The sequence below is a fragment of the Streptomyces sp. NPDC058246 genome, from assembly GCF_042881985.1.
Taxonomy (GTDB): Bacteria; Actinomycetota; Actinomycetes; order Streptomycetales; family Streptomycetaceae; genus Streptomyces.
In genome coordinates this window covers 1-56380 of the sequence record NZ_JBHVWZ010000039.1, presented here as the reverse complement: position 1 = coordinate 56380, position 56380 = coordinate 1, and the positions used below count along the sequence as shown (strand labels likewise).

Below are 56380 nucleotides of genomic sequence, written 5' to 3'. Positions count from 1 at the left end.
ATTCCGCGTATCAGGCTGCGTCGAGAGAGGTGCGTAGGCATGGCTGTCCTTGTCGCTGGGTGAGGGTGTGACTGCGGTGAGGTGGCAGGAGGAAGTGACGTGGCGAGGGAAGACGGCGCCGGTCAGAGCACCTTGCTGAGGAAGTCCCGGGTCCGCTCGTGCCGCGGGTGGTCCAACACCTCGTCGGGCGGGCCCTGTTCGACGACGCGGCCACCGTCGATGAAGACGACCCGGTCGGCGACCTCGCGGGCGAAGCCGATCTCGTGGGTGACGATGACGAGGGTGGTTCCACTGGTCGCCAGGTCCTTGATGACGGCCAGCACCTCCCCGACGAGTTCGGGGTCGAGAGCCGAGGTGGGCTCGTCGAACAGGATGATCCCCGGGCGCAGGGCGAGGGCGCGGGCGATGGCCACGCGATGCTGCTGGCCGCCGGACAGCTGTCGCGGGTAGGCGCCGGTCTTCTCGCCCAGGCCCACCCGGCCGAGCAGTTCACGGGCCAGCTGCTGGGCCTCGGACTTGGCGAGCTTCCCGGTGGCGACGGGCGCGGCGGCCACGTTGTCGAGGACGGTCAGGTGCGGGAAGAGGTTGAAGTTCTGGAAGACGAAGCCGATCCGGCTGCGCTGGGTCAGAATGGCTCGCTCGCTGAGTTCCTTGAGCCTCCCCCAGCCTTCGGCCGGGGGGACCCCCATCTCGCTGCGCTTGCCGTGCCGTCGTACGCCTATCAGCTCGCCGTTGACGCTGACGTACCCGACTTCGGGCTTCTCCAGGTGGTTGATCACCCGCAGCAGCGTCGACTTGCCGGAGCCGGACGGGCCGAGGATGACGGTGACCTCGCCGGGCCGCACCGTCAGGTCGACGCCGTCGAGCACCCGGTGTGCGCCGTACCACTTGTGCACGTCGTGGACCTCGAGGGCGGCGGGACGCGCGTCGAGGGTCTGGGCGGGAGTCATACGGCGGCCTCCTTGCGCAGCCGGGCCCGCAGATCACTCAGGCCGGCCCGCAGCTTCTGCAGCGGCGTCGGCGGCAGGGTGCGCGTCGCGCCCCGGGCGAAGTACCGCTCGACGTAGAACTGGACGACGGACACGGCGCTCGTGAGGATCAGGTACCAGACGGTGGCGACCAGCAGCAGCGGCACGATGTCGCCGGGATAGGTGCTGCCCATCGTCTGCACCGAGCCGAACAGGTCGAGCAGCGACACGTAGAACACCAGGGAGGTGCCCTTGATCAGGCCGATCAGCTGGTTGACGTAGTTCGGCGTGATGGACCTGAGCGCCTGGGGAAAGACGATCCGGGTGAACTGGTACGTCTTCGGCAGGCCGAGCGCGGCGGCCGCCTCGTGCTGGCCCTGGTCGACGGAGAGGATGCCGCCGCGGACGACCTCGGAGGCGTAGGCCGCCTCGTTGAGGCTGAGGCCGATGACGGCGACCGTCATGTCGGTGGCGAGCCGCGACTCGTCGAAGCTGACGAAGGCCGGCCCGAACGGCACGCCGAGGCTCAACGTCTTGTACAGGGCACTGAAGTTGTAGAGGAAGATCAGCACGACGATCAGCGGCACGGAGCGGAACAGCCAGGTGTACACCCAGCTCACCGCGCGCAGCACCGGGCTCCCGGAGAGCCTGGCGAGGGCGAGCAGGACCCCGCCGAGCAGCCCCAACACCGCGCTGAGCGCGGCCACTTCGAGGGTGATGACGAGGCCGTCGAGAATGGTGGGCCGCAGGAACCAGTAGCGGAAGCGGTCCCACTGGTAGAAGGGGTTCGTGGCCAGGCCGTGGATGATCTGGGCGACCAGGACCAGGACGACGGCCGTGCTGATCCAGCGGCCCGGCCTGCGCAGCGGCAGCACGCGTTGCGCGGTGAGCGGCTTCGCCGGGGAGTCGGCGGGCGGTGCCTCGGCAACGGACACGGCCACGCCAGGGGGTTCACTCATGAGGGCTCCAGCGGAGTCGGACACCCCGGGGCGCGGCGTGGGCGGCACCGCGGCGCGCAGGGGACGGCCGCGGATGACGCAGAGCGGGAGGACGCCGGTACCGGGGGCTGGGCGGGCAGAGGGCACACCGCGGCAGCGGTGCGCGTCAGGGGTTCAGAACGCCGTCAGCCTTGACAGCGGGGACAGCCCGCAGCGGTACACAGGGCACTGTTGACGCGGAGCAGGTCGACGCAGCGGTTCGCGCACAGCAGGACGCAGCCGTGGGGCCGTCGTGCGGCCGTCCTCGAAGCTGCGTCCATCGCCGTCTCCGTCACTGTTCCCCGCCCGTGGGCGGCTCGCGCTTACCGAAAGCCTTCCGGTCCGGTCGTCACCTGGGGCACCCCACCGCGTCGCGAGGGTTGCCGGCCAGCGAGCCAGGGCTTGTCGCTGACACTCATGACCGATCTGCGGCGTAAGTTAGGCACGCCGGGAAACCGATGTCAACGTGTTCCGGCCCGAATGACCACGTGGTGAGACCGGCTACACGCCTTCTTGACGGCTTCGTACGGTGCACTGACACTGACGAGGACGGTCACGATTGTCAGCGCCTCGTCCCGCAGCCTTCGCTGCGCGACGCGGTGATCGGCCCCGGCCCGCTGACAGGCAACCCTTCCACCGCGACGGGGTGCCCCGGGTGACGACCGGGTCCCGCCGGTGCGGCGGGACAAGCGTGGTCTCGCAACTCGCGGGCCCTGGAAGCGGGACCGGTGGGAATGCCCAGGAACAACCTGACGAGACGTCTGCACATCGACTTGTTGCGGGTCTCCAGCGCGTACTAGTCCGGCCGCTCCGAGCCGGTACGCAAGCGCAGTCACTCCGTTCCGCCGCTGCCGCCCATGAGGCGGCCGGGGCTTCGTCGTTCCCCTGGAGAGTCATGCCCAAGACAGTTTCGCGCGCCGCAAACCCAGGCACCTCCGGCACGTGTGCCAGCCCGGCCGGCACAGACGCCCCGGCCTCGGTGGCCACAGACACCTGCGCGTCAACTCCGCCCGCACCGTGCCCGGTTGCGACATCCGGCAGCACCGTTCGCTCCTGGGGCGCCGCGCCGTCCGCGTCCCCTCGCCCGCCCCGCATCCGCAGCCGCATCGCCGCCGGCGCCGCCGGCGGTTTCTACCCGGCGCCGCACCGCTATCAGTTGTATCTCTCCGCCGGCTGTCCGCGCTCGCTGCGCCTTGCGATCACTCTCCGCCTGCTCGGCCTCCAGGACTCCCTCGCCACCACGATCCTGACGCACCCCACCGAGACACCCGACGCGTTCACCTCGCTGCGGAGTGCCTACGAGGCCACCTGGCACCACTACGAGGGCCCGCTGACCGCGCCCGCGCTGTGCGACCGCTGGAGCGGCCGCGTCGTCAGCAATCACACCCCTGACATCCTGCGCGACCTCGCCGGCCTGCTGACCGGCCACGACGAGGCGTGCGTCCCGCCGCTGCATCCGCCGGCCCTCGCCGCGGACATCGACGCCCTGCGCGAACGCCTCGACCGGGACGTCACGCCGACCGCACAGCCGACGGCCCGTTCGGCGACGCTGGATCTGCTGGACCTGCAACTCGCCACGCGGACCTATGTGTTGGGCGAGGAGCTGACAGCGGCCGACGTGGACCTCTGGGCCGCGCTCACCCACCTCTCCACGCCCGAGCCCCTGTCCCGGCACAGCCATCTCCGCGCCTACGTGCACCGCCTCGACGAGCACCCCGCCTTTCGGCTGGAGTTCCATGGAAATACCTGACTGGTAGCCGCTCGCGGAGCCGGGCTCCCACAACGGCTGCTGCGCCGCGACGATCGCGCACATGGCGTCCCAGTCGCACAGCTCGGCCGGGGTGATGGCGGCGGGCAGCTGCGGGACGCCGACCCCGTGGGTCAACGCGTCGCGTACCGTGGCGCGTTCCTTGCCGTGGGCGCCGAACTCGGGCCAGTAGTGGGCGATCGGGGTGTCGTAGTCGAGCAGTCCGCGTTCGGCGAGGACGTGGACGAGGGTGGCGGTGAAGCCCTTGCCGAGGCCTAACCTGCCGTGACAACCCGCCGAAGCCCCGAACGAACATCAACTGGCTAGACTACGCACCCTCGTGCACGCGATCGCGCCACATGCGAGCAAAGCCGTTCCCGAAGGGTTTCGAGCTTGATAGCCATCGAAGAGGTCAGCAAGCGATACGCCGACGGCACGGTGGCCGTCGATCGCCTGTCACTCCAGATACCGGACCACTCCATCACCGTTCTCGTCGGACCCTCGGGCTGCGGCAAGACCACCACGCTGCGCATGATCAACCGCATGGTCGAACCCACCAGCGGCACGATCCGGGTCGACGGCGAGGACATCCTGCGCCGGCCGGTCAACGCGCTGCGCCGTTCCATGGGTTACGTCATCCAGAACGCCGGACTCTTCCAGCACCGCACGATTCTCGACAACATCGCCACGGTGCCGCGGCTGCTCGGCTGGTCCAAGCAGCGCGCCCGGGCCCGCGCGGCCGAACTCATGGAACGGGTCGGCCTCGACCCGGGCATGGCCCGCCGCTATCCCTACCAGCTCTCCGGCGGCCAGCAGCAGCGGGTGGGCGTCGCCCGCGCACTGGCCTCGGACCCGCCGATCCTGCTCATGGACGAACCGTTCTCCGCGGTCGACCCGGTCGTGCGCCGCGGCCTCCAGGAGGAGTTGCTCCGCATCCAGGGCGAACTCGGCAAGGCGATCGTGTTCGTCACGCACGACATGGACGAGGCCATCAGGATCGGCGACCGCGTCGCCGTGCTGCGCACCGGTGGCAGGCTCGCCCAGTTCGCCGCCCCCGAGGAGCTGTTGGCGTCGCCCGCCGACCCGTTCGTGGAGGAGTTCCTGGGCGCCGACCGGGGCATCCGCGGGCTGTCGTTCCTGTCCACCCGCGAACTCGCACTCGACCGCTCCCGGGTCTTCCCCGTCGGCTCCGACTGGCAGGAGATCGCCGGGCGCGACAAGACGCGGGCGCCGGTGCTCGTGACCGACGCCGGCGGCGAACCGCTCGGCTGGGCCGACCTCACCACGTGGGGCGGCGACGTCCAGGCCCTCGAACCGTACGGGCAGAGCTTCGAGGTGGGCCGGGACTCACTGCGGGTCGCCCTGGACCGGGCCGTCCTGTCCCCCACCGGTCAGGCGGTCGCGGTGGACGGGGCGGGACAGGTGCTCGGGATCGCCGGACAGGAGACCGTCGCCGCGGCGATCCGCGCCGCCCGGCGGCGACAGGCCACCGAGTCCGCCGAGGGCCCGTCGGACTCCCGGCAGGAGCCGTCCCCGACGAAGGCCGTGCGATGAACGGCTTCTTCGACATTCCGAGCGACCTCCAGCACAGCTATCTCGGGCTGATCTCCTGGCACATGCAGGAGGCGCTGCTCCCGGTGCTCGCCGGTCTGCTCCTCGCGCTGCCGATCGGCATGCTGTGCGTCCGCTTCGACTGGCTCTATCCGCCGGTGCTGTGGGCCACGACCGTGCTCTACGCGATCCCGTCGCTGGCCTTCTTCGTGGTGCTCATCGACTACACCGGGCTGAGCCGGCTCACCGTGATGATCCCGCTGTGTCTCTACAGTCTGGTGATCCTCGTCCCCTCGGTGGTCGACGGCGTCCGCTCGGTCCCCGAGGAGACGAACGCCGCGGCGGCCGCCATGGGCATCGGCTACGTACGCCGCTACCTCCAGGTCCAACTGCCCATCGCCGTACCGGCGATCATGGCGGGACTGCGGGTGGCGACCGCGTCCAGCATCAGCCTGGTCAGCGTCGGCGCGCTGATCGGCAACCAGGGCGCGCTCGGCAACCTCCTGACCACCGCGATGCTCTACCACCGGCCGGTCCTCGCGGTGAACTCGGTGGTCACCACCGCCGTCCTCGCGGTGCTGGTCGACGCGCTGCTGGTGCTGCTGCGGCGGGTGCTCACCCCCTGGCAGCCGCCGTCCGGCCGCGGTGCCGGGCGCCGTACGGCCACGATCGCCGCCGCCCGCACCCCGGAGAGCGTCTCGTGAACGTGCTGAACTACATCCAGTCCTTCTTCAGCGACGGCTCGCACTGGCACGGCTACGACGGCATCCCGCAGCGCGTCTGGGAACACCTCCAGTACTCCGCGGCGGCCCTCGCGATCGCCGCGGCCATCGGCCTGCCCACCGGGCTGGTCACCGGACACACCGGCCGTGGCGGCAACGCGCTGGCCTTCGTGTCCGCGGGGGCCCGGGCGCTGCCCACCTTCGGACTGCTGGTGCTGATGTTCGTCTGGCTCGGCCTCGGCGTGCTGCCCGTGATGATCCCGCTCGTGGTGCTGGCGGTGCCGCCGGTCCTCATCACCACGTACGAGGCGATCCGCAATGTCGATCCCTCGCCCGTCGACGCCGCCCGCGGTATGGGCATGCCGGAGGGGAAGATCCTGCTCCAGGTCGAGGTGCCCGCGGCGCTGCCGCTCATCCTCAGCGGGCTGCGCTCGGCGGCGATCCAGATCGTGTCGACGGCGACGATCGCGGCCTATGTGAGCCTCGGCGGTGTCGGCCGCTACATCGTGGACGGCCTCTACCAGCGCAACTACGAGAAGGTCGTCGGCGGGGCCACTCTCACCGCCGTCCTCGCCCTGCTCGTCCTGGTGCTGTTCTGGGCCGTGGCCCGGCTGGCGGTGTCCCCGGGCGTGCGCAGGCGCCGGGCGGCCTGACCGCCGTACGCGAGTGGAGGGGGACGGGCTCGGGGCCCGTCCCCCTTCAGCGTTCCGCGGTGGCCAGCGCGTGTTCGAGGACGACGAGCAACGCGTCCCGTACGGAGCCGCGTTCACGCGCGTCGAACACGGTGAGGGGCACGTGGTCGGCGACGTCGAGGGCCCACCGTACGTCGTCCAGATCGTGCTCGATCTTGCCGTCGAAGGCGTTGACGGCCACCGCGAAGGGGATCTCGCGGTGCTCGAAGTAGTCGACGGCCGCGTAGCAGTCGTCGAGCCGGCGGGTGTCGACGATGACGAGACCGCCCAGTGCGCCGTCGACCAGGTCGTCCCACATGAAGCCGAACCGCTCCTGGCCGGGCGTCCCGAACAGGTAGAGCTTCAGGGTCGGGTCGAGAGTGACGCAGCCGAAGTCCATGGCGACGGTCGTCGTCATCTTCTCCGGGGTGTGGCTGAGGTCGTCGACACCCGCGGCGACCGAGGTGATGGACGCCTCGGTGGTCAGCGGCTCGATCTCGGAAATCGCGCCCACCGTGGTGGTCTTGCCCACGCCGAAGCCGCCCGCGATCACCATCTTCACCGGCAGCGGCGGCCGGGGCCCGTCGGCGTCAGCCCTCACGGATCGCGCCCCGGGAGTCGGGGATAGCTCGGAGACCATCGATAACCCTTCGCAATACGGTGGCATCGCGGGCGGAGTCGGCCTGCGGTGCGTACAAGGCCAGTTGACCGTCGGCGCGCAGATCGTCGGCGAGCACCCGGATCACATTCAAGTGCATCCGCAGTTTCGCCGCGATCTCCGCCAGCGACTGCGGCTGGCGGCAGACCGTGATGATGTCGCGGTGCTGTTCGAAGACGAAGGCGTCCAGGGCCGCGAGTCCCACGTCCGTGGCCACCACCTGTGTCTCGATCGGGATCGGCGGTACGAGACTGTCGCCCCCGGCGATCCGCCCCGCGGTCAGCAGGAACGGCCGGACGACCGAGGCGGGGGGCTCCACTCCCCACCCGGCGTCGTCGGTGCCCGATGGCTCCCCGGCCGTCATCACGTCCTCCCCCTTCGCTTCGCGGGCCGTCACCGGTCATGTGACGGCCCGTCGGGCCTCAACCGGTGGGCGCGATGCCCACGGTGTTCTTCAACTCCATGACCAGCTGCGGGCTCAGGACCGCGCCGGCCCGGTTGGCGAAGAGGGTCATCTCGTACGCGATGTTGCCGAGCTTCGCCTCCTTGGAGGCGACCACGCCGAGGACCGCGCCCGCGCCGAGCGCGGAGACCAGGACGTGCCCTTCCTCGAGGTCGATGATGACCTTGTTCAGGGCGCCCAGGCCGTAGTTGCCGGAGGCGCCCATGGCGAGGCTGGTGATCCCCGAGACGATCGCCGCGAGCCGCTCCGAGTCCGCCTGTCCGCGCAGTTGGGACACCGCGATGAGCAGTCCGTCGGAGGAGACACCGATCACGTCGACGACCCCGGCCGTCTCGGTGGCGAATCGATTGAGCAGCCAATTGAAGTCGGCAGCGGCGGTCTTCACGTCCGTCACCGGCGCCACGGCTCCGGACTCCGGCTCGCCTGTCCACATGGTCACGTGCTCATGCCTTCCGAGGATGAGGGTCTGCTGTTCCGTGCTGGGTTGGAGCGGGGTTATCTGAGGCGGGTGGAGTCTGGACGCCTGGCCGGGTTCCCTGTGGGGTCGGGGCGTCAGGCCGGCCTCCCGGTGGGGGCGGGGTACCGGGCCAGGTTCCCGGTGAGGTCGGGACGTCGGGCCGGGTTCCCGGTGGGGACGGGGCGTAAGGCCGGCTTCCGGGTCGGGTCGCGCCGGTGGTCCGGCCCTCGGTCGCGCTGTCGCGCTGGGCGCGCCGGACGGCCGCCTCGAACTCGTCGAGCTCGTCGCGTGCCGCCTCCGCGTCCGTGGGCTGCCAGGCGGGCGGCCGCCCATTGCTCGGGACGGGCCGTTCGGGCAGTCGGCTCGACGCGGTGGTGGCCGACAGGGTCGCCCCGCGCACCCGGCGGCGCAGCTGACCGGCCTCACCGGGCCTCGACGCCGCCGCCGTGCCGGACCGGCCGTCGCCGCCGTTGCCGTACTGCGGCCCGAACCCGCCGACCGCACCCGGCACCGTACCGCGCCCGACCGGTCCGCGTGCCCGGCCGTCCGGGGCCGTACCGCGCCCAGCCGTCTCCCGTGCCCCGCCGTCCGGTTCCGTACCGCGCCCGACCGGTCCGCGCCTCTCGGCGCCCGGGACCATACCGCTCCCGCTCGTCTCGCGTGACCCGGCGCCCGGGGCCATACCGCGCCCACCCGTCTCGCGGGTCCCGGCGCCCGTGTCCGGCTGGGCGCCGCGTTGCCTGAGCCGGGGCGTGCCGGGGCCGTTCGCCGGGTGGGCGAGAACGCCCTCGCCGCCGGTGCCGACCGGGGTTTCCGGGCGGCGGGCGTGGCCGGGGCCGTCGGCGCCGCGGGGTCGCGCGGGAACCCGGCGGGGCAGGCCCGAGGGGCCGGGCGGCGCCTCCACCTTCGCGGGGCGCGGCTCCGCGCCGCCGGAGCGGCGGGCGGGCGGCAGGATGTGCGGGGCCCGTGCGGCGGTCTGGGCCGGGTCGGTGAGCAGGAGGTGGGACGCGGGGACCGCGACGGTGGCCGTGACACCGCCGCCCGGGGTGCGGGACAGGACGACCTCGATGCCCCAGCGCCGGGACAGTCCGCCGACCACGAACAGGCCGAGGACCTCCGTCGGGGCCAGGTCGAGGCGCTCGCGGCGGATCAGGCGGGCGTTCTCCTGCGCCAGCCGATCGGGGCTCATCCCGAGTCCGTGGTCGATGATCTCGACGAGGGCGCCGGCGGAGCCGTGCCGGGGGCGCAGGACCACCTCGACGCCGCTGGTCGCCGGGGAGAACATCACCGCGTTCTCCAGGAGTTCCGCCAGCATCAGCGTCAGATCGCCGACGATGTCGGGGGCGACGGTGACATCGCCCTCGGCGTGCGGGGTGACCCGCTGGAAGCCCTCGATCTGGCCGAGCGCCGCGCGGACGATGTTGCTGAGCCGCATGGGTTCGGTGTTGAGGCCCGTCTCGCTGATCCCCGCGAGCAGCATCAGGCTGTCGGCGTTGCGCTGCAGACGTACGGCGATGTGGTCGATGCGGTAGAGCCGGTCCAGTACCTCCGGGTCGGTCTCACCGCGCTCCACCGAGTCGATCAGCGCGAGTTGACGTGCCGTCAGGTTACTGACGCGGCGGCCGACGTTGCCGAACATCTCGGCGATGTTGCGACGGCTGACGACCTGCCGCTCCAGCAGGGCGGTCGCCGTGACCTGAACCTGGTTGAAGGCCTCGGCGAGTTCACCGATCTCGTCGCGCACCGGCACCGGTACGGCTTCCAGGCGCGGCGGGCTCGCGTCGTCGGCGTCGTCGTCGGCGACCCGGGCCAGTTCGGTCTCGGCCGCGGTGGCCACGTGCTGGGCCGCCCCGGTGAGCGTCCGCACGGTCCGCACCACGGAGCGGCGCACCAGCACGGAGAAGAGGAGCCAGGCCCCGAAGGCGAGCAGGGTGCCGGCGATCAGCCAAGCCGCCTGCAGCCAGGCGTCGTTGGAGGCGTCCTGGGTGTCGGCGGCGATCTCGCCGATGAGTTTCTGGACGATCTTCAGCCGGTTCTGGGCCTGCCGCTCATAGGTGGGGTCGGCCTTCAGCGCGTCGCCGAGCGCGGCCCGCAGCTGTGCCGAGCTCTCGGCGACCTGGCCGCTGGGGTCGACCTGGAGCGCGGCCCAGTGCTGGGTGATGACGCTCTGGTACGGGCTGTGTTCGATCCCGGCGAGGTCGGCGCCCTGTCCCTGGGTGGCGAGCCGGGTGAACCGCTGGGCCTGGGAGGTGTACTGGTCATAGTCGCCGACGGCGGCGGTGAACTCGATGAGCGCGTTGGGGTCCCGGGTGCGGGCGGCGAAGACACTGGTCTCGAACGAGGCGTGGGCGGTGTCGGCCCGCAGCAGCGCGTCGAGCAGATTGCCCGCGGACGACGAGGACTCGCTGGCCGCCTGTCCGAGTCCGAGACCGTTGATGAGGCCCACGATCACCGATCCGTACGCGGGGTCGATGTTGTCGGCGGGGATCGGGCCCTGCTCGATGGTCTTGCGGAGGCTGTCCAGGCCCTCCAGTTCCTTGAGCGCCTGCGCCTCGGCGTCGGGCAGCCGGTCCCCGTAGGCCGAGCGGACTGCCTCGGCCTGGGCGTCGGCCTTCTGCTGCGCCTGGAGGTAGGAGGAGGTGTCGGGCGGGCTGTCGCCGGAGTGGGCGGCCTCGTAGCGCAGGGAGACGAGGAGCGCCTGCCGGTGCTCGGTCTGCACGCCGTCGATGAGTTGGGCCACCTGCGCGCTGTCCCACACGAGTTGGGCGGTCTCGGCGACGGAGCGGGCCCGGTCGACCTGGCCGTAGACGACGTAGGCGAGCATCGCGGAGACGACCGTGAGCGGCACGATCACCAGGACGTTGAGTTTCCGGCGAAATGGCCAACGGTCGAGAAGTGATGGCGTCCGGCCTATTCGGGGAACGGTGACTGTCTCCCCCGAGTCCATTCGGGGAGCTGTCGGCGGCCGTCCCGGGACAGCCCTTTTGTGCGCGGGCACCCAACCTCCTCGACTTCGTTCCCCGTGGAAGCCCTTGGCCCGGGCTGCGTGGTTCAGCAATCGCGACAGAGCGCTCAGGCCGACAAGTGGAACAAGGCCCTCGACGCGGCCAACATTAGCGGTTGCCGCAAGAGTACGGCCATGATCAACCAAAAACTGACATGCGGTTACGCCGGATTCGCTCGTATTTTGGTCACGTTGTGCGCACGGGGTGAAGCCGTGCGGTCCCCATCGGTGATCTATTCGTGTCTTGACGGTCCGTGAGGGGCCTCGCTTGGATCGTCTGGACCGTCAACATCCGCGCCTTCCGGCCCCCATCGCCCCACCCATGCCAAGTCTGGATGACCAACGTGACCATCGCCAGAAGCACCAGAACGTCCGCAACGTACGCTGTTTCCCTGCTGGTTGTGGCCTCGGCCGCACTGACGGGCTGCGGTTCCTCCGACGGCTCCGGCAAGAGCGACCCGTTGAAGGGGGACTCCGCCAAGGGCGGGACCGTCGTTGTCGGTTCCAACAACTTCCCCGAGAGCATCCTGCTCGCCGACATCTACGGCGAGGCGCTCAAGTCCAAGGGCATCAAGGTCAGTTACAAGCTGAACATCGGCAGCCGCGAGACCACCTACGGCCTGATCAAGAACGGCACGATCACGGTCCTGCCGGAGTACAACGGGGCCCTGCTCGCCTACCTGAACGCCAAGGCGGCCCCGACGACGGTCGAGGAGACCAGCAAGGCGATCAGCGCCGAACTGGACCCGAAACTCACCCTGTTGAAGCCGTCCGCAGCCGAGGACAAGGACGCCGTCGCCGTCAACGAGGCGACGGCCAAGAAGTACAGCCTGACCGACAAGTCGACGATCGCGGACCTCGCGGACGTCGCGAAGGACCTGGTCATCGGCGGTTCGCCGGAGTTCCAGACGCGGCAGCAGGGACTGAAGGGCCTCAAGTCCGTGTACGGCCTGGAATTCAAATCCTTCAAGGCGCTGGACGCGGGCGGTCCGCTGACGGTGGCCGCACTCAAGGGGAACAACATCCAGGCCGCAGATATTTTCACGACGGACCCCGGAATCAGCAAGAACAAGTTTGTAGTGCTCCAGGATCCCAAGAATCTCTTCGGATTCGAGAACGTAACTCCGCTGGCATACAAGAGCAATCTGTCGTCGGCCGGAGTTTCCGCACTCAATGACGTCTCCGCGAAGCTCGATACGGCGACCCTGGTCAAACTGAACAGCCAGGTACAGGACGACAACAAGGACCCGCTGGACGTCGCGAAGGCGTGGCTGTCCTCCGCCGGACTGAACTGACGGATGCCGCTGCTCGACGGCCGGAGCGGCAGTCCGCTCCGGCCGGCCATCGGCGTCCCGGCCACCGGGGCGGCGTTACTCGACGGTCACGGCCTCGATGCGGCCACGGTCGCCCGGATCGCCGACCGCCTGGTTCCGCCCGCCCCGCATCCGGCGGCGCTGGAGGCGATGGAGCGCACCCGATGGGCCGCGCGCGAGCTGGCCGCGCGGGGTGCCCGGGTGTACGGACGCAGCACCGGCGTCGGCGCGCACCGGGGCGTCGCCGTCGAGGAGCGCGACGGCGCGGGCCACGACCTGCGGCTCCTGCTCAGCCACGCGGGCGGCATCGGCGATACCCTGCCCGCGCGGCAGGTCCGCGCGATGATGGCGGTGCGCACCAACCAACTGCTCGCCGCGGGCTCGGGCTTGGGCCCCGAGATCGCCGTGGCCATGGCGGACGCGCTCCGCGCCGGGGCGTATCCCCGCGTCCAGGAGTACGGGTCGGTCGGCACCGGCGACCTGACGGCACTGGCCCAGTTGGGGCTGGCGCTCTTCGGGCACGGCTCGTGGCAACGGGACGAGAGCGCCGACGAGGAGGGGTTCCCCGAGCCGCTGAAGATCCGACGCGGCGACGCGCTCGCCCTGTTGAGCAGCAACGCCCTCACCCTCGGCCAGTCGGCGCTCGCCTGCCACGACCTCGGCGGCCTGCTCCGCGCCGCCCACGTGGTGGCCGCGCTCGCACTGCACGCGACAGACGGCTCCCTGGAGGCGTACGCGCCCGAGGTCCACCGTGCCCACCCGCATCCGGCGATCGGACGGGCGGCGGCTCGTGTACGGGGGCTGCTCGGCGCGCCGGAGCGGCCGGTTTCGCCCCCCGCGCGCGTGCAGGATCCCTTCGGTTTCCGGTGCTTCCCCCAGGCCCATGGTCCGGCGACGGAGGCGTGCGCGGCCCTGGAACATGTGCTGTCGATCGACCTCAACTCCGCCGTCGAGAACCCCCTCATCGGGCGGGACGAGCGGACGCGTGCGCCTGTCGCCCACCACCACGGTGGGTTCTTCGCCACGCCGCTCACCCTGGCGCTCGACCAGCTGGGACTCGCCGTCCTCGGCACGGCACGGCTCTCCGCCGCCCGGCTGTCCGGCCTCGGCCGCGCCGAACTGACGGGGCTGCGCTCCTACTTGGCCGACGAGGCCTCGGCGGGCTCGGGGATGATGATCCTGGAGTACAGCGCCGCCGCGGCCCTCGCCGAGATCCAGGCGTGCGCCGCCCCCGCCGCCCTCGGGCACGTGGTGCTGTCGCAAGGGCTGGAGGAGGCGGCGAGCTTCGCCACCCAGGCGGCCCGCAAGTCGCTACGGCTGGCCCACGCGTACCGGCTGGTCCTGGGCTGCGAACTGGTCGCCGCCGTACGGGCCCTGCGTCAGCGCGGTGCCGCACCCGATCCGAGGACCCCGGCGGGCCGCGCGTACGTCCGCGCGGCGGCGGTGCTGGACCCGGCCATGACGGACCGCCCCCTCACGGACGACGTGACCGATGCCGCAGCCCTCCTCGACGAGTTGGCGGAACTCGTCGAGGAGAGCTGATGTCGAGGAGAGCTGATATCCAGGAGAGCTGATGTCGAGGAGAGCTGATCGGGCCGCGGAGCCGGGCACCGGAGGTCGGGAGGCGGCGGGCCGGGGTCGGGGGCCCGGGGCCGGGGCCGGGGCCAAGGGCCGGGGCCGGGGCCAAGGGCCGGGGCCGGGGCCAAGGGCCGGGGCCGGGACCAGGGGCCCGAGGCCGGGGGCCCGAGGCCGGGAGCCCGAGCCGGGCGTCCGAGGCCGGGGCCAGGTGCCCGAGGCCGGGGCCGGGGGCCCGAGGCCGGGGCCAGGGGCCCGAGGCCGGGGGCCCGAGCCGGGCGTCCGAGCCGGGCGTCCGAGGCCGGGGGCCGGGTCGGCGGTTCGGGGGCGGGGGTCGGACACGCGCTCTCGGCGTCCGGCGCCGGGTCCGGAACCTCCGTAGCGTCAGCCCCGCACGCCCGGCGCGACGGTCTCCGCCTCCGCGACCGACACCTCGTCGTGGGACGCGCGGAGCGTCCCGGTGGCCCGGCCGGCGCGCTGCGCCGGGACGAGCAGCGCGGCCAGCGCGGCGGCGAGGCAGAGCAGGGCGAGCAGGCTGAACCCGTGGGTGTAACCGGACGCGTACGGCAGGCCCGAGGGCTGGACACGGCCGGTCACCAGGACACTGGTCACCGCGGCGCCGATGGACCCGCCGATGGTGCGGATGTTGGCGTTCATTCCGGTCGCGGCGCCGGTCTGTTCGGCCGGGACACTGCCGACGATCAGATTGGCCATGGACGCGAAGGCCAGTCCGATGCCGAGCCCGAACACGCCCGCCGCGAAGGCGACTTGCCACTGCCGGTCGTGCCAGAGGGCGAGGAATCCGCAGGCGACCGCGCCGAGCGCGGCCCCCGTGGTGAGCAGCTTCTTCGCGCCCAGCACCGGCTCCAGTCGGCCGCTCAGCACGCCCGAGCAGAACATCGCGATCAGCATCGGCAGCATGAGCAGTCCGGCCGTCGTGACGCTCGCGCCGAAGCCGTAACCGGCTGAGCGTGGCGTCTGGACGAAGCCGGGCAGGAAGGACCAGATCGCGTACATGCCCGCGCCGAACAGCAGCGCGGCGGTGTTCGTGGTCCACACGGCGGGCAGTCGCATGATGCGCAGGTCGATCAGCGGGCTGCGGGAGCGCGCCTCGGCGGCCAGCCACGCCGCGAAGAGCAGCACGGCGGCGACGAACAGACCGATCACGCGGGCCGATCCCCACCCCCAGTGGTTCGCCTGGCTGAGCGGCAGCAGCAGGGCCACCAGCCAGCCCGAGAGGAGGAGGGCGCCGAGCCAGTTGACGCGTCCCTCGGCCCGGCTGGGCGACTCGGGGACGTAGCGCAGGGCGATCAGCGTGGTGACCGCGACGATGCCGACGGGGAGCCAGAACAGCCAGCGGTAGTCGAGCGCGGTCACGATGGGACCGGCCGCCACGATGCCGACCCCGCCGCCGGCGGCGATGACGGCGGACAGGTTGCTGATGCTGCCGCTCACCTCCGACGGGCGGAACTCGTCCCGGATGATGCCGAAGGACAGCGGGAACAGCGCGCCGCCTATGCCCTGGACGACCCGGGCGACGATCAGTACGCCGATGGTCGGCGCGAGCGCGGCGAGCAGACACCCGATCGTCACCGTCACGAGGACCGCGACAAGGGTGCGTTTCTTGCCGACGAGGTCGCCGACCCGGCCCAGGATCGGCGTGAAGACCGAGGCGGACAGCAGGTAGGCCGTCATCACCCAGGTCGCGGTGGACTGCGAGGTGTGCAGGGCGTGTTGAACGGTCGGCAGGGCCGGCGCGATCAGCGACTGGAGCATGGAGAACACGCCCGCACCGGTCGCGAGGACCGCGAAGGTGAGGCGGGTGGAGTTCCGGGGCATGAAAAACCTCTCCGAAGAGGTTGCGGCCGATGTCGTGCGGCCACGGTCGTACGGGCAGAGCAGAGCAGGCCGCGGGTCTGCGCCGATGCGCCGCGGGGCAGTCTTGACTGCGCCGACGAGCGCGCTGAGCGGTCGCGGGGCGGACGGAGCGGATGGAGCAGCAGGAGGATGGAGCGGATGGCGGTCGGGCGGTGCGCACGGCGCAGGGCCCGGAGGGCGGTCGGAGCTCGAGGTGCGGTCTGTGCGCGGGGTGGATGCGTCGACGAGGCGTACGGCCGCACGCATCCACGCGGAACACACCCCGACTGGTAAAGTGGAGGTACCCCTCCACTGTAGCGGAGGCATACCTCCGCTTCAACCTCGTACCCCGCCAGGAGGCAGCAGTGCCGGCTCAGCCGTTCCCCGTCAGCGAGCTCGTCGCGGCACAGCGCCCGCACCGCAAGGACGCCGCGCGCAACTACGACGCCCTGCTGGACGCCGCGCGTGAGGCGTTCGCGGAGAGCGGCGCGGAGGCCTCACTGGAGGACATCGCCCGTCGCGCGGGCGTCGGCATCGGCACGCTCTACCGGAACTTCCCCACCCGCCGCCACCTCTTCGAGAGCGTCTACGCGGACGAGGTGAACGCCCTGTGCCAGGTGGCGCGGGACGTCGCAGAACTGGAGCCGTGGCAGGCGCTGACCTCGTGGCTGCGCCGGTTCGTGGACTACACGGTGACCAAGCGGGCCATCCGCGAGGCGCTCAACAACGAGTCGGAGATCTTCCTCGCCTGCCGGGACTCGATGTACCAGGCGGGCGGCCCGCTGTTCGACCGGGCGCAGCAGGCCGGAGAGGCCCGCGCCGACATGGACTTCGACGACCTGCTGCGCATGGTCGCCGGGATCACCTCGACCAGCTTCCTCGACGACGCCCAGCGCGACCGTGTCCTGGCGGTCGCCCTCGACGGCGTCCGCGCCCGCCACTGAGGCGCGCCTCGGCCGGGGAGCACCCCGCCGGGGCCGGACGAACAGCAACGGACGAACGGCCGAGGCCGCCTCCATGGCCCGTGGTAACTTCTGTATACGAGGTGTATGCGATCTTGGGGGTAGTAGTGGCGTCCGGTCGGGAGAAGGCGTATGCGTACCTCAAGGACACGGTGCTGACGGACCCGGCGATGCAGGGAGAGTTCCTCTCCGAGCAGGACATCGCCGACCGGATCGGGGTGTCGCGCACCCCGATCCGCGAGGCACTGCTGCTGCTCGCCGCCGAGGACCTCGTCCAGCTGGTGCCCAAGCGCGGGGCCAGGGTGGCGCCGCTGTCGGGCCGTGAGATCTCCGAGTTGATGGAGCTACGCGGGATCGTCGAGCGGTACGCGGCCGAGCACGTCATCGCGGAGGGCCGCACCCCGGTCACGGAACTCGGCGAGCTGCTGGACCGGCAGGGCGCGCTGAGCGGCCCCGACCAGGCCAAGGAGTTCATCGCCGTCGACCACCTCTTCCACGCCACGCTCGTCTCGGCGGTGGGCAACACCCTGCTCGACCGGCACTACGACGGGCTGCGCAGCCGCCAGGTCCGCGCCGGAGTGGTGGCGCTCTACAACCAGCACGGCCGCCAGGAGGCGGTGCTGGACGAACACCGGGAGATCCTCGACGCCCTCGCGGCCGGCGACGCCGCCGCCGCTTGCGCGGCGATCGACAGCCATCTGCAGTCGACTCTGAAGGTCCTGCTCACCGGCTAGAAGGCCCTGCTCACCGGCTAGAACAGGGCTCGGCCGGGATGGGGCGGGGCTCGGCCGACTGGAGCGGGGCTCGGCCGGTTGGAGCCTGACTGCGCCGACTGGCGCGGGACTTGGCCGGCTGGAACAGGACTTGGCTGACTGGCGCGGGGCTCGGCCGGCTGGAGCAGGACTTGGGGATCGCCTCGGGGCCGCCGGGCACCACCCACAGCGTGGCGCTGACCCCGGCCGGAACGGTGCTCCTCGCGGAGGCGAGAATCGCCCTGGACGCCCTGCAGGCCGCCGAGCGGCGCGCCCAGCGGGCGGCCGCCCCGGAGCCGAAGCTGGTCCTGGCAGTCAAGGCCGACGGGGACGCCGGGCTGCTGGAGCCGATTCTCGCGCGGCTCGCCTCCGAGCCGGCGGCCGTACCGGTCGCCGTCCGGCTGTGCGGCCGGCACGAACAGCCGCGACTCCTGCGCCGCGGTGAAGCCGACGCGGCCCTGGTCCACGAGCCCTTCGACCGCACCGGCCTGGACACCGAGACGCTGACCGCCGAACCATGCCTCGCGGCCCTCGCGGCCACCCATCCGCTCGCCGCCCGGGACCGTCTGACCCTCGCCGACCTCGGTCTGCGCCCCGGCGATCTGCACCGGTTCCGCGACGAGACCCGCGGCGAAGGCCGCGACCTCGCACAACTCCTCACGCTCGTCGCACTGGGCGACCTCACGCGCCTGCTGCCCGTCTCCGTCGCCACGCGCTATCCACGTCCGGGCGTCGTCTACCGGCCGGTTGCGGACGCGCCGCCCGCGGTCCTCGTCATCGCCTGGCCGCAGCAGTCCCGTTCGACGGCCACGGCGGCACTCGTCCGTGCCGCCGCCTCCGTGGCGGACGCCGTACGGGACGGGCACGCGGGACAGGGCCTGTCCGGCGGATCAGACCGGAGACGCGGGACAGAGCCTGTCCGGCGGATCAGGCCGGAGACTCGGGATAGGTGAACACGAGCATCGTGACGCCCGCCTCCGTCGTCCACGGGCCGTGCGGCATCCCGGGCGGGCGGCACGCGTACGAGCCCTGCGGGAAATTCTCGTCGAGCGTCAGGTCGTGCAGGTCCCCTTGGAGGATGTAGACCTCCTCCCAGAAGTCGTGCCGGGCCACTCCCTGCGCGGAGGTGTCGGTGCCCGGCTCCCAGCGGACGAGCGTGGTGCTGTGGGCGCCGGACGCGTCCTCGGCGAGTACGCGGTGCACGACCCCCGGGAGCGCGCCGGCGGGCGTCGTCCATGGCGCGGCGGGCAGGTGGAATTCGAGCTCCGGCTTGCTCATGAGGCCCTCCCCAGGCGGCGGTTGGCCAGCACGGAGGTCTTCTGACGGACCGCAGCGACCTCGTCTACGTCCAACTCGGCGAACAGCAGGCCCGGTTCGGCGCCGAGGCTGTCGCGTACGGTTCCGTCGGGGCCGACGACCATGCTGTACCCGATGCCGGTGGGCGCCGAGGGATGGGCGACCACTCCCCCGGCCGCCGGGTCGGCCTGGTCCACGGCCGCGAGCCACACGGTGGCGTCCAGGGCGCGGGCCCTGACCAGCAGCTCCCACTGTTCGCGCTTGCCCGGCCCGGCACCCCAGGAGGCGGCCAGCAGCGTCGCCACGGCCCCCGCGTCGGCGTGCGCCCGGAAGAGCTCGGGGAAGCGGACGTCGTAGCAGGTGGCGAGGCCGATGCGGACGCCGTCGACGTCGATCGTGACGATCCGCGAGCCCGCGGCGACGGTCTCGGACTCGGCGTAGCCGAAGGCGTCGTACAGATGGATCTTGTCGTACGAGGCCTCGACCCCCGGGCCGGCGGCGAGCAGGGTGTTGGCGACCCGTCCCTCCGGGGCCGGGGTGAACATGCCCGCCACCACGACGATTCCGGCCGCGGCGGCGAGGGCGCGGACCGCGTTCGCCCAGGGGCCGTCGAGCGACTCCGCGACCGGCGCCAACGGGGTGCCGAAGCACGCCATCGACGCCTCGGGGAAGACGACGACGCGGGCTCCGGCCTCGGCGGCGCGCCGGGTGCCGTCCTCGATGAGCGCGAGATTCTTGTCGGGGTCGGGTCCACTGGTGAACTGGTTCAAAGCGATACGCACGGGCGGCCTTTCTGCGTCGTGGGCGTCGGCGGGAATCGAGTCGTGAGAGTCGGTGGGAAACGAGTCCGGGAGTGGCCGGAGCCGAGTCGTAGGCGAGTCAGGGACTCGGCGGGAGCCGAGTCCGGGAGTCGGCGGGAAGCCGGTAGGAGCTGGGCGGAATCAGGAAACCTCGGCCGCGGGCTCGGGGGCGGGCACGACGCGTCGCGTGTCCTCGTCCCCGGCATGGTCGGCGTCGCGCCCCAGGCACAGTCCGGCGATGGTGACCGCCGCCGAGACCGCGATGTAGAGCGCCAGCGGGACCCAGCTGTCGTAGGAGCTCAGCAGAGCGGTGAAGAGCAGCGGGGCGACCGCGCCGCCGATGAGACCGGCGAGCGTGTAGGCCAGCGAGGAGCCGGTGTAGCGCAGCCGCGGGGAGAACTGCTCGGCGACGAAGGCCGCCTGCGGCCCGTACATGAAGGAGTGGATGGCCAGTCCTCCGACGACGCCGCACAGCAGCAGGAACCAGCTCCGGCCGTCGATCATGAGGAAGAACACGAACGGCCACACGCCCGCCGCGACGGCCGAACAGCCGTACAGCAGACGCCGGTTGACCCGGTCGGACACGGCTCCGGCCAGCGGGATGAGGAAGACCTGGAGCGACGAGCCGATGAGTACGGCCGTCAGCGCGGAGCCGCGCGCCATGCCCAGCTCGTTGGTCGCGTAGGTGAGTACGAAGACGGTGAACATCGCGTACAGCACGTCGGGGCCGACCCGGCACAGGATGGCCGCGAGCAGGGCGCGGGGCTGGGTGGTGAACACCTCGCGGATCGGCGCCTCGGGCCGGCTCTGCTCGGCCTCCATCGCCTTGAACACCGGCGTCTCCTCCAGCTTCGCCCGGATCCACAGGCCGAAGCCGACCAGGACGCCGGACATCAGGAACGCCACCCGCCAGCCCCAGGAGAGGAATTGATCCTCCGTCAGCAGGGCGCCGAGAGCGGCCAGCACGCCGTTGGCCAGGAGGTTGCCCGCGGGCGGTCCGATCTGTGCGGCGGAGGCGTAGAAACCGCGCTTGCGCGGGTCGCCGAACTCGCTGGACAGCAGGACGGCGCCGCCCCACTCGCCGCCCACCCCCACGCCCTGTGCGAAGCGCAGCACGACCAGGGCGATGGGCGCGGCGGCACCGACCGTGCCGTAGGCCGGCAGCAGACCGATCAGGAAGGTGGCCGCGCCGATCAGTACCAGTGTGGCGATGAGGACCTTCTTGCGGCCGATCACATCGCCGAGCCGGCCGAAGACGAAGCCGCCGAGCGGACGGGAGACATAGCCGACGGCGTAGGTGGAGAACGCCAGGAGGGTGCCGGTGAGGGGGTCTTCCGAGGGGAAGAAGAGGTCACCGAAGACCAGTGCCGCGGCGGCGGAGTAGACCGCGAAGTCGTACCACTCCAGAGCGGTGCCGGTGAGGCTGGCGAAGAAGGCGCGGCGGATACCGGAGCGTGCCGGGGGCGGCTGCTCGGTGGCCTGCTGGGCGTGCTGCATGCTGCCTGTTCCTTGCGTCGGGGACAACGGTCTCGCGTCGGGGACATCGACCTTTCGGCATACTTCTTGTATACAGGTCGTATGCGCAACCCCCGCGCCGGAAGTTAATCGCTTCGAAACCGACCTCCGGACCGAGCCGAGGCCCCGGCCGAGACCCGGCCGATGCCCTGGCCGAGACCCGGTTCAGGCCCTGGCCGAGACCCCAGCTCAAGTCCTGGCCGAGACGGAAACGGGGCCGCCGCCGAGACCGACCCGGCCGGTCCCCGGCACGAGCCCCCGACACACGAGCCTCCGAGGCGAGCCTTCGAGGCCCCTTCGGGGTCCACCTCTGAAGCCCAAGCCCCCACCCCACTCCACTCCACCCCCCACCCCACCAGCAAAAACCGACCCTTTCAGGAGATCCCATGGCCGTGCTGACCTTCGAGCTGCCCGACGGTTCCACCCGTGATGTCGATGTCCGGCAGGTACTCAACGCCGGATATGCCGGACGCAGCCAGGACGACGTCGCCGCGCACGTCGCCGAGCTGGCCGAGCTCGGGGTACCCGCGCCGTCCGTGACCCCGGCGCTCTACCCCGTCTCCCCCTACCTCGCCCAGCAGACCGACCGCGTCGCCGCGCAGCACGCGCGCACCTCCGGCGAGGCCGAGTGGGCCCTGGTCGTCGCGGCGGGCGGGGAGCTGCTCCTCACGGCCGCCTGCGACCACACGGACCGGGACCTCGAAGTCCACGGAGTGGCCTGGAGCAAGAACGCGGGCCCGGACGTACTCGCCCGCCACGCCTGGCGCCTGGACGACGTCGAGGCACGCATCGACGACCTCACCCTGCGCGCCTGGGTCACCCACGGCGGGCAGGAGACCGAGATCCAGCACGGCACGCTCGCCGAACTGCTCACCCCGGGCTACTGGGCCGACGTGCTGCGCTCGCGGGGCCACTTGCTCCCCGGCACGGTGCTCATCTCGGGGACCATCCCGATGACCGAGGACGTGGACCAGTTCGCCGAGGCGTGGCGCGTGGAACTGGGCGACCCGGCCACCGGCAACACGATCGAGCTGTCGTACGACGTGGTGCCGCTGCCTGAGCCGATCGGTTGAGCCCGGAGCCTCCCCGCGACAGATTGCATTCCGTATACTGGCTGCACTCGCACCCGCACCCGCACCCGCATGGCCCCGACTCGGAGGAAACATGGCGGACTTGAACCCCGAGGTGGTGCTGGGCATGGCAGCCCAGGCACCCGACGGCATAGTGATCATCGACAGTGAGGGCCTGATCCGCTACTGGAACCGGGGCGCGGAGCGCATCTTCGGCTTCTCGGCGGCCGAGGTGGCCGGTCAGAATCTGGACGTCATCATTCCCGAAAAACACCGGCAGCGTCATTGGGACGGCTTCCGGACGGCCATGGACCGAGGGGCCACCAAATACGGGGCAGCGGACCTGCTGACGGTTCCCGCGCTCGCGGCGGACGGCAGCACTCTCTCCATCGAGTTCAGCGTGGCTCTGCTGGCCGCTCCCGACGGCAGCGCGTACGTCGGCGCGGTCATCCGAGACGTCACCGCGCGACGGGCGCGGGAGCGGGAGATGATGCGCCGCCGAGCCGAAGCCACCACGGACCGTACGACGGTCTGAGCTCCACCGCGCGGCGAAGCGGCCGCGGACTCCGGAGCCGCGTGCACAGGTCCTCATCCTGCCGGGGGCACCCTGCATGAGGTGCCCAAAGACCCCGTCACCAGCGGAAGCGCTGAGGCCGGGGTCTTCGCACATGTGCAGGCGGGCGGATGCAGTCCGAAACGGCTCCATGTCGAGGTCTGGGGACGAGGCGTGGACGGGAGCTTGGGGCGTCGCCGCAGGTGAGTCCGGGAAAGTGGCGAGGGCCCGTCCAAGCCGCCCCGTCTCAGATGACCCGGTCCCGGATGCACGGTTGCCCGGTGCCGCCTCAGTTGATCTGGGAGGACACGTTCGCGGCTCTCAGTCGATACAGAACTCGTTGCCCTCGATGTCCTGCATCGGGATGCACGAATCATTGCCGTCATACAGCGTTTGCACGTGTACCCCGCCGAGCGGGACCAGTCGTGCGCATTCGGCCTCAAGTGCGGCGAGGCGCTCTTCACCGACGAGTCCGGTGCCGACCCGCACATCAAGATGCAGCCGGTTCTTGGCGGCCTTCCCTTCGGGGACGCGCTGGAAGTACAGGCGCGGGCCCACGCCTGAGGGATCACTGCAGGCGAACCATGAATCCCGCTGCTCAGGTGGCTGCGAGCGCTTGAAATCGTCCCAAGTGGCAAACCCCTCCGGGGGCGGCGGTACGACGTACCCCAACACCTCGCACCAGAAACGAGCGAGGCGCTCAGGTTCCGCGCAGTCGAAGGTGACTTGGAACTGCTTGATCGATGCCATCGGTCCACCATATTGGCGCGTGCTGCTCACCGTGATCCCGGGGTTTCATCGCCGTGCGGGTCGAGGTCTCACGTGACACGAGTGTCCGTTCTCATCCATCGTGTCAGGGAGCCATGTCGGCGATCTGCGCACTGACAACTGACTTGAGACAAGACGGGCGAGCGATCCGGCTGGGATCAATGGGCTTGGATGTCAGCATGAACGGAGGTCGTCCGGCGGTGTCCTACCGAAGCGTGGTCCCTCTCGACACGTTATGTGACACCTACGGCTTGGCCGACGAGGTGATCGGCGATCCGGCCGGGGCTGCGGAGTCCGGCACACCCGCGTAGTCGGGCAGCTCGACGCCGTTGATCGCGCGCCCGACCAGCTCGGTGAACCATTCGCCGGCGAAATCGGGGCGCGGCTCGGCGTCTGGCCCGGGGACGTCGCGGCTGCGGGCGTTCAACCGGCCGATCTCCTGGTTGGCCTCGACGAACGAGCGCATCCGCGCTTCGTAGCGGGCGAACCCGGCGTCGGGGTCCCATCCGGCAGCGGCCAGCTCTCCGGCCAGCAGGTAGGCACCGACCAGTGCCAGCCCGGTGCCCTGCCCGGACATCGGCGACGAGCTGAACGCCGCGTCCCCGAGCAACCCCACCCGTCCACTCGACCAGCGGTCCATCACCACCTGGGCGACCTGGTCGAGGTAGAAGTCCGGAGTGTCGTCCAGGTGCGCGAGGATGTCCGGGGTCAACCAGCCCAGGCCCGTCATCCGCTTCCGCAGCAGGACCTTCTGGGCTGCGACGTCACGGTGGTCGACGTCGAAGTCAGCCGAGGCGAAGTAGAACATGGCCATCGCCCGGGTGGCGTCCTGGATGGGCCGCAGGAGGGCGGAGCGCCCGGACTCCTGGTCCTGGTACTCCAGCAGCCAGCGGTCCAGCCCGAACTCGTTGGGCACACTGCAGAAGGCCAGCACCTGCCCGAGGTGGCGGAGGAACCGCTCATGCGGCCCGAAGACCATCGCTCGCAGCTCCGAGTGCAGCCCATCTGCCCCGACCACCAAGTCGAAGCGCCGCCGGTTGCCGCCCGCGAAGACCACGTCGACCCCGTCGGTGTCCTGGGCGAGCCCGGCGATTCGCTCGCCGAAGACGTACTCGACGCCGTCGCGGGTGTCGTCGTAGAGCACCTGGGACAGGTCCCCGCGCAGGATCTCGATGTCCGCGATGAACCCGTCGCCACCGTCGTCGTCGGCGCGGAAGGTCTCCAGCACCTGCCCGTCCGCGTCCACGATGTGCGCGCCGGCGGTGTCGGTGCACGCCGCGCGCACCGCCGCGTCCAACCCCATGCGCCCGATGACCTCCTTGGCGACCCCGCGCGCGTCCACCGCCTGCCCGCCGGGACGCAGCTCGGGAGCCCGCTCCACCACGGTCACCTCAGCCCCCCGCCGGCGCAGCCAGTGGGCCAGCGCGGGTCCCGCGATGCTCGCCCCCGCCACCAAAACCCTGGGACCGCTCACCCGCTTCCCCTGCCCGCCCGTCCGGATCGCGTGCCCCGGGTCGGAGTCGTCGACGCTCATCACAGCCTCCATCTGCTTCCTCCCGCGCTGGAACGTCCCCAGCACAGGCCCACCGCTGTCGGTGTATCCAGCCGTATCGACCACGGATCCGCACACAACTCATCGGTCACGGCAGACATTGATGAGAAACGCCAACTCCGATGAGACTCACATCAACCCAGACTGGCGGACTGGGTGAACGAGTTCGAAGAGCAGTTGATCTTCTGGCAACGCCCTGGGCAGTCGCACGCGACCCTTCTCCACAGCGACCTCGACTGGGACCCGATCCCGGTCACCCCCGGCGGACCACTCATCCCGGGCGGCTCGCCTCCGGGGCTGGAGTTCGGCTGTGCTTGCGGAGTTCCTGGACATCGCTCGCGATCATCTGGACGACGGGAACGGTTGGGTGGCGCATGACGACGGTCGGTCGTTGCGCTATTCCCAGGATTCCCCGTACTGGATCAGCAAGGCTCGCAGTCGCCGCGCCCGGTCACCAACTTCGCCCCGGAGCCGGCTTCGGTTCTTATGCTTCCATTTGGCGAGCTGTCGGATCTCCCGCGACTCGTCGGACAGTGAGGGCGTGATATGCCCATGTATGCGCCCAAATTCGGCAAGAGCGGCGAACTTCGCGTTCCATGCGGCGTCGTTCTTACTCCAGAGCCACCCCGGCACAGCTTCCAGAGCAGCGACCTGCTGGGCGGGTAGCCGCGAGTAGGAGGTTCGCCAGTTCGTGACCCAGGAACCGATGCGATGCCCCTGCCAGACGTCTTTGGCCTTCACCACTGATATGAGTTGGCCGGTGTCAGCGCAGTAGGCATGGAGGACCGCGAGCTGATCCTCGAACCGGGTCACCCGGGGTGTCCAGCACCAGCCGGAGATATTGGCCATGGCGTCGAGTTGCTCCTGCGGAAGGTCCCCTCCCCGGTCCACGAGTTGGCTGCGCCTTTCCCGTAGCTTCTTCGCCCATTGGCGGGCGTCCGCGAGCTCTTGCGCCGAAGGACCAGGGCCGTCGGCCTCGAGAGCTCGGCGGTAGCGCTCGTAGCCTTCCCAGAAGGCGCCGATACGCGCGTCGAAGTGCCAACTGGGGATGGCTGCAAGCTGTGCCCGACGGTCCTCGGGCAGCTTCCCTTGCCGGTGGAAGGCGCGCTGGGTGTAGCACCAGATGCGCAGGTCGACGCCCTTCACCAGGATTCCGTCCGGGACCTGGCAGGTGCCGAAGTGCTTCTGGAAGCTGACCAGCGCCTCGTACATCCGCTCCCACTTCGCAGTGTAGGTATCGCGCTCGGCCTTGGACACGACGGAGCCGAGACGCTCGCTGATCCACTCGTTGGAGACGGCCTCGGCCTGCAGACGCCCGGCGGCGCAGTAGCTCTTGGCCGCTTGTGGGGGAATGAGTCCCAGACGCGCCAGCTGGGCGACAACAACGCTCGCGACAAGGTACGGGTGCGCGTCCTTGGGGACCATGACGTCGAGGTCGGCGTCGATCAGGTCCAGGGGGTGCTCGCGAACCCGGACGACTGTCCAGCCCGATTCCCGGAGCCGGGCCGTCTTGTCCGTATCCCGCTTCAACGCCGCGAGGCCATTGTGGAAGTAGGCCCCGTCGAACTCGACGACGAGCTTTCGAGTCGGATCGGCCACGTCGACCTCTTCTGGCCTGCCTTCGGCGACGTGGGCCTTGTTCGGCTCGCCATCGACGCTGAGAAACAGTCCGAGTTCGGCTTTCAGCCGCAGCTCGGCTCGGGAGGTGCGGACGAACGCGCAGTTACGGCATCCCGTTCCTTCACGGGCGGCGCTACCCACGCGATCGGCCACGGATGCCTTCCACGAGGGGTGATCCGGCTTGGCCAGGCAGTCCCAGACAATCAGTCTGCCGCTTCCAAGGGAGACCATGTCCGGTGTCAGCGGCAGGTTTTCGGTCTCGTTCCAGGACTTGATCAAATCCTCAGGAGCGTGCATGGAGAAGCGGTTGGCGTCCGAGACCTTGGCATCGAGCCTCATCCGCCTCGGACACGAGGGGCATCGGGGAGGGGCCGGCGATCGCGTTTGCGCGAGCACGGTGTGCTTGTACGGCTGATGGCCGAGGCCCGCGCCGCAGTGCCACCACCATTCCCGTGTACGTGACTTGATCGACACATGGTCGGGGGTGTGTGGCGCGTTCTTCTCGTAGTGCCACAGCGCCGCCACGTCTTTCCTGCAGGTGGACAACCTGTTCGCATCGGTTACATGCCCCGTCGGCAGCAGATCGTGGTCCGAGCGTTCCCGACGCCTGGGCAGACGTGGCGGACACTTGTCGCACTTCAACGGCTGCTTTCGAGTACGTTGTTCGACCTTCCGCTGATACGAGGGGTGCCCGAGCCCAGCGCGGCACTTCCACCACATGACCACGTTCGAGCTGACCGTGAACTGGTCGGGGGTGTACGGCGCGTTCTTCTCGTAGTCCCAGTCTGCTGCCACGTCGCGCCGGCACAAGGAGAGCCGGTTGTCGTCCGTCAGGCGCGCCATGCCACATCCCCCTCCACAATGCTGCCGCGGTGCGCTGTGAGCCCGCCGTAGGACAGCATCGCTTGCGCCACTGACAATCCAACGCAGAGTAGACATGCCTGGTGATGCTGATCCGCGAGCGCCGCTCGTCCCACCTCAGTGGGTGACCTTGGCGCAGGCGAGCGTCTTCAGTGGGTGATTTTGACGCAGGCGAGCGTCTTCAGTGGGTGACCTTTGCACAGGTGAGCGTCGCTGTTCCGTGGCTTGTCTTGACGACGAACTTGCTCCCGCTGAGACCGTCGACGTCGAACCTTCCCGAGTGGTCCGTGGAGACGGTGCCCGAGCTGGACCCCGAGTAGGTCACCTTCGTGCCGCCGGGGAACCCCACACCCCACAGGTGGTACTTGCCGTTCGACTCTCTTTCGACATTGCACGTCGCGCGCGACGGGGCGCCGGGCGCGGTGGTGGTCGACGCGTGTGCGGCAAACGCGGGGCCCAGCGCGAGCGCGGGGACGACCAGGGGCGTGAGTGCAGCGAGACGACGTGTCCGGTTCATCGTTCTACCTTCCGTGGGCGCTTCAAGTGCGGCCGGTGGGACGCGACGGCTTCGTCACCAGCGGCATCGGTCGCACAGGACGCCGATGGGGAACGCCTCACTCCGCCCCGCCGTGCACACGTCACCCCACATAAGCGGTATCCGCATTTTGTCTATAAAAGTGTGGGATGTGATGCTTCCGTCAGCATATCGTCCGGTCTGCCATGCGGCACCTCCGGCACCTCCTGTGAACCATCGCAGGGGGAGGGTCCGGGAGACGGGATCGGCCCGCGACTCCGCCGGCCGAGAGCGCGAGTGCGGTTCTCGTCATCCGCTCTTCCCCGAAGCCCGTCAAGGGACTTGGAGTGCCACTGCCGGCGTCTGACACCGCAGCACCTGACGCCCCCTCACATGCCGGTGCCCCGCGTACGAGGAGCGTACGCGGGGCACCGTGGTGTTCCGGTCAGGCGACGACCTGACCCTCGTGCAGCCTGCGGATGTCGTCCGCGTCGTAGCCGAGGTCGGCGAGGACCTCGTCCGTGTGCTCGCCCAGCAGCGGCGCGCCCTCGATCTCGGGCTTGAAGCCGGAGAACTTGATCGGGCTGCCCACGGTCAGGTAGGTGCCGCGCTCCTTCTGCTCGACCTCGACGATCGTGCCGCTCTTGCGCATGTCGGGGTCCTCGGCGAGCTCCTTCATGCTGAGCACGGGCGCGCAGGGCACCTCGAACGTGCGCAGGATGTCGACCGCCTCGTACTTGGTCTTGTCGGCCAGCCACTTCTCGATCTCGCCGAAGATGTCCATGATGTGCGGCTGGCGGGCCAGCGCCGTGGTGTACTCGGGGTCCTCGGCCCACTCGGGCTTGCCGATGGCCTCGCAGGTGCGGACCCAGTTCTGCTCCTGGATGGTGAAGTAGATGTAGGCGTTGGGGTCGGTCTCCCAGCCCTTGCACTTCAGGATCCAGCCCGGCTGGCCGCCGCCACCGGCGTTGCCACCGCGGGGCACCGCGTCGCCGAACTCGCCGTTCGGGTACTGCGGGTACTCCTCCAGGTAGCCGACCTTCTCCAGCCGCTGCTGGTCACGGAGCTTGACCCGGGTGAGGTTGAGGACGGCGTCCTGCATGGACACCGACACCTTCTGGCCGAGACCCGTCGCGTTGCGCTGGATGATCGCGGTCAGCAGGCCGATCAGCAGGTGCATACCGCTGTTGCTGTCACCGAGGGCCGAGCCGCTGATGGTCGGCGGGCCGTCCCAGAAGCCTGTGGTGGAGGCGGCGCCGCCGGCGGCCTGGGCGACGTTCTCGTAGACCTTGAGGTCGTTCCACTTCGAGTCGTCGTTGAAGCCCTTGACCGAGCCGAAGATCAGCCGCGGGTTCAGCTCGTGGATGTAGTCCCAGCCGAGACCCATGCGGTCCATGGCGCCCGGCGCGAAGTTCTCCACCAGGATGTCCGCCTCGCGGATCAGCTTCTCCATGACCTCCTTGCCCTCAGGGGCCTTGGTGTTGATGGCCAGCGAACGCTTGTTGCTGTTCAGCATGGTGAAGTAGAGGGCATCGAGGTCGGGGATGTCGCGCAGCTGGCGGCGGGTCACGTCGCCGCCGTTGATGCGCTCGACCTTGATGACGTCGGCGCCGAACCAGGCGAGCATCTGAGTACAGGCGGGGCCGGCCTGGACGCCGGTGAAGTCGATCACCTTGATTCCGGCGAGCGGCTTTTCACTCATGGTGGGTTCCTTCTCGTGAATGATCTCGTGCGGGGCGGGAGTGCGGGGTGAAGGCCGTAAGTCGGTTACGTCTTCGCTCACTTCTTCGCCGGCGTGATGTTGCCGACGGTGATGCCCTTCGGGTTGAGGTGCGAGATGTGGCCGCTCTCGGTGCCGGCCGAGGGGTCGATCACGCAGTCGATGAGCGCCGGGCCGCCGGAGGCGAGCGCCTCGGTGAGGGCTGCGGTGACCTCGGCGGGAGTGGTCGCGCGGTAGCCCTTGCCGCCGAACGCCTCGATCATCAGGTCGTGGCGGGCCGACAGCATGAGGGTCGTCGGCGACGGGGCGTCGTCGAGCGGGTTGACGTCGTCGCCGCGGTAGACACCGCCGTTGTTCATGATCACGGTGACGACGGGCAGCTTGTAGCGGCAGATGGTCTCCAGCTCCATGCCGCTGAAGCCGAAGGCGCTGTCGCCCTCGACGGCGACGACCGGCGCACCGCTCTCGACGGCGGCGGCGATGGCGTACCCCATGCCGATGCCCATGACGCCCCACGTGCCGCTGTCGAGGCGGTGGCGCGGTACGTGCATGTCGATCACGTTGCGCGCGATGTCCAGCGCGTTGGCACCCTCGTTGACGATGTACGTCTCCGGGCGCTCGTGCACGACGTCGCGTACGGCCTTCAGCGCACCCATGAACTGCATGGGGTGCGGGTCGGCCTCGAGGCGCTTCGCCATCTTGGCGACGTTCTGCGCCGAGCGCGCCGCCAGCTCTTCCTTCCAGGCCGCGGGCGCCGCGATCTGCCCGGGCTTGGTGCGCTCGGCGATCGCGTCGAGCACAGACTCGATGTCCCCGACGAGCGGCGCGGCGATGGGCTGGTTGCTGTCCATCTCCTTGGGTTCGATGTCCACCTGGATGAACTTGGCGTCGGGGTTCCACTGCGGTGCCTCGCCGTGGTTGAGCAGCCAGTTGAGGCGGGCGCCGACGAGCATCACGACGTCGGCCTTCTTCAGCGCCAGCGAACGGGCGGTGGCCGCCGACTGCGGGTGGTCGTCGGGCAGCAGACCCTTCGCCATCGACATCGGTACGTAGGGCACGCCCGTGGACTCGATGAACTCGCGGATCTTGGCGTCCGCCTGGGCGTACGCGGCGCCCTTGCCGAGCACCACCAGCGGGCGCTGGGCGCCGGCCAGCAGCTCGACGGCCCGGTCCACCGCCTCGGGGGCGGGCAGTTGGCGCGGCGCGGGGTCGACGAGACGGCTCAGCGTCTTGGCGCCCGCCTCCGCGTCCATGATGGAGCCGAGCACCGCGGCGGGGATGTCGAGGTAGACCCCGCCGGGGCGCCCGGAGATCGCGGTGCGCAGCGCGCGGGCGATGCCGCGGCCGATGTCCTCCACGCGGCTCACCCGGTAGGCGGCCTTGACGAACGGCTGCGCGGCGGCGAGCTGGTCCATCTCCTCGTAGTCACCCTGTTTGAGGTCGACGAGATGGCGCTCGCTGGAGCCGGAGATCTGGACCATCGGGAAACAGTTCGTGGTCGCGTTCGCCAGCGCGACCAGCCCGTTGAGGAAGCCCGGAGCCGACACCGTCAGCGCCACGCCCGGCTTCTTCGTGAGGTAGCCGGCGGCCGCCGCCGCGTGTCCGGCGTTGCTCTCGTGACGGAAGCCGATGTAGCGGATGCCCTGCGCCTGAGCAAGGCGGGCCAGGTCGGTGATCGGGATGCCGACCACCCCGTAGATGGTGTCGACGTCGTTCATCTTGAGCGCGTCGACGACCAGGTGGTACCCGTCGGTGAGCTCGGTCGGAACGTCGGCTGTTGCCGCGGTCTCCATTGTCGAGGGGGCGGTCATGGTCCGAGGTCCTCCTTGGGCAGGTCATGCCTGTGCGGCTACTCCTCTCACCTTCCGCAGACCGCCCGCCCACGTCCAAGACCCATCGGCGACCAGCCGATAAACAGCGTCTATCGACGACGAGTGGAACCCACCTGACCTGGGCTCACTTGGCCTCCTCAGCCCCTTGATAGACGGTTGCTATCGGCCGTTCGCCAGTACGTATTGGACGCGCACCGCGGGCCACCGCAGGCTCGCAGAGGACTGCTTCATCGAATGCATCGAATGCATCGGATTCATCGGATTCATCGGGCTCGGCGCGAGGAGGTGGGGTCATGGCCGTTCCGGCCGCGGCATCCGTACGCGACGCGAACCGGTACCGGCCCCCGGCGGTCACCGGCCTCGTCGATCTCCTCGACCGGCAGGTGCGCGACCGCCCGCGTGCCCGTGCCCTCGTCGTCACCGGGGACCGGGTGCACCTGTCCTACCGGGCCCTGGCGGCCCTGGCGGACGACGTGGCCGCCCGGCTGGGCCGCACGGGCCTGCACCGGGGCGACGCGGTCGGCCTGATCTGCGCCAACACCGCGGAGTTCGTCGTCGCGCTGCTCGGAGCGGCGCGCGCCGGTCTGGTGGTCGCTCCGCTGGACCCCACCCTGCCCGGGTCCCAGCTGTCCGCCCGGCTCGAAGCGCTGGGCGCGCAGGCCGTGCTGCTCGGTCCGCCCGCGGCCGACGCCCCGCCGATCGCGCGGGTCCCTATCCCGACGTGGCCGCTGCGGGTGGACGCCTCGCGGGCCGGGACGGCGGCCGTCACACTGGACACCGGCGCGCGTACGGTGCGCCATGTCCGGGGCGCGGCCCACGAGTTGTCGGGCCAGGACGCCCTCGTCCTGTTCACCGCGGGCACCACCGACCGGGCCAAGATGGTGCCGCTGACCCACGCCAACGTGGCCGCCTCCGTACGGAACATCTGCGCCACCTACGAGTTGGGCCCCGGCGACGCGACGGTCGCGGTGATGCCGTTCTTCCACGGGCACGGACTGTTCGCGGCGCTCCTGGCCTCCCTGGCCAGCGGCGGATGCGTGCTGCTGCCCCAGCGGGGACGGTTCTCGGCGCGTACGTTCTGGGACGACATGCGAGCCGCGAACGCCACCTGGTTCACCGCGGTCCCGACCATCCATGAGATCCTCCTGGACCGGTCGGAGACGGATTACCCGGGCCCGCAGGTGCCGCCCCTGAAGTTCGTGCGCAGTTGCAGCGCCCCTCTCAACGCGGCCACCCAGCGGGCCCTGGAACGCACGTTCGGCGCGCCGCTGCTGTCCGCGTACGGGATGACGGAGTCCACGCACCAGGCGACCAGCGAGCCGCTGGCGCAGGGGGGAGCCCTGAAGCACGGGTCGGTCGGCCGGGCGACCGGAGTGGACCTGCGGATCGTGGACGGGAACGGGCGGACGTGTCCGGTCGGCGTCCAGGGCGAGGTGTGGGTGCACGGTGCCACGGTCGCCCGCGGCTATCTCGGCCGGCCGGCCGAGACGGCGCACACATTCGTCGACGGGTGGCTGCGCACCGGCGACCTGGGCTCCCTGGACCAGGACGGGTATCTGTCCCTCACCGGGCGCATCAAGAACCTCATCAACCGCGGCGGCGAGAAGATCTCTCCCGAGCATGTCGAGGACATCCTCGCCGGTTGTCCCGGAGTCGCCGAGGCGGCCGTGTTCGCCGTCCCCGACGCGACGTACGGGCAGCGCGTCGGTGCGGCCGTGGTCGTGCGCGAGGGCGAGAGCATCGGGTCGGAGGAGATCCTGCACTACTGCCGTGACCGGCTGGCCGCCTTCGAAGTGCCCGACCGGCTCGTCCTCGTCGCCGGTCTCCCGCACACCGCCAAGGGAGGCCTGGACCGGTTGGCGGTGGAAACCCGGTACGCGACCGAGGTGACCCACCGGCGCCCCTGAGCGCCGTACCCGACGTGACACCCCGGCGCCCCTCAGCGCCGTACCCCACGCGATACCTCGGCGCCCCTGAGCGCCGTCCCCGACGTGGACGCCTCGACGTCCCCGAGCGCCGAACCCGACATGACGCATGACGCATGGCTCCCCGAGCGCCGAACCCGACGTGACGCACGCCGTCCCCGAGCGCCGTACCCCCGACGTGCGGTCCCGGCATCTCCGAGCGCCATGCCCGACGTAGACGCCCCGGCATCCCTGAGCGCCGTCCCCGACGTGCCGTCCCCGCACCCCGGGTGCCCTGCGCAAGGGCTACGTGACGCGCCTCGGCGTCACGTCTCACCGCACGCGATGCTCGGTCGGCAGTGGCCGGCCGAAGAAGTCGTCCAGCGACAGGCCGGTCGCCGCGTTGACGAACGCCCGGGCGGCGACCGAACCGGGGGTGGCCGCGTGGATCGCCACCGAGACCTGGGCCCCGGCCTCCGGATCGACCAGCGGCAGCGCTCTCGTCCTGCCGACCACCGGCATCGCGCGCAACCACGTGTGCGGCACGATGCTCGCCCACTCGCCGCCACCCACATGCGCGTAGAGGGAGGCGATCGAGTCCGTCTCCACCTGCGGGGTCACCACGAACCCCTTCTCCGCGAAGACGCTGTCGATGATCTGGCGGATCCTCATGTCGGGCGTCAGCAGGGCCAGCGGCAACTGCGCCGCGTCCGCCCACGTCATCGTGGAGGCCTGGGACAGCAGCTGGTCGTCCGAGACCAGCAGCATGTACCGCTCCTGGTACAGGGGGACGACCTGCAGGCCCTCCTGGTCGCCCGGGTCGAAGTGGGCGATCGCCACGTCCAGTTCGAAGTCGCGGAGCTGGCGGTGCAGCTCCTTCGTCGAGAGCCGGGAGCGGACCTGCACCTTGGCCAGCGGGTGTGCCGCGCAGAACGCGGCCACGGGAAGCGCCAGGGTCGTCGACGCCGTGGGGTCCGTGCCGAGCCGCAGCGTCCCCGTGATGCCCGACTGTACGGCCGCCACCTCGGCCTTGAACGCGTCCTGCTCGGCGAGGATCCGCTTGGCCCACACGACGAGGCGTTCGCCCTCCGGGGTGAGGCCCTGGTAGTTGTGCCCTCGGTTGATCAGGGTGACGTTCAGCTCGCGCTCCAGCTTGGCGATCGCCGCCGAGAGCGCGGGCTGGGACACGTAACAGGATTCCGCCGCCCGGGCGAAGTGCCGCTCCCTGGCCACCGCCACGAAGTACTCCAGCTGCCGGAACAGCATGACCGACTCCTCTCTTCCTGGGGCCCGCGCCAGCGCTACGCACGGAAGAGCTGGATGCCAGGTGATCACCCGAAGCCTATCGAGCGTGGCAAGCGACACCCTTGTGCACAGCGGCGGGGCAGCGTCGTACGGCGGCGGGGCAGCACGTCGTACGGCGGCGGGGGCAGCGCCCTGGGCAGGCACGGCCCTAGGCAGGCACCGCCCCCTGGGTCCGCGTGGCCGCCGTGGCACCTCGTGCCAGGAGGTCGGTCGCGGCGTGGACCGCGCGCAGCGTGGGCGCCTCGGCGCCGGAGATGTCGGCCATCTCCACCACCGCGGTGACGATGGCGTCGAGTTCCAGCTGCTTGCCCGCTTCGAGGTCCTGGAGCATCGAGGTCTTGTGGTGGCCCACCCCTTCGGCGCCGCGCAGCCGCTTCTCGATCGAGATGTCCGGGGTGCTGCCGACCCTGGCCGCGATGTCGAGGGTCTCCTCCATGAGGTGGGTGACCAGCCGCCGGGTGGGCGGGTGCCGGCAGATGTCGACCATGGTCGCCCGGGTGAGGGCGCTGATCGGGTTGAACGCGACGTTGCCCATCAGCTTGATCCAGATGTCGTCGCGCAGGTTCGGCTCCACCGGACACTTCAGGCCGCCCGCGATCATGGCCTCGCTCAGGGCCGTGCACCGGTCGGAGACTCCGCCGGCCGGCTCGCCGATGGAGAACCGGGTGCCTTCCAGGTGCCGGATGACGCCGGGGGACTCGATGACCGTGGCGGGGTAGACCACACAGCCGACGGCCCGCTCAGGGGGCAGGACCTTACTGGTGGCACCGCCCGGGTCGACCGCCTCGATCTGCCGTCCCTCGTAGGGTCCTGGCAGCTTGTGGAAGTACCACCACGGAATCCCGTTCTGGCCGGCCACCACCGCGGTCCGCTCGCCGAGGAGCGGGGCGACCAGCGATCCGCTGGAGGGGTAGGCGTGCGCCTTCAGCCCGAGGAACACATAGTCCACGGCGCCGATCTCGGCCGGGTCGTCGGTCGCGTGGGGGCGGGCCACGAAGTCACCGCGCGGGCTGTTCACCCGGACGCCGTGCTCGCGTATGGCCCGCAGGTGTTCACCGCGGGCGACCAGGTGGACCTCCGCGCCGCCACGGTGCAGTGCCGCTCCGACATAGGCGCCGATCGCACCGGCTCCGAGGACTGCGATTTTCACGGTGGCTCCTCTCGAGGGACGTGATGAACGCTGACGTGATGAATACTGTATGCAGTATCCTCGCGAGAAGGGAACACCCTTGTCACGGCCTGGCCTGCTTCGAGCGAAAGGGGCAACCCCCGTGTTGATCGACACCTTTGGTCGGACCGCCACCGATCTGCGGGTCTCACTGACCGACCGGTGCAATCTGCGCTGCACGTACTGCATGCCGGAGGAAGGCCTGCGGTGGCTGGCCAAGCCCGAACTGCTCACCGACGACGAGATCGTGCGGATGGTCGCGATCGCCGTACGGGAGCTGGGCGTCACGGAGGTGCGCTTCACCGGCGGCGAGCCGCTGCTCCGCCCGGGGCTGGTGGGCATCGTCGAGCGGTGCGCCGCCCTCGACCCGCGCCCCCGGCTCTCCCTGACCACCAACGGCATCGGCCTGGCCCGCGTCGCGAAGGCGCTGCGCTCCGCGGGGCTCGACCGCGTCAACCTCTCCCTCGACACCCTGCGTCCCGAGGTCTTCCACACCCTCACCCGCCGCCACCGGCACCACGACGTCCTCGCCGGTCTGGCCGCGGCCCACGAGGCGGGCCTCACCCCCGTGAAGGTCAACGCGGTCCTGCTGCGCGGCGTCAACGACGACGAGGCCCCCGACCTGCTCGACTGGGCGCTGCGGCACGACTACGAGCTGCGCTTCATCGAGCAGATGCCGCTGGACGCCCAGCACGGCTGGCGGCGCGACGACATGGTCACCGCCGACGAGATCCTCCGACGGCTCTCCGCCCGCTTCGCCCTCAGCCCCGAGGCGGCCTCCGTGCGGGGCTCCGCGCCCGCCGAGCGCTGGCTCGTCGACGGCGGTCCCGCCCGGGTCGGGGTGATCGCCTCGGTCACCCGGCCGTTCTGCCGCGCCTGCGCCCGGACCCGGCTCACCGCCGACGGACAGGTCCGCACCTGTCTGTTCGCCCGCGAGGAGACCGACCTGCGCACGGCGTTGCGCTCGGGCGCGTCCGACCAGGACATCGCCGAGCGGTGGCGGGTCGCGATGTGGGGCAAGAAGGCCGGTTCCGGGCTCGACGACCCGGCCTTCCTGCAGCCCCCGCGCCCGATGTCCGCCATCGGTGGCTGACGGCCCGGGCCCGGACCCTCAACCGGGGCCCGGGCCGCCACCGCGGGTCAGCGCAGCAGCTTGACCGCGGCGACCACCAGGGGGTCGAGCCCGTCCGCTCCGGCGTCGACGAACTCGTACAGCCGAGTGCGCATGCGCGGATCCCAGAACCTGCCGATGTGTCCCGCGACCGCCTCGGCGGCCTGCTCCCCCGGCAGGTGTCCGAGGTTCGCGGCGATGTCGTTCGCCATCCGGCGTTCCGGTGGCACGGTGGCTGTCATCTCAGTCCACCACCGTGACCAGGTCGTCCACGACGCGTTCCGTGTCGTCGTGGGCGATCTCCGTGTCGTCGTGGGCGGTCTCCGTGTCCTCTTGCCGGCCCGGGCGCGCGAGAGCGACCTGTACGGCGGTCACCTTGTACTCCGGGCAGTTGGTCGCCCAGTCCGAGTTCTCGGTGGTGACGACGTTGGCGCCGGTGACCGGATGGTGGAACGTCGTGTAGACGACCCCGGTCGGCATCCGGTCGGAGATCTCCGCGCGCAGCGTGGTCCGACCGACCCGGCTGGCCAGCGTCACCATGTCGCCGTCGGTGATGCCGCGCACCTCGGCGTCGTGCGGGTGCAGTTCCAGGATGTCCTCGGGATGCCAGGCGACATTGGCCGTACGACGGGTCTGCGCGCCGACGTTGTACTGGCTGAGGATCCGGCCCGTGGTCAGCACCAGCGGGAAGCGCCGGGTGCTGCGCTCGTTCGTCGGCACGAAGGAGGTGACCACGAACTTGCCCTTGCCGCGGACGAATTCGTCCACGTGCATGACCGGGGTGCCCTCGGGAGCCGACTCGTTGCACGGCCACTGGACGCTGCCGAGCTTGTCCAGCACCTCGAAGGAGACGCCGGTGAAGGTGGGCGTGACCGAGGCGATCTCGTCCATGATCTGGCTCGGATGGTCGTACGCCATCGGGTAGCCCATGGCGGTCGCGATCTCGCTGACGATCTGCCACTCGTGCTTGCCCGTCTTCGGCTTCATCACCGCGCGCACCCGGTTGATCCGGCGTTCGGCGTTGGTGAACGTGCCGTCCTTCTCCAGGAAGGAGGCGCCGGGCAGGAAGACGTGCGCGAACTTGGCCGTCTCGTTGAGGAACAGGTCCTGGACGACGACCAGTTCCATCGCTTCGAGCGCGGCGGTGACGTGCTTGAGGTTGGGGTCGGACTGGGCGATGTCCTCACCGTGCACGAACAGGCCGCGGAAGGTTCCGTCGATCGCCGCGTCGAACATGTTCGGGATGCGCAGGCCGGGCTCGGCGAGGAGGGTGCCGCCCCAGAGGTTCTCGAACACCTTGCGCACCGCGTCGTCGGAGACGTGCCGGTAGCCGGGCAGCTCGTGCGGGAACGAGCCCATGTCGCAGGAACCCTGGACGTTGTTCTGGCCGCGCAGCGGGTTGACGCCGACGCCGTCGCGGCCGATGTTGCCGCAGGCCATCGCGAGGTTGGCCATCCCCATGACCATGGTCGAGCCCTGACTGTGCTCGGTGACACCGAGGCCGTAGTAGATGGCCCCGTTGGGTGCCTCGGCGTACAGCCGCGCGGCGGCCCGCAGGTCCTCGGCCGGTACGCCGGTGATCGGCTCGGCCGCCTCGGGGCTGTTCTCGGGGCGGGCGATGAACTCCGCCCACTCGTCGAAGCCCTCACACCGCTGGTCCACGAAGGACCGGTCGACCAGGCCCTCGGTGACCACCACGTGTGCCATGGCGTTGACCACGGCGACGTTCGTGCTCGGCCTGAGCTGGAGGTGGTGGGTGGCCTCGATGTGCGGCGAGCGCACCAGGTCGATGCGGCGCGGGTCGACCACGACGAGCTTGGCGCCCTCGCGCAGCCGGCGCTTCATCCGGGAGGCGAACACCGGGTGCCCGTCGGTGGGGTTGGCCCCGATCACCACGATCACGTCGGCCTGCGCGACCGAACGGAAGTCCTGGGTGCCGGCCGACTCGCCGAAGGTCTGCTTGAGTCCGTATCCCGTCGGAGAGTGGCAGACCCGGGCGCAGGTGTCGACGTTGTTGTTGCCGAAGGCCGCGCGCACCATCTTCTGGACGACGTAGACCTCTTCGTTCGTGCATCGCGAGGAGGTGATGGCGCCGACCGAGCTCGATCCGTAGCAGTCCTGGAGCTCGCGCATCCGCCGGGCGACCGTGCCGATCGCCTCGTCCCACTCGACCTCGCGCCAGGGATCGGTGATCTTCTCGCGGACCATGGGCTTGAGCACGCGGTCGGGGTGCGTGGCGTACCCGAAGGCGAAGCGGCCCTTCACACAGGAGTGGCCCTCGTTCGCTCCGCCGTCCTTGTACGGCACCATCCGCACGAGTTCGTCGCCGCGCAGCTCGGCCTTGAAGGAGCAGCCGACGCCGCAGTACGCGCAGGTGGTGACCACCGAGCGGGTCGGCATGCCGAGTTCGACGACCGACTTCTCCTGGAGCGTCGAGGTCGGGCAGGCCTGGACACAGGCGCCGCAGGAGACGCACTCGGAATCCATGAAGGTCTCGCCGGCGCCCGGCGAGACCTTGGACTCGAAGCCGCGCCCCTCGATGGTCAGCGCGAACGTGCCCTGCACTTCGCCACAGGCCCGCACGCAGCGGGAGCAGGCGATGCACTTGGAGGGGTCGAAGTCGAAGTACGGGTTGGACGTGTCCTTCTCGGCGTCGAGGTGGTTCTCGCCCTCGTAGCCGTACCGCACCTGCCGCAGCCCGACCACGCCGGCCATGTCCTGCAACTCGCAGTCGCCGTTGGCCGGGCAGGTGAGGCAGTCCAGCGGGTGGTCGGAGATGTAGAGCTCCATGACGCCCTGGCGGAGCTTCTCCACCTTCGGCGTCTGGGTGCTCACCCGCATCCCGTCGGCGCACGGCGTGGTGCAGGACGCCGGAGTGCCGCGCCGGCCGTCGATCTCCACCACGCACAGCCGGCAGGAGCCGAACGGCTCAAGACTGTCGGTGGCGCACAGCTTGGGTATGTCGACCCCGGCGAGCGCGGCGGCGCGCATCACCGAGGTGCCTTCAGGGACGGTTACCGGCAGCCCGTCCACTTCCACCGACACCGTGGCCTCGCCGGGCCTTTCCGGGGTGCCGAAGTCGGGCTCCTTGAGAAGTGTCATGCCGTGCCCTCCGTCCTCATGCCAGTCGTCTGTACGGGTTGGATCCCAAGGCTTCGGCGGCCGCCGAGGAAGTCGTCGGGAAAATGGGTGATGGCGCTGCGTACGGGCATCGGCGTCAGACCTCCCATCGCGCACAGCGAGCCGTCGGTCATCAGGTCGCAGAGGTCTTCGAGCAGGGCCAGGTTCTCGTCCCGGTGCTGACCGGCCACGATCTTGTCGATCACCTCGACGCCGCGCACCGAACCGACGCGGCAGGGTGTGCACTTGCCGCAGGACTCCTCGGCGCAGAACTCCATCGCGAAGCGCGCCTGCGCGGCCATGTCCACGGTGTCGTCGAAGACGACGATGCCGCCGTGCCCGACCATCGCTCCGGCCGCGGCGAACGCCTCGTAGTCCATCGGCAGGTCGAACATCGACGTGGGCAGATAGGCGCCGAGCGGGCCGCCGACCTGCACCGTGCGCACGGGACGCCCGGAGTAGGTGCCACCGCCGTAGTCCTCCACGAGTTCGCGCAGGGTGACGCCGAACGCGGTCTCCACGATGCCGCCGTGCGCGACGTTGCCGCCGAGCTGGAAGACCTGCGTGCCGCGCGACCGTTCGACGCCGAGGTCCTGGTACGCCTTCGCGCCGTCAGCGAGCACCACCGGCACGGTCGCCAGCGTGAGGACGTTGTTCACCACGGTCGGTTTGCCGAACAGGCCCTCGATCGCCGGGATCGGCGGCTTCGCGCGCACCGTGCCCCGCTTTCCCTCCAGGCTCTCCAGCATGGAGGTCTCCTCGCCGCAGATGTACGCGCCGGCGCCGACGCGGACGTGCAGGTCGAAGTCGAGCGAGGAGCCGAGGATGCCCTTGCCGAGCCAGCCGTGCTCGCGCGCGATCCCGATCGCCGCCCGCATCGTGGCGACCGCGTCGGGGTACTCCGAGCGGATGTATATGTAGCCCTCGCTCGCGCCGACCGCGTGCGCGGCGATCGTCATGCCCTCGATGAGCAGAAACGGGTCGCCCTCCATGACCATGCGGTCGGCGAAGGTCCCGCTGTCGCCCTCGTCGGCGTTGCAACAGACGAACTTCAGCTCGTCGGCGCAGTCGAGCACGGTCTTCCACTTGATGCCGGCCGGGAATCCCGCGCCGCCCCGGCCGCGGAGCCCGGACTCGGTGACCTCGGTGACCACATCCGCGGGGTCGCGCTCCAGCGCCGCGCGCAGCCCCACCAGTCCGCCGTGCGCCACGTAGTCGTCCGTGGACAGGGGGTCGGTCACGCCGACTCTGGCGAAGGTGACGCGCGTCTGGGCGGCCAGCCAGGGCAGTTCGTCCACGACGCCGAGCCGCAGCGGATGGTCCGCTCCGTCCAGCATGCCGGCGGCCAGGAGTTCCTCCACGTCCGAGGGGGCCACCGGCCCGTAGCCGACGCGGCCCCGCGGGGTCACCACCTCGACGAGCGGCTCCAGCCACAGCATGCCGCGCGAGCCGTTGCGTACGACGTCGATGGCGAAGTCGCCGCGGGCGGCGGCACCTTGCAGGGCGTCCACGACCTCGTCCGCGCCGACGGAGCGGGCCGCCGAGTCGCGGGGGACGTAGACCGTCGCCGCGGTGTGCGAAGAGTTGTTCATGATCAGACCGTCCCGTTGAGGATCGAGCCCAGCCGGGCCGGACCCACGCGTCCGTACAGCCGGCCGTTGGCCTCCACCGACGGCCCCAGAGCGCAGTTGCCGAGGCAGAAGACCTGCTCGACGGTGACCGCACCGTCCGGCGTGGTCTCGCCCAGGGCCAGTCCGGCCTCGCGGGCGTAGCCCACCAGGCTGTCGGCGCCGAGGGCCTGGCATGCCTCGGCACGGCAGATGCGTACGGTGGTGCGGCCCGCGGGCTCGCGACGGAAGTCGTGGTAGAAGGTCACCACTCCGTGGACGTCCGCGCGGGACAGGTTCAGCTCGTCGGCGAGCACCGGAATCGCCTCTTGGGGTACGTGGCCCAACTCGGCCTGAACCGCGTGGAGTACGGGCAGCAGCGCACCGCGCTCGCCCCGGTGACCGGCCACCACCCTCCGGACCACGTTCTCGACCGTCACGTCACTCCCGCTGGTCGTCATGATCGCTCCGCCTTCCGTCACGCGGGTCCCCGGCGATGGGTGCAGGAGACTTGGACAATACCCCATACAGGCTTCTGTATACAGAACTCAACCACAAAGAGCGTGTGCCGAATCCCCGGGCGCGGCGCACCGGAAGCCGGTACGGCGACCGGAACTCGCGGCCCACCACCGGACCTCCGGCCGCACAGAGCCTTCCGGCCTGGCGCGCGACCGGGCGGACCGTCGACAGAGCCTTCCGGCCCGGCGCGCGACCAGTCGGACCGTCGTGGGCCCGAGTTCGCCCCCGACCGTCGGCGGGCGTGACCCCCGTCGGCAGGCATGACCCACCCACCGGCCGGCGGTCACCCCGGACAGCGCGCGCCATCTTGCATACCAAAACCTGTATGCTGACGCTGGCCTCGGCAACCCTCTCGGCGGCCACCACTTGGCAAAGCCGTCGGCCCCAAGGGCGCGGGGGCGGAACGGGGCAACCATGCGTGAGGCTCTGACGGCCGCGGCATCCCGGCGCGTCACCCGCCCGGCACCCCTGCGCCAGGCCGTGTACGACGCCCTGACCGAACTGATCGTCAGCGGTTCCCTCAAGCCCGGCCAGCACCTGGTCGAGGCGGAACTCGCCGAACACCTCGGCGTCAGCCGCCAACCGGTCCGCGAAGCCCTGCAACGCCTGCAGACCGCCGGCTGGGTCGATCTCCGCCCCGCCCAGGGCGCCTTCGTCCACTCCCCCACCGAAGAAGAGGCCGCCCAGCTCCTCGGCGTCCGCTCGGTGCTGGAGACCTACTCGGCCCAGCTCGCCGCCCAGCACGCGAAGCCCGAGGACATCGAACGCCTCTGGGAGTTGCAGCAGGACGGCGTCGACGCCCTCGCGGCGGGCGACGTCGAGCGTCTGGTCGCGGCCAACACCGCACTGCACGCCTTCATCACCTCCGTGGCGGACAACGCCGTACTGGCCGAACTGATCTCGCAGGTGGGCCAGAAGGTGCGCTGGTACTACACCCCCATCGCCAAGCCCCGCGGCAAGGAAGCCTGGAACGAGCACGCTCAGCTCATCAAGGCCATCGCCAAGGGCGACGCGGACCGCGCCGGCGAGGTCATGCGCAAGCACACGGAGCGCACCACCGGCTTCTACGGCAAGCAGATCGCCGCCGGGGCGAACGAGGACTGACCGAACACGGCGCCCGCCGGGCCTGCTTCAACCCCACAGCGTGGGCCTGCTTCACCCCCACACGGTCCGCACCCCGCAGGGCCCGAGCCGGATTCAAGACGCTCAGGACGGCGCGAGCGAGTCGGCGGGGCGGCGACCGGCCCCGAGGGACACGTCCGCGACCGCTGGACGCCGGGCCTCGGCACCGGCGGCGGTCCGCAGTTCGAGCAGCCATGGCAGGACCGTGCGCAGCACGATGTCGAGCCCCCCGCCGTCCCCACCGAGCATCGCGCTGGCCGGCACCAGCACCGGATCGGCGAACACGGTGGAGGTCGCGCTGCCGTAGGGCCCTCCCCCGCCGGGCCGGGCCGGGACGAACAGGTCCGGAGCGTGCGCCGGAACGACCCAGAGCGTCAGGCCATCCGCCGTGGTGAGCGGCCGGGAGGACCAGACGTAACTGTCGGCCTCGCCCGCCGCGACCACCTGATGCTTACGGGCGCGCAGGGCGACCACGTCACCGGAGCGGGCGGCGGTGCAGCTGGACGCGAGGAGGTGAGACTCCGAACCTTGCTCGCCGGGGCCGTCCTCCGCCAGCGCGAGGCTGCTGAGATGACGTCCGGCGGCGATCTCGGCGCGCAGCCAGGGACTGCCGTACGACTCGATCACCGCGACCGCCGCGTAGTGGGACTGGAGTACGGCCGCGGTCGCCGGGCAGACACCGGCCGTCCGCGCCACCACCTCGACGGCTTCCGGCAGACCCCTTCCGCCCCCGCCGAATTCCGCGGAGACGGTGAGCCCCAGCAGCCCGGTGTGGCCGAGGGCCGTCACGGCACCCCGGGGGAACTTGCCCTGTCCGCCGGTCACTTCGGCGGAGGGCGCGATGACGCTGGTCAGAACTTCGGAGAGAGCGTTGCGGTACGACACGGGGTGACCCCCTCGGGAGCGGTTACTGGTCCGCTGTCAGGCGGTGCGGCCAGGCCGGGGCGATACCCCGGCCTCCAAGGCCGAGGCAGCACCTCGGCCTGATTGCATACAGTATTCTGCATCCCTCAAGGTCGCCAGAGGTTGTGCGGAGCCAATTTCCGTAACTTCGCCACGCGGACCCCACCCCGTGGCTATTGCATACTAAACTCAGTATCCCGAAGCCGATGGTTTGGCGTTCAGTAGTCGAACGAGGGAGAGGGCCCATGCCCGACACACCCACCGTGGTAGCCCGCGGCCCGATCATCCGGCCCGCCCCGCTGCGCGAGGCCGTCTATGACGCCTTGACCGAAATGATCATCAACGGCTCCCTCACACCCGGGCAGCACCTGGTCGAGGCCGAGCTCGCCGAGCACCTCGGCGTCAGCCGCCAGCCCATACGCGAGGCCCTCCAGCGGCTCCACACCACCGGCTGGGTGGATCTGCGCCCCGCGCAGGGGGCCTTCGTCCACTCCCCCACCGCGGAGGAGTGCGCCCAGCTGCTCAGCGTGCGGGCCGTCCTCGAGACCCACTCCGCGCGCGGCGCCGCGGAACACGCCACCCCGGCCGATGTCGCCCACCTGTGGGAACTCCAGCGCATCGGCCTCGCCGCCCTCGCGGCCGCCGACGCCCGCGCCATCGTCGAGGCCAACGCCGCCCTGCACGGCCACATCACGCACCTCTCGCGCAACGCGGTGCTCGCCGAACTCATCCCCCAGGTGGACCGACGCGTGCGCTGGTACTACATGCCCATCGCCAGACCCCGCGGCCAGGACGCCTGGAGCGAGCACGCCCGGCTCATCGAGGCCATCGCCGACGGCGAGCCCGACCGCGCCGAGGAGCTCATGCGCCGGCACACCCGGAACACCACCGACTTCTACTGCCGGCAGATCGCCGCGATGGCCGGCCAGAGCGCCTGACGACGGGGCGGAGGCGGGAGGCCCGGGACCACACAGGGGAGCCCAGGCCCTCAGGACCTCAGGTGAGCTCAGGACCGCGGGTCGATCTCCCGCAGCAGCCCCGTGGAGACGTCGAAGACGAAGCCCCGTACGTCGTCGGTGTGCGGCAGGAACGGCGAGGTCCGCACTCGCTGCATCGACTGCCGTACGTCCTGGTCGACGTCCGCGAAGGCCTCCACCGCCCACGCCGGACGCTGCCCGACCTCCATCTCCAGTTCGTGCCGGAAGTCCTCGGTCAGGCTCTGCAGACCGCACCCGGTGTGATGGATGAGTATCACGCTGCGGGTGCCCAGCGCGCGCTGGCTGATCGTCAGGGAGCGGATGGTGTCGTCGGTGACCACACCGCCCGCGTTGCGGACGGTGTGGCAGTCGCCCAGCTGCAGGCCGAGCGCGGCGTGCAGGTCGATGCGGGCGTCCATGCAGGCCACGACGGCCACCCGCAGGACCGGGCGGGCGCCCATGCCCGGGTCGACGAATCCGGCGGCGTAGGCGCGGTTGGCCTCCACGAGCCGGTCGATGACCCTCTCGGTGCCGGATGCGCTGCGGGTGGGCTGGGCGAAACGGGGTGCTGGTGTCGACATGCTGGGCTACCTCACTCCGGTCGGGTACGAACCGCGTTGCCGGCCTCGGACGTGCCTGGGATCCAGAAATGCATACAGTATGGAGTCGCCAGTATTCTGGATCTCAGTCGGCGTGTTGTCCAGGGGCCGCGCGGCTTTCCCCGGCCTCAGCCCGCGGCGACGGCAGGCTCCAGACGGACCACGACGCCCTTGGAGGTGGGCGTGTTGCTGATGTCGGCCACGCTGTCCAGGGGGACGAGGACATTGGTCTCCGGGTAGTAGGCCGCGGCGGATCCGGGAGTGGTCGGGTACGCGACCACTCGGAACTTCTCTGCCCGGCGTTCCACACCGTCACGCCACACGCTCACCAGGTCCACCTCGCTGCGGTCGGCGAGCCCGAGCGCCTCCAGGTCGACGGGGTTCACCAGCACCACGCGTCGGCCGTTGTGGATGCCCCGGTAGCGGTCGTTCATGGCGTACGGAATGGTGTTCCACTGATCGTGGGAGCGCAGGGTCTGGAGCAGCAGATGACCCGCGGGCGCGCGCAGCATCTCGAAGTCGTTGCGGGTGAAGACGGCCTTGCCGCTCGGAGTGGGGAACACGCCGTCGTTCACCGGGTTGGGCAGCCGGAAGCCGCCGGGCCGGTCCACTCGGGCGTTGAAGTCCCCGAAGCCCGGGACGACCCGGGAGATCCGGTCCCGGATCGTGCCGTAGTCCGCCTCGAACTTCTCCCAGGGGATGGCCGGACTGTCGCCCAGGGTCCGGCGGGCCAGCCGGGAGATGATCGCCACCTCGCTGAGCAGATGCGGGGAGGCCGGATCCAGCCGGCCACGGGAGGCGTGCACCTCGCTCATGGAGTCCTCGACGGTGATGAACTGTTCCCCGCCCGCCTGGATGTCCCGGTCGCTGCGGCCGAGCGTGGGCAGGATCAGCGCGGTCTCGCCGCAGACGGTGTGGGAGCGGTTGAGCTTGGTGGAGATGTGCGCGGTGAGCCGGCACCGCCGCATCGCCCGCTCGGTGACGTCGCTGTCGGGCGTGGCCCGTACGAAGTTGCCCGCGACGCCCACGAAGACCTTGGCGTCGCCGTCGCGCATGGCCCGGATGGCGTTGACCGAGTCCAGGCCGTGCTCGGCGGGCGGGGTGAAGGCGAACTCGCGCTCCAGGGCGTCCAGGAAACTCTGCGGCATCCGTTCCCAGATGCCCATGGTCCGGTCGCCCTGCACATTGCTGTGGCCGCGCACCGGGCAGACGCCCGCCCCGGGCCTGCCGATGTTGCCCCGCAGCATCAGGAAGTTGACGACCTCGCGGATGGTGGGGACGGCGTGCTTCTGCTGTGTGAGCCCCATCGCCCAGCAGACGATGATCCTCCCGCTGCGCAGCACCCGCTCGCCGACGGCCTCGATCTCTTCGCGGGTCAGCCCGGTGGCGTCGAGGATGTCGTCCCAGGAGGCCTTGCGGGCCAGCTCGGCGAAGTCGTCGAACCCCGTCGTGTGCGTCCGGATGAAGCCGTGGTCCAGGACCTCGCCGGGCCTGGCGTCCTCGGCCTCCAGCAACAGCAGGTTCAGCGCCTGGAAGAGCGCGAGGTCGCCGCCGGGGCGGATCTGCAGGAACTGGTCGGCGATGGCGGTGCCGCGGCCGACGATTCCCCGGGCCTTCTGCGGGTGCTTGAACCGCATCAGCCCGGCCTCGGGCAGCGGGTTCACGGCGACGATGTGGCCTCCGTTGCGCTTGGTCTCCTCCAGGGCGGAAAGCATCCGCGGGTGGTTGGTCCCGGGGTTCTGGCCCACCACGAAGATCAGGTCGGAGTGGTGGATGTCGTCCAGGCTGACGCTGCCCTTGCCGATGCCCAGCGTCTCCATCAGCGCGGAGCCGCTGGACTCGTGGCACATGTTGCTGCAGTCGGGCAGGTTGTTCGTGCCGAACGCCCGGGCGAAGAGCTGGAGGAGGAACGCGGCCTCGTTGTTGAGGCGGCCCGAGGTGTAGAAGAGGGCTTCGTCGGGCGAGTCGAGGCGGCGCAGTTCCTCGGCGAGCAGACCGAGCGCGTCGTCCCAGCCGATCGGCTCGTAGTGGTCCGCGCCGGGGCGCTTGACCATGGGTTCGGTCAGCCGGCCCTGCTGGTTGAGCCAGTAGTCGGACTTCTGGTCCAGCTCCGCTATCGAGTGCGTCCGGAAGAAGTCGGCGGTGACCCGGCGCGAGGTCGCCTCGTCGTTGATGTGCTTGGCGCCGTTCTCGCAGTACTCGTTCTTGGCGCGGTGCCCCGGCCCGGGTTCCGGCCAGGCACAGCCCGGGCAGTCGAAGCCCTTGGCCTGGTTGATGTTCAGCAGGGTCAGAGCGGTGCGGCGGACCGAGGTCTGGCCCAGCGAGTACTGCATCGCGTGCGTCACCGCGGGCAGTCCGGTCGCCCAGGTCTTGGGCGGGGTGACCTTCAGCCCGTCCTCTGTCGGGTCGCCCACCACCGGGTCCTTGCTGGTGCTCATGATCTGGCCTGTGCCTTTCTGTCACCGAACTCCCGCTCGGAGATCAGCTTCGGCCAGTCCGTCGGACATAGTCAAAGAGCGAACAACTTCCACGTGATAAACGGCGCCTATCAAACGTGCCCCCGGCACGGAAAACGTCCCGGGCACGCGGTCGACGCCGCGCCCGGGACGCAACGGGAGGGGTGCTGCCCGTCGCCGTCGGTCAGATCACACCCTGCGCCCTGAGCAGCGGCAGCTCGGTGTCGGAGAGGCCGAGTTCGCCGAGGTAGACCTCCTCGTTGTGCTCGCCCAGCAGCGGTGAGCGCTCCACCTTGACCGGGGAGTCGGACAGCTTCAGCGGGTTGCCGACCGTCACGTACGATCCGCGTTCCGGGTGCTCGACCTCGACCACGATCTCGTTGGCGATCAGCGACTCGTCCTCGATGATCTCCTTGGTGGAGAGGACCGGCCCGCACGGGATGTTGTGGGCGTTGAGCTCCTCCAGCACCCGCCACTTGGGAAGGGTGCTGGTCCACTCCTCGATCAGCTGGAACATCTTGGTGAGCTTGGGCAGGCGGGCCTCGGGGGTGGCCCACTCGGGGTCGTCGGCGAGTTCGGGCCGGCCGATGAGTTCGCTGATCGGCTGCCAGCCGACGGGCTGCACGATGACGTAGACGTAGTCGTTGGGTCCGCCCGGCGCGCACCTGACCGCCCAGCCGGGCTGTCCGCCACCGGAGGCGTTCCCGGACCGGGGAACCTCGTCGCCGAAGTCCTCGTTCGGGAACTCCGCGAGAGGACCGTGCGCGAGCCGCTGCTGATCGCGCAGCTTCACCCGGCAGAGGTTGAGCACGGCATGCTGCATCGCGACGTTCACGCGCTGTCCGCGGCCGGTGCGGGTGCGCTGGAGGAGGGCGGCGAGGATACCGGCGACGGCGTGCATACCGGTGCCGGAGTCGCCGATCTGGGCGCCGGTGGCGAGTGGCGGCCCGTCCTCGAAGCCGGTGGTCGCCATCGACCCGCCCATGGCCTGCGCGACCACCTCGTACGCCTTGAAGTTGGTGTACGGACCGTCCCCGAACCCCTTGATGGAGGCATAGACGATGCGAGGATTGATCTCCCGGATCCGGTCCCAGGTGAAGCCCATACGGTCGACCGCGCCCGGCCCGAAGTTCTCCACCATCACGTCCGAACGCCGGATCAGCTCGGTGAGGATCTCCTTGCCGCGCTCGGTCTTGGTGTTGAGGGTGACGCTCCGCTTGTTGCTGTTGAGCATCGTGAAGTAGAGGGAGTCGACGTCCGGGATGTCGCGCAGCTGCTTGCGCGTGATGTCACCCGTCGGCGCCTCCACCTTGACCACGTCCGCGCCGAGCCAGGCGAGGAGCTGCGTCGCCGAGGGGCCGGACTGCACATGCGTCATATCCAGGACGCGCACGCCCTCGAGAGCCTTCGTCATGATCGCCGCCTCACCTGTTGCATCGCCGTCACCGTACGTCAGATCCATACTGTAGATTGCATACCGTATGGAGTTGCTCTCATGGTTGCGGCAGACGCAGAGGATGTCCAGGGGGCGTCCACGAAGATTTCCGGTTGTCCGGGACCGACAGCATGTCGGCCCGATGGGGTGCGGGAGTGCGGGAAGGCGGACCGGCGATGGCCGGCCCCGCCGGGCGGGAAGAGCTCCGGTCGGCGCCGGTGGCCTCCGCCGCGCTCGGTGGGCTTCTGGACACGGCACGGTGCGCACCGAGGTGCGCACCAATCCGTCGCTATTTCCGGTAGCCGAGGATGGTCATCATGCCGGACTCGGAGTGGTACTGGTTGTGACAGTGGAGCATCCAAAGGCCCGGATTGTCGGCGTTGAAGTCGACGACGACCTTGCGGTGCGGCAGCACGACGGTGGTGTCCTTGCGGGCTCCGAGTCCGTCGATCCCCCGAAGGGCGAACGTGTGACCGTGCAGGTGGAGCGGATGCCACATGTCGGTGGCGTTGATCAGGGTCAGGCGGACCCGTTCGCCCTCTCGGACCGGGTGGCGCTCCTCGATGGAGTAGGGCCGGTGGTCGAAGCTCCAGTCGAACCTCTTCATGGTGCCGGTCAGTCGGAGGCGCATCTCGCGGTCGGGTGCACGGTGGCAGAGGGCCACGGACTCGTCGGGCACGAGCTCCCTGGCGGGCACCACCCGGCCTTCGAGCTCGCTCGGGCGCACGGAGGCCCGCGGGCGGGTCCCGCCGCCCGTGCGCAGGACGGCCAGGGCCTGCGCCTGCTTGCCCTCCGCGATCGCGACCAGCGGGAAGACCCCGTCCTTGGCGGTGATCAGCACGTCGTAGCGTTCGGCCATGCCGAGCAGGAGCGCGTCCGTCCGCGTGTGCTCGACCGGGTAGCCGTCCGTGTGCGTCACGGTCATCTCGTGGTCGCCCAGCGCCACCCGGAAGGCCGTGTCGCCCCCGGCGTTGATGATCCGCAGCCGGATGCGGTCTCCTGGGCGGGCCCGGAAGACCGAAGGAGCCTTCGGGAGGCGGCCGTTGATCAGATAGAAGGGGTAGTCGACGTTGCCGCCCTCGCTGTGCAGGATCCGGCTGCGGGAGCCGTGCAGAACACGGGAGGGGCCGCCGGCCCGGTCGTGACCGTCGTGGCCCGAACCGTCGTGGTCGGTGTCCTCGTCCACCTCCATGCCCATGTCCATGCCCTGGCCCGCGCCCATGTCCCGGTCCATGTCCACGCCCATCGGATCACCCTTGCCGTGGCGCAACTGCGCGAGCACGCGGTCCGGGGTGGAGCCCTCCACGCCGTCCACCCAGTCGTCCAGGACGACGACCCACTCCTTGTCGTACGACAACGGCTCCCGGGGGTCCTCGACGATCAGCGGGGCGTAGAGCCCGCGGTCGAGCTGCATGCCCGAGTGCGAATGCAGCCAGTACGTCCCCGGGTGCGTCACCGCGAAGCGGTAGGTGAAATCCGCGCCGGGTCTGATGGAGTGCTGGGTGAGGCCGGGCACCCCGTCCATGTCGCAGCGCATACGGACACCGTGCGAGTGCAGCGTCGTCGCCACGGGCAGGTGGTTGGCGAGCGTGAGATCGAGGATGTCGCCCGCGGTGATCCGGACCTCCCTGCCGGGCAGCGAGTCGCCGTACGCCCATGACCTGACGGTCCGTCCGCCCAGGTCGAGGGGGGTCTCGATGGCCGTGAGCATGAACCTGCGCAGGGGCCCGGGCCCGCGTTCCTTCTCTGCGGCGACGACCTCGGGGCCGGACGGGTTCACGTATCCCTTGGGTCCCTTCGGGACGAAGCCCCCGCCGCCGTGGCCCTCACCCCCGGGGCCCGAGTGAGGGACGGGCCCCGGGCGGGCGGCGGTCCGCGAGTGGGACGTGGGCCCGGAATGCGCGTCGGTCCCCGAGGGGGAGCCGGTCCCGGGGTGGGTGTCGGACCCGGAACAGGCAGCCAGGACTCCCGAGCCGGCAGCCACGATCGAGGCACCGAGGAAGGTGCGCCGCGTATGTGTATGCATGACCGAATAACACACGTTTTGTCCTGATATATGCGAGAACTGCGGCGGCGCGTCTCGTGAATCGCGTGTCAACGCTCAAGGTGGCGCAGGTCCCGCCCGATACGGCTGCCGTCAAAACCCGGTGGGACGCGGCTGAATGAGGGACCGTCCGCGCGTCGCCCACACGGTTCCGGTCTCGACGTGCGCACCACCGCAGACCCGGGCCGCGGCCAACGCCCTGCCGCCTACTGCCCGCTACCCGCAGTCTCCGGTGGCCTGCGGCGACTTCGCGTGATTCGTCACGGCGGCAAGCCGATCGTGGCCGCGCAGTTGGCGGCGTGCGGCCGGGCGACCGGCCGGGGTGCTGGGACGTTCAGGCCTGCCGGGTCGGCAGCACGATCGCCTGACGCAGGTTCACATGGCGGGCGCGGCTGGTCGTGTAGGCGATCAGGTCCGCGATGTCGTCCGCCGTCAGACCGGTCAGCGCCTCGAACATGCCGTCCAGCAGGCCGGCCAGTTCCACGTTGTCGATATGGCCGCCCAACTCCGTGTCCGTGAGGCCCGGCTCGATGTTGGTGACGCGGACGTCACGCGGGCCCAACTCCGTGCGCAGGGACTGCGAGAGGTACGTCAGCGCGGCCTTTGTCGCTCCGTACACCGCGTAGTTGGGGAACGCGATGTGCGCGCCGATCGAGGAGATGTTCACCAGGTCCGCGGTCCGGCCCGCCTGCGCCGCCGCGATCAGGTCCGGCGTCCACGCACGGATGACGCGCAGCGCGCCGGCCACGTTCGTGTCCAGCATGCGGCGCCACTCGTCGGCCCGGCCGTCGCTGATCGGGTTCGGCAGCATCACGCCCGCCGCGTTGACCACCAGGTCGACCTCGCCGTACGCGGCGCGCACCCGCGCCGCCGCCGCGTCCACCGAGGCCTGGTCGGTGACGTCGGCGGCAACCGCGAGGGCCTGACCGCCGGCCGCCTCGATCTCGGCCGCCAGCCCGGTCAGGCGCTCGGTCCGCCGGGCGAGCAGGGCCACCCGCACACCGTGCGAGGCGAGCAGCCGGGCGGTGGCCTCGCCCATGCCGCTGGCGGCTCCGGTGACGACAGCGGTGCGGCCGGCGAGGGTGTCGTACGACATGGTGACTCCTGGGTCGGTGGTGGTCCGGTGGTCGCCACCGGGCGTTTCCCGGCGACGGACACCACCCTGCGGCCGGCCGTCGGCCTTACCCAGGGCTGACGTTTTCCTGGGTCCGGCAGTACCAGGATCGGCTCCGCCCCGGCGCCTAGGATCCGGTGCATGGCCAACGACATATCCATGGACGGGGAACTCGGCGCCTTCCTGCGCTCCCGGCGCGCCCGCATCCAGCCCGAGGAGGTCGGACTGCCGGGGCACGGCAGGCGGCGGGTGCCGGGCCTGCGCCGTGAGGAGGTCGCCCAGCTCGCGGGCGTCAGCGTCGACTACTACATCCGCCTCGAACAGGGCCGCGGCCCCTCCGTCTCGGATGCCGTGCTCGACGCCATCGGGCGCGTGCTGCGCCTCGACGACACCGAGCAGGAGTATCTGCGTACGGTGGCCCGGCCCGCCGCCAACGCCCGCCGCAAGTCCGCCGCCGGGCCCGCGACCCAGAGGGTCCGCCCCGGCCTGCGTCTCCTTCTGGACACCATCGACAAGGCCCCCGCGTTCGTGCTCGGCCGCCGCATGGACGTGCTCGCGTGGAACGCCCTCGGTGACGCCGTCGTCGGGTTCTCGCGGATGCCGCCCAAGGAGCGGAACATGCCGCGCCACGTGTTCCTCTCCCCGAGGGCGCGCGAGCTCTACCCGGACTGGCCCGCGGTGGCCGCGGAGACGGTCGCGTACCTCCGCCTGGACGCCGGCAGCCATCCACGGGACAGGCAACTGGCCACACTGGTGGGCGAGTTGTCCCTGGGCAGCGAGGATTTCCGGAGACTGTGGGCGGACCACCAGGTCAAGGAGAAGACGTACGGGGCGAAACGCATGTCGCACCCCGTGGCGGGTGAACTCGTCATGCCGTACGAGACGTTGACGGTGTCCGGGGAGCGGGATCAGACGCTGGTGGTCTACACGCCCGAGCCGGGCTCCCCGACGGAGGAGCGCTTGCGGCTCCTGGCCGGCTGGGCGGCGGCCACCCCGGCGGTCTAGCGATCGACGGTCCGGCCGGACAGCACTGCGGTCGTCCGACCCAGCGGTGCTCGGTGGGGGGCCGCCGTGCGGGGACACGGCGCTCGGCGGACCGGCGCCCTCCGCGGGAGCTACCTCGTTCGGCCGAGCGGCGGCCCCGCGGAGCTACCTCGTTCGGCTGAGCGGCGGCCCCGCGGAGCCGGCTCGTCCGGCCTAGCGGCGGCCCGCAAAGGAGGCGACTCGTCCGTTCTCCCGCCGCGCCGTCGCGGCCGGGCCGGGTGGTACTGGAGTACTACCGGCCGCCCCTCATTCACGTCTCGGGTACCACGGATCCCGGCGCGCGGGCTCCTAACGTTGCAGGTGAGGAAGCCAAGCGGGTTCCGGCCCCCCGAACGTGAGGGAAGAGCGAACGATGATCGAGGCACATCAGCTGACGAAGCGGTACGGGGAGAAGACGGCGGTCGACCAGCTCGACTTCGTCGTCCAGCCCGGCACGGTCACCGGCTTCCTGGGCCCGAACGGCGCGGGCAAGTCCACCACCATGCGCATGATCGTCGGGCTCGACGCGCCGTCCAGCGGCAGCGTGACCGTCAACGGCAGGCACTATGCCCAGCACACCGCGCCGCTGCAGGAGGTCGGCGCGCTGCTGGAGGCCAAGTCGATCCACCCGGGACGGTCCGCGTTCGACCACCTGATGGCGCAGGCCCACACGCACGGCATCCCGCGCCGCCGGGTCGACGAGGTCATCGAGCTGACCGGACTGCAGTCCGTCGCCAAGAAGCGCGCGGGCGCCTTCTCCCTCGGCATGGGCCAGCGGCTGGGCATCGCCGCCGCGCTCCTCGGCGACCCGGCCACCATCATGCTCGACGAGCCGGTCAACGGTCTCGACCCCGAGGGCGTGCTGTGGATCCGCAACCTGCTGACCGGGCTCGCGGCGGACGGCCGTACCGTCTTCGTCTCCTCCCACCTGATGAGCGAGATGGCGCTGGTCGCCGACCACCTGATCATCGTCGGACGCGGACGGCTGCTGGCCGACACCACCGTGCAGGACCTGATCCGCACGGCCGGTGGCGACACGGTGACCGTGGCGTCCGACCAGCCCGCCCGCCTGCGCGAGGTCCTGGCCGGCCCCGGCGTCGAGATCACCGGTGCGGTCGGCGCCGAGGAACTGCAGGTGACCGGCCTGTCCGCGCGGGCCATCGGCCTCAAGGCCGCCGAGCACGGCATCCCGCTGTTCGAGCTCAGCTCCAAGGCCGTCTCCCTGGAGCAGGCGTTCATGGACCTGACCCGCGACGCCGTCGAGTACCACGCCACCGCCACCGTCGAGACCACCGGGAGGGCGGCATGAGCACCACCATGACCGTGACCGACAGCTCCACGCCCACCCCCGTGGAGAAGGCGCGTCCGCCGTACAAGGTCACCGGGCGCCGGGTCCTGCGCTCCGAGTGGGCCAAGCTGTGGTCCCTGCGCTCCACCTGGATCACCCTGGGCCTCGGCCTGCTGTTCCTGATCGCGTTCGGCGTGATCGCCGCCGCGCACTACAAGTCCCAGCTCAACTCCGGGCAGCCGCTGCGCCCGGACGACGCCGACGCCACGGCGCTCAGCCTCTCCGTGTTCGGCACGAACTTCGCGCAGCTGGCCCTCGGCGTCCTGGGCGTGCTGGTCACCGCCGGCGAGTACTCCACCGGCATGATCCGCTCCACGCTGGCCGCCGTCCCGCGCCGCCTGCCGGTCCTGTGGTCCAAGTCGGCGGTATTCGGCGTGGTCGCCCTGGTCGTCGCCACCCTCGGCGTCTTCGTCGCGTTCGTGATCACCAGCGGCATCGTCTCCGGCACGCCCGCGGCTCTCACGCTCTCCGACTCCGGTGTCGTACGCAGCCTGCTGGGCGCCGGTCTCTACCTCGGCCTGGTCGGCGTGATCGGCACCGCCCTGGGCGCGCTGCTCCGCTCGGTCGCCGGCGGCATCTCGGTCCTGGTCGCCTCGCTGATGCTGATCCCCGGGCTGATCTCGCTGCTGCCCACCTCGTGGCAGGACGACATCAGCCCGTACCTGCCCAGCACCGCGGGCGAGTCGATGTTCGCGCTGACCCACGACTCGACGACCCTGTCGCCCACCGCCGGGCTCCTGGTCTTCCTCGGCTGGACCGCGCTCGCGCTGGCGGGCGCCGCCTACCGCCTCGTACGCACGGACGCCTGAGGCCGTCGCCCGGCACGGCCGGCGCGGCACCCGACCGC

The 56380-nt window shown here is 70.5% G+C and carries 47 protein-coding genes, 2 pseudogenes and 2 riboswitches (1 of these 51 cut by a window edge); of the genes and pseudogenes, 19 read left to right on the top strand and 30 right to left on the bottom strand.

What is annotated here, in order from left to right:
* The 3 genes from ACFVXA_RS36005 to ACFVXA_RS35995 form a co-directional block, all read right to left on the bottom strand.
* Positions 1-41, bottom strand: partial view of an ABC transporter substrate-binding protein gene (locus ACFVXA_RS36005; RefSeq protein ID WP_390028317.1) — the beginning only. The gene continues 979 nt to the left of window position 1, outside the view; 41 of the gene's 1020 nt are visible here — the first part of the coding sequence; its start codon is at positions 39-41; the stop codon falls past the left edge of the window.
* An 81-nt stretch (positions 42-122) separates the two neighbouring features.
* Positions 123-950, bottom strand: coding sequence for an amino acid ABC transporter ATP-binding protein (locus tag ACFVXA_RS36000; RefSeq protein ID WP_390028315.1), 828 nt, complete (start codon positions 948-950; stop codon positions 123-125).
* Positions 947-1927, bottom strand: coding sequence for an amino acid ABC transporter permease (locus ACFVXA_RS35995; protein ID WP_362032902.1), 981 nt, complete (start codon positions 1925-1927; stop codon positions 947-949). Before ACFVXA_RS35995 ends, ACFVXA_RS36000 begins: the two co-directional genes overlap by 4 nt.
* A gap of 332 nt (positions 1928-2259) precedes the next feature.
* A riboswitch (SAM riboswitch) is annotated at positions 2260-2368 on the bottom strand.
* 128 nt (positions 2369-2496) lie between these two features.
* Positions 2497-2643: riboswitch (SAM riboswitch) on the top strand.
* Between the two features lie 36 nt (positions 2644-2679).
* On the opposite strand from ACFVXA_RS35995, the gene ACFVXA_RS35990 reads away from it, so the two are divergent.
* On the top strand, positions 2680-2745 hold the full coding sequence (locus tag ACFVXA_RS35990) for a putative leader peptide (protein ID WP_362032926.1): 66 nt from the start codon (positions 2680-2682) through the stop codon (positions 2743-2745).
* A gap of 179 nt (positions 2746-2924) precedes the next feature.
* Complete coding sequence (locus ACFVXA_RS35985) at positions 2925-3695, top strand: glutathione S-transferase C-terminal domain-containing protein (RefSeq protein ID WP_390028314.1); 771 nt, start codon at positions 2925-2927, stop codon at positions 3693-3695.
* Positions 3696-3704: 9 nt separating this feature from the next.
* On the opposite strand, the pseudogene ACFVXA_RS35980 reads toward ACFVXA_RS35985, so the two are convergent.
* Positions 3705-3947 (bottom strand): annotated as a pseudogene (locus tag ACFVXA_RS35980) (serine hydrolase domain-containing protein); the annotation flags it as partial.
* 138 nt (positions 3948-4085) lie between these two features.
* Between ACFVXA_RS35980 and ACFVXA_RS35975 the strand changes: the two are divergent.
* Genes ACFVXA_RS35975 through ACFVXA_RS35965 form a run of 3 tightly spaced genes read left to right on the top strand, consistent with a single transcriptional unit; the run spans position 4086 to position 6618 of the window.
* Positions 4086-5246, top strand: a complete 1161-nt coding sequence (locus tag ACFVXA_RS35975) for an ABC transporter ATP-binding protein (RefSeq protein WP_390028313.1) — start codon at positions 4086-4088, stop codon at positions 5244-5246.
* Positions 5243-5947, top strand: coding sequence for an ABC transporter permease (locus tag ACFVXA_RS35970; protein ID WP_383746010.1), 705 nt, complete (start codon positions 5243-5245; stop codon positions 5945-5947). The genes ACFVXA_RS35975 and ACFVXA_RS35970 overlap by 4 nt, the downstream gene beginning before the upstream one ends.
* Entirely contained in the window at positions 5944-6618 is a 675-nt protein-coding gene (locus ACFVXA_RS35965) for an ABC transporter permease (protein ID WP_390028312.1), read from the top strand. The genes ACFVXA_RS35970 and ACFVXA_RS35965 overlap by 4 nt, the downstream gene beginning before the upstream one ends.
* 46 nt (positions 6619-6664) lie before the next feature.
* Here the strand turns inward: ACFVXA_RS35965 and ACFVXA_RS35960 are convergent, their stop codons facing one another.
* Genes ACFVXA_RS35960 through ACFVXA_RS35945 form a run of 4 tightly spaced genes read right to left on the bottom strand, consistent with a single transcriptional unit; the run spans position 6665 to position 11068 of the window.
* A complete protein-coding gene (locus ACFVXA_RS35960) occupies positions 6665-7276 on the bottom strand; it encodes an ATP/GTP-binding protein (RefSeq protein ID WP_383746006.1) in 612 nt (203 codons plus the stop codon).
* The gene (locus ACFVXA_RS35955; RefSeq protein WP_362032915.1) at positions 7227-7658 is read right to left on the bottom strand and encodes a DUF742 domain-containing protein; all 432 of its coding nucleotides are present in this window, start codon (positions 7656-7658) and stop codon (positions 7227-7229) included. The genes ACFVXA_RS35960 and ACFVXA_RS35955 overlap by 50 nt, the downstream gene beginning before the upstream one ends.
* A 58-nt stretch (positions 7659-7716) precedes the next feature.
* Positions 7717-8190: a roadblock/LC7 domain-containing protein gene (locus ACFVXA_RS35950; protein ID WP_362032932.1), complete on the bottom strand. Its 474-nt coding sequence runs from the start codon at positions 8188-8190 to the stop codon at positions 7717-7719.
* A gap of 10 nt (positions 8191-8200) precedes the next feature.
* Complete coding sequence (locus ACFVXA_RS35945; protein ID WP_390028310.1) at positions 8201-11068, bottom strand: ATP-binding protein; 2868 nt, start codon at positions 11066-11068, stop codon at positions 8201-8203.
* A gap of 485 nt (positions 11069-11553) precedes the next feature.
* Here ACFVXA_RS35945 and ACFVXA_RS35940 point away from each other — a divergent pair, with 485 nt between their 5' ends.
* Together ACFVXA_RS35940 and ACFVXA_RS35935 are read left to right on the top strand one after the other, a co-directional pair.
* The gene (locus ACFVXA_RS35940) at positions 11554-12513 is read left to right on the top strand and encodes an ABC transporter substrate-binding protein (RefSeq protein ID WP_383910980.1); all 960 of its coding nucleotides are present in this window, start codon (positions 11554-11556) and stop codon (positions 12511-12513) included.
* Positions 12514-12516: 3 nt separating this feature from the next.
* A complete protein-coding gene (locus ACFVXA_RS35935) occupies positions 12517-14073 on the top strand; it encodes an aromatic amino acid lyase (protein ID WP_390028308.1) in 1557 nt (518 codons plus the stop codon).
* Between the two features lie 417 nt (positions 14074-14490).
* Here ACFVXA_RS35935 and ACFVXA_RS35930 read toward each other — a convergent pair whose 3' ends face one another.
* Positions 14491-15945: an MFS transporter gene (locus tag ACFVXA_RS35930; protein ID WP_390028307.1), complete on the bottom strand. Its 1455-nt coding sequence runs from the start codon at positions 15943-15945 to the stop codon at positions 14491-14493.
* 383 nt (positions 15946-16328) lie between these two features.
* Here ACFVXA_RS35930 and ACFVXA_RS35925 point away from each other — a divergent pair, with 383 nt between their 5' ends.
* The 3 genes and pseudogenes from ACFVXA_RS35925 to ACFVXA_RS35915 form a co-directional block, all read left to right on the top strand.
* Positions 16329-16907 (top strand): TetR/AcrR family transcriptional regulator, encoded by a 579-nt coding sequence (locus ACFVXA_RS35925; RefSeq protein ID WP_390028306.1) that lies wholly within the window; start codon positions 16329-16331, stop codon positions 16905-16907.
* A gap of 125 nt (positions 16908-17032) precedes the next feature.
* Entirely contained in the window at positions 17033-17659 is a 627-nt protein-coding gene (locus ACFVXA_RS35920; protein WP_389515956.1) for a GntR family transcriptional regulator, read from the top strand.
* A gap of 155 nt (positions 17660-17814) precedes the next feature.
* Positions 17815-18630: pseudogene (locus ACFVXA_RS35915) on the top strand (LysR substrate-binding domain-containing protein); the annotation flags it as partial.
* On the opposite strand, the gene ACFVXA_RS35910 reads toward ACFVXA_RS35915, so the two are convergent.
* The 3 genes from ACFVXA_RS35910 to ACFVXA_RS35900 form a co-directional block, all read right to left on the bottom strand.
* Positions 18605-18955 carry a cupin domain-containing protein gene (locus ACFVXA_RS35910; RefSeq protein WP_390028305.1) on the bottom strand — a complete coding sequence of 117 codons (351 nt, stop codon included), beginning with the start codon at positions 18953-18955 and terminating at the stop codon, positions 18605-18607. The pseudogene ACFVXA_RS35915 and the gene ACFVXA_RS35910 overlap by 26 nt on opposite strands.
* A complete protein-coding gene (locus ACFVXA_RS35905; RefSeq protein WP_384025094.1) occupies positions 18952-19755 on the bottom strand; it encodes a carbon-nitrogen hydrolase family protein in 804 nt (267 codons plus the stop codon). Before ACFVXA_RS35905 ends, ACFVXA_RS35910 begins: the two co-directional genes overlap by 4 nt.
* A gap of 159 nt (positions 19756-19914) precedes the next feature.
* Positions 19915-21270, bottom strand: coding sequence for an MFS transporter (locus ACFVXA_RS35900; RefSeq protein ID WP_362033167.1), 1356 nt, complete (start codon positions 21268-21270; stop codon positions 19915-19917).
* A gap of 404 nt (positions 21271-21674) precedes the next feature.
* Here ACFVXA_RS35900 and ACFVXA_RS35895 point away from each other — a divergent pair, with 404 nt between their 5' ends.
* A complete protein-coding gene (locus tag ACFVXA_RS35895) occupies positions 21675-22361 on the top strand; it encodes a DUF2848 domain-containing protein (protein ID WP_362033164.1) in 687 nt (228 codons plus the stop codon).
* A 91-nt stretch (positions 22362-22452) separates the two neighbouring features.
* Positions 22453-22893, top strand: a complete 441-nt coding sequence (locus ACFVXA_RS35890; protein WP_362033162.1) for a PAS domain S-box protein — start codon at positions 22453-22455, stop codon at positions 22891-22893.
* A 339-nt stretch (positions 22894-23232) separates the two neighbouring features.
* On the opposite strand, the gene ACFVXA_RS35885 is transcribed toward ACFVXA_RS35890, so the two are convergent.
* The 6 genes from ACFVXA_RS35885 to oxc form a co-directional block, all read right to left on the bottom strand.
* Positions 23233-23661, bottom strand: a complete 429-nt coding sequence (locus ACFVXA_RS35885; protein WP_390028303.1) for a VOC family protein — start codon at positions 23659-23661, stop codon at positions 23233-23235.
* A 262-nt stretch (positions 23662-23923) separates the two neighbouring features.
* The gene (locus tag ACFVXA_RS35880; RefSeq protein WP_390028302.1) at positions 23924-25213 is read right to left on the bottom strand and encodes an FAD-dependent monooxygenase; all 1290 of its coding nucleotides are present in this window, start codon (positions 25211-25213) and stop codon (positions 23924-23926) included.
* A 414-nt stretch (positions 25214-25627) separates the two neighbouring features.
* Complete coding sequence (locus tag ACFVXA_RS35875) at positions 25628-27694, bottom strand: Helicase associated domain protein (protein ID WP_390028301.1); 2067 nt, start codon at positions 27692-27694, stop codon at positions 25628-25630.
* Between the two features lie 199 nt (positions 27695-27893).
* A complete protein-coding gene (locus tag ACFVXA_RS35870; RefSeq protein ID WP_362033152.1) occupies positions 27894-28229 on the bottom strand; it encodes a hypothetical protein in 336 nt (111 codons plus the stop codon).
* A 442-nt stretch (positions 28230-28671) separates the two neighbouring features.
* A complete protein-coding gene (frc, locus tag ACFVXA_RS35865) occupies positions 28672-29928 on the bottom strand; it encodes a formyl-CoA transferase (protein WP_362033149.1) in 1257 nt (418 codons plus the stop codon).
* Positions 29929-30005: 77 nt separating this feature from the next.
* Positions 30006-31757 carry an oxalyl-CoA decarboxylase gene (oxc, locus tag ACFVXA_RS35860; protein WP_383745987.1) on the bottom strand — a complete coding sequence of 584 codons (1752 nt, stop codon included), beginning with the start codon at positions 31755-31757 and terminating at the stop codon, positions 30006-30008.
* A 314-nt stretch (positions 31758-32071) separates the two neighbouring features.
* Between oxc and ACFVXA_RS35855 the strand changes: the two genes are divergently transcribed.
* Positions 32072-33685: a FadD7 family fatty acid--CoA ligase gene (locus tag ACFVXA_RS35855; RefSeq protein ID WP_362033144.1), complete on the top strand. Its 1614-nt coding sequence runs from the start codon at positions 32072-32074 to the stop codon at positions 33683-33685.
* Positions 33686-34015: 330 nt separating this feature from the next.
* Here ACFVXA_RS35855 and ACFVXA_RS35850 read toward each other — a convergent pair whose 3' ends face one another.
* Positions 34016-34948: a LysR family transcriptional regulator gene (locus ACFVXA_RS35850; protein WP_362033141.1), complete on the bottom strand. Its 933-nt coding sequence runs from the start codon at positions 34946-34948 to the stop codon at positions 34016-34018.
* Positions 34949-35135: 187 nt separating this feature from the next.
* Entirely contained in the window at positions 35136-36137 is a 1002-nt protein-coding gene (locus ACFVXA_RS35845) for a 2-dehydropantoate 2-reductase (RefSeq protein WP_362033138.1), read from the bottom strand.
* Between the two features lie 121 nt (positions 36138-36258).
* Here ACFVXA_RS35845 and moaA point away from each other — a divergent pair, with 121 nt between their 5' ends.
* Positions 36259-37248, top strand: coding sequence for a GTP 3',8-cyclase MoaA (gene moaA, locus ACFVXA_RS35840; protein ID WP_383745981.1), 990 nt, complete (start codon positions 36259-36261; stop codon positions 37246-37248).
* A gap of 47 nt (positions 37249-37295) precedes the next feature.
* Here moaA and ACFVXA_RS35835 read toward each other — a convergent pair whose 3' ends face one another.
* Genes ACFVXA_RS35835 through ACFVXA_RS35820 form a run of 4 tightly spaced genes read right to left on the bottom strand, consistent with a single transcriptional unit; the run spans position 37296 to position 42454 of the window.
* The gene (locus tag ACFVXA_RS35835; RefSeq protein WP_362033133.1) at positions 37296-37508 is read right to left on the bottom strand and encodes a formate dehydrogenase subunit delta; all 213 of its coding nucleotides are present in this window, start codon (positions 37506-37508) and stop codon (positions 37296-37298) included.
* A 1-nt stretch (position 37509) separates the two neighbouring features.
* Entirely contained in the window at positions 37510-40368 is a 2859-nt protein-coding gene (fdhF, locus tag ACFVXA_RS35830; RefSeq protein ID WP_390028299.1) for a formate dehydrogenase subunit alpha, read from the bottom strand.
* Positions 40365-41978 (bottom strand): formate dehydrogenase beta subunit, encoded by a 1614-nt coding sequence (locus tag ACFVXA_RS35825; RefSeq protein WP_390028298.1) that lies wholly within the window; start codon positions 41976-41978, stop codon positions 40365-40367. Before ACFVXA_RS35825 ends, fdhF begins: the two co-directional genes overlap by 4 nt.
* A gap of 2 nt (positions 41979-41980) precedes the next feature.
* Positions 41981-42454, bottom strand: a complete 474-nt coding sequence (locus tag ACFVXA_RS35820; RefSeq protein WP_362033125.1) for an NAD(P)H-dependent oxidoreductase subunit E — start codon at positions 42452-42454, stop codon at positions 41981-41983.
* Between the two features lie 472 nt (positions 42455-42926).
* Between ACFVXA_RS35820 and ACFVXA_RS35815 the strand changes: the two genes are divergently transcribed.
* Positions 42927-43616, top strand: coding sequence for a GntR family transcriptional regulator (locus ACFVXA_RS35815; RefSeq protein WP_362033122.1), 690 nt, complete (start codon positions 42927-42929; stop codon positions 43614-43616).
* A 102-nt stretch (positions 43617-43718) separates the two neighbouring features.
* Here ACFVXA_RS35815 and ACFVXA_RS35810 read toward each other — a convergent pair whose 3' ends face one another.
* Positions 43719-44519, bottom strand: coding sequence for an acyl-CoA dehydrogenase family protein (locus tag ACFVXA_RS35810; protein ID WP_383745978.1), 801 nt, complete (start codon positions 44517-44519; stop codon positions 43719-43721).
* A gap of 263 nt (positions 44520-44782) precedes the next feature.
* Here ACFVXA_RS35810 and ACFVXA_RS35805 point away from each other — a divergent pair, with 263 nt between their 5' ends.
* Entirely contained in the window at positions 44783-45475 is a 693-nt protein-coding gene (locus ACFVXA_RS35805) for a GntR family transcriptional regulator (protein WP_362033116.1), read from the top strand.
* A gap of 68 nt (positions 45476-45543) precedes the next feature.
* On the opposite strand, the gene ACFVXA_RS35800 is transcribed toward ACFVXA_RS35805, so the two are convergent.
* The 5 genes from ACFVXA_RS35800 to ACFVXA_RS35780 all read right to left on the bottom strand — a co-directional run bounded on the left by ACFVXA_RS35800 (position 45544) and on the right by ACFVXA_RS35780 (position 53144).
* Entirely contained in the window at positions 45544-46095 is a 552-nt protein-coding gene (locus ACFVXA_RS35800) for a carbonic anhydrase (RefSeq protein WP_362033113.1), read from the bottom strand.
* Between the two features lie 146 nt (positions 46096-46241).
* Positions 46242-48551, bottom strand: coding sequence for an FdhF/YdeP family oxidoreductase (locus ACFVXA_RS35795; RefSeq protein ID WP_362033110.1), 2310 nt, complete (start codon positions 48549-48551; stop codon positions 46242-46244).
* 202 nt (positions 48552-48753) lie between these two features.
* Positions 48754-49983 (bottom strand): formyl-CoA transferase, encoded by a 1230-nt coding sequence (frc, locus tag ACFVXA_RS35790; protein WP_383745973.1) that lies wholly within the window; start codon positions 49981-49983, stop codon positions 48754-48756.
* A gap of 310 nt (positions 49984-50293) precedes the next feature.
* Complete coding sequence (locus tag ACFVXA_RS35785) at positions 50294-52030, bottom strand: multicopper oxidase family protein (RefSeq protein WP_362034270.1); 1737 nt, start codon at positions 52028-52030, stop codon at positions 50294-50296.
* Between the two features lie 352 nt (positions 52031-52382).
* On the bottom strand, positions 52383-53144 hold the full coding sequence (locus ACFVXA_RS35780; protein ID WP_383745971.1) for an SDR family oxidoreductase: 762 nt from the start codon (positions 53142-53144) through the stop codon (positions 52383-52385).
* 177 nt (positions 53145-53321) lie between these two features.
* Between ACFVXA_RS35780 and ACFVXA_RS35775 the strand changes: the two genes are divergently transcribed.
* The 3 genes from ACFVXA_RS35775 (at position 53322) to ACFVXA_RS35765 (ending at position 56342) form a co-directional block, all read left to right on the top strand.
* Entirely contained in the window at positions 53322-54167 is an 846-nt protein-coding gene (locus ACFVXA_RS35775) for a helix-turn-helix transcriptional regulator (protein ID WP_390028331.1), read from the top strand.
* Positions 54168-54558: 391 nt separating this feature from the next.
* Positions 54559-55494: an ATP-binding cassette domain-containing protein gene (locus ACFVXA_RS35770; protein ID WP_362034275.1), complete on the top strand. Its 936-nt coding sequence runs from the start codon at positions 54559-54561 to the stop codon at positions 55492-55494.
* A complete protein-coding gene (locus ACFVXA_RS35765; RefSeq protein WP_362034278.1) occupies positions 55491-56342 on the top strand; it encodes an ABC transporter permease in 852 nt (283 codons plus the stop codon). The genes ACFVXA_RS35770 and ACFVXA_RS35765 overlap by 4 nt, the downstream gene beginning before the upstream one ends.
* The last annotated feature ends 38 nt before the right edge of the window (positions 56343-56380 follow it).

Bases quoted from the DNA above. Each gene is read 5' to 3' on its own strand.
- ACFVXA_RS35770 (WP_362034275.1), top strand. From the start codon at position 54,559: ATGATCGAGGCACATCAGCTGACGAAGCGGTACGGGGAGAAGACGGCG.
- ACFVXA_RS35960 (WP_383746006.1), bottom strand. From the start codon at position 7,276: ATGGTCTCCGAGCTATCCCCGACTCCCGGGGCGCGATCCGTGAGGGCT.
- ACFVXA_RS35875 (WP_390028301.1), bottom strand. From the start codon at position 27,694: ATGGCGCGCCTGACGGACGACAACCGGCTCTCCTTGTGCCGGCGCGAC.
- ACFVXA_RS35765 (WP_362034278.1), top strand. From the start codon at position 55,491: ATGAGCACCACCATGACCGTGACCGACAGCTCCACGCCCACCCCCGTG.
- frc (WP_383745973.1), bottom strand. From the start codon at position 49,983: ATGACGAAGGCTCTCGAGGGCGTGCGCGTCCTGGATATGACGCATGTG.
- ACFVXA_RS35900 (WP_362033167.1), bottom strand. From the start codon at position 21,270: ATGCAGCACGCCCAGCAGGCCACCGAGCAGCCGCCCCCGGCACGCTCC.
- ACFVXA_RS35910 (WP_390028305.1), bottom strand. From the start codon at position 18,955: ATGAGCAAGCCGGAGCTCGAATTCCACCTGCCCGCCGCGCCATGGACG.
- ACFVXA_RS35870 (WP_362033152.1), bottom strand. From the start codon at position 28,229: ATGAACCGGACACGTCGTCTCGCTGCACTCACGCCCCTGGTCGTCCCC.
- frc (WP_362033149.1), bottom strand. From the start codon at position 29,928: ATGAGTGAAAAGCCGCTCGCCGGAATCAAGGTGATCGACTTCACCGGC.
- ACFVXA_RS35955 (WP_362032915.1), bottom strand. From the start codon at position 7,658: ATGACGGCCGGGGAGCCATCGGGCACCGACGACGCCGGGTGGGGAGTG.
- ACFVXA_RS35880 (WP_390028302.1), bottom strand. From the start codon at position 25,213: ATGAGCGTCGACGACTCCGACCCGGGGCACGCGATCCGGACGGGCGGG.
- ACFVXA_RS36000 (WP_390028315.1), bottom strand. From the start codon at position 950: ATGACTCCCGCCCAGACCCTCGACGCGCGTCCCGCCGCCCTCGAGGTC.
- ACFVXA_RS35930 (WP_390028307.1), bottom strand. From the start codon at position 15,945: ATGCCCCGGAACTCCACCCGCCTCACCTTCGCGGTCCTCGCGACCGGT.
- ACFVXA_RS35850 (WP_362033141.1), bottom strand. From the start codon at position 34,948: ATGCTGTTCCGGCAGCTGGAGTACTTCGTGGCGGTGGCCAGGGAGCGG.
- ACFVXA_RS35950 (WP_362032932.1), bottom strand. From the start codon at position 8,190: ATGTGGACAGGCGAGCCGGAGTCCGGAGCCGTGGCGCCGGTGACGGAC.
- ACFVXA_RS35890 (WP_362033162.1), top strand. From the start codon at position 22,453: ATGGCGGACTTGAACCCCGAGGTGGTGCTGGGCATGGCAGCCCAGGCA.
- ACFVXA_RS35820 (WP_362033125.1), bottom strand. From the start codon at position 42,454: ATGACGACCAGCGGGAGTGACGTGACGGTCGAGAACGTGGTCCGGAGG.
- ACFVXA_RS35895 (WP_362033164.1), top strand. From the start codon at position 21,675: ATGGCCGTGCTGACCTTCGAGCTGCCCGACGGTTCCACCCGTGATGTC.
- ACFVXA_RS35800 (WP_362033113.1), bottom strand. From the start codon at position 46,095: ATGTCGACACCAGCACCCCGTTTCGCCCAGCCCACCCGCAGCGCATCC.
- ACFVXA_RS35885 (WP_390028303.1), bottom strand. From the start codon at position 23,661: ATGGCATCGATCAAGCAGTTCCAAGTCACCTTCGACTGCGCGGAACCT.
- ACFVXA_RS35825 (WP_390028298.1), bottom strand. From the start codon at position 41,978: ATGAACAACTCTTCGCACACCGCGGCGACGGTCTACGTCCCCCGCGAC.
- ACFVXA_RS35935 (WP_390028308.1), top strand. From the start codon at position 12,517: ATGCCGCTGCTCGACGGCCGGAGCGGCAGTCCGCTCCGGCCGGCCATC.
- ACFVXA_RS35785 (WP_362034270.1), bottom strand. From the start codon at position 52,030: ATGCATACACATACGCGGCGCACCTTCCTCGGTGCCTCGATCGTGGCT.
- ACFVXA_RS35780 (WP_383745971.1), bottom strand. From the start codon at position 53,144: ATGTCGTACGACACCCTCGCCGGCCGCACCGCTGTCGTCACCGGAGCC.
- ACFVXA_RS35995 (WP_362032902.1), bottom strand. From the start codon at position 1,927: ATGAGTGAACCCCCTGGCGTGGCCGTGTCCGTTGCCGAGGCACCGCCC.
- ACFVXA_RS35795 (WP_362033110.1), bottom strand. From the start codon at position 48,551: ATGAGCACCAGCAAGGACCCGGTGGTGGGCGACCCGACAGAGGACGGG.
- ACFVXA_RS35855 (WP_362033144.1), top strand. From the start codon at position 32,072: ATGGCCGTTCCGGCCGCGGCATCCGTACGCGACGCGAACCGGTACCGG.
- ACFVXA_RS35970 (WP_383746010.1), top strand. From the start codon at position 5,243: ATGAACGGCTTCTTCGACATTCCGAGCGACCTCCAGCACAGCTATCTC.
- ACFVXA_RS35815 (WP_362033122.1), top strand. From the start codon at position 42,927: ATGCGTGAGGCTCTGACGGCCGCGGCATCCCGGCGCGTCACCCGCCCG.
- fdhF (WP_390028299.1), bottom strand. From the start codon at position 40,368: ATGACACTTCTCAAGGAGCCCGACTTCGGCACCCCGGAAAGGCCCGGC.
- ACFVXA_RS35775 (WP_390028331.1), top strand. From the start codon at position 53,322: ATGGACGGGGAACTCGGCGCCTTCCTGCGCTCCCGGCGCGCCCGCATC.
- oxc (WP_383745987.1), bottom strand. From the start codon at position 31,757: ATGACCGCCCCCTCGACAATGGAGACCGCGGCAACAGCCGACGTTCCG.
- ACFVXA_RS35835 (WP_362033133.1), bottom strand. From the start codon at position 37,508: ATGACAGCCACCGTGCCACCGGAACGCCGGATGGCGAACGACATCGCC.
- ACFVXA_RS35805 (WP_362033116.1), top strand. From the start codon at position 44,783: ATGCCCGACACACCCACCGTGGTAGCCCGCGGCCCGATCATCCGGCCC.
- ACFVXA_RS35940 (WP_383910980.1), top strand. From the start codon at position 11,554: ATGACCAACGTGACCATCGCCAGAAGCACCAGAACGTCCGCAACGTAC.